Below are 57,671 nucleotides of genomic sequence, written 5' to 3' on the forward strand. Positions count from 1 at the left end.
ATCTCAACCATCGATACGGCGCTTTTTTCGAAAAAGTAGCAGAGCAGGAAGATCTAAATAACGAAAAAATAAACCTTATCAATCGAAACATTCATGACTTGCAAAAGCAAATTGCAGATAAAAAAGAACAAGCTGAACAACATCGAAAACATGTCCTTGACAGTTTACCAGGTAATGCGGCTGAACGTTATCTTGCTTTACAAACACTCACTTACCACTCAAGCGATACCTCCATCCTGGAACAAGAAATTACCGAACTGACACAACAAAAAATTAAACATGAAGAGGATAATGCCTGGATAAAATTTGAGCTACATGCCTGCGCACAAGAGCTAAAAATTATAAATGCTGTAATCAAAGAAAAAACCCCAGTTGAAAACCGAGAGATAGCTCCACCCTCATCCATCTAATGTTTAATGCATGTGCCATCTATAACGTTTTAAAATCTCAAGGACTGAGATTAACTTCCGCACTTTTAAACTTTTTCCCATTATAGTGGTATTAGTAAGAGCTATTATTTAAAATCCATAAGTGGAGTCCGCCGCTTTTTTCTTTATTGTTACTTTTCCAGCGCATTTTTTTGGAAATGAGTACGAAGAAAAACTTCTTAGTTTTTTTGTAACAAAATCTCTAATTCTATTATTATAAAGCGCATGACTTATAATTGTCTGAATTATGTTTCCTTTCAGTCTTTTTACCAATTTTTTTAAAAAAAATAATCCTTTAAATCATTTTGATAATTCCTTGCCACGAGAATGTTGGCTTATGATTCTAGAATATCTACAAAGTGATAAAGAAATCCAAACGTTGCGATTGGTTTCCACAGAAATGCAACGCCTCACAACCCTTACTGAAGCAGGAAAGAAATATTATCAACGAAATATTTTTTTCGATACTTATGAAAAAATGAAACCGCTTTCACAACATGGCAATAATTATGCGCATTTCTTTGCTTCTAATCTCAAAGTACAAGTCGCCGCGATAAAGAAGCAGCTTGCTACGCCTTCTAATGAATTTGGTCTTATTATGTATTTTGATAACTCCTTGCAAGCCAATGAAGAAAGAGCCTATTTAGCCCAGCAATTGGGTGCCTGGCCAGGCAGTTTTTCTTCGCGAATACATCGCTATTCTTGCTACAATCATCCTACTGAGCATTTTGCTATAAAAAGAAGCGGTGTTTCCTACGCTAATTCCCACAGAATTATTGATCATATTTTTACTCATATGGATTTTGATCTCGATCTTTCTTCACCCATTTATAATCACATCCTGTTAATTTTTACGATTGATGCCACAGAAAGTAATCGTTTTATTCGATCATTAGAAGAAAATAAGAGTAAATATCAATCAAAAATGCCCTTCATTATCATTATCTCTTTAAATCCACTTATTCAAGTAGAGGATTTTCATTACCCAATTTTAAAACTGTTTTCTATCTTACCTAGCTACCAAGAAAAATTAGCCGATGCATTTTCCTTGAACGATATTCACTCTGACCTGTGGACTAATACCTGGTATAAATATAATTATTACTACCGCAATAAAATGGTCAGTATCTTTAAGGAAATAGATGAGTTATTAGAAAACCTAATCAATATAAAAGAATCCCTACACGCAAATAGCAACCATCAAATTACGAACAGCCGGTAAAATTTAAATCGCCTCTACCTTTGAGTATCGCAAAAGATGCTTTGGTTTGTAAAAGAATCATTCACAGAAGTTATATTAGAAAACCATTAGGCTAATGGATTAGGGTTTATATCCCCTGTGTTTGATCTTGCAGGGCCTTCCATTGCCCTACATCACTAATGAGAGGTGCATCTAAAGTTGACCATATTTGTCCTATATGGAAAAAATTTATGACATCATGCTCATGTCCATTACTGAACCATTATTAATTGATTGCTCTTTTTCTTCATCAATAGGAGCTTTTTGTTTGAGCTGCTCAAAAAAGAATTTAAATCCTTTTGAACTCCTGGGTGGTATAATTCCATTTTTAGCATCTAAAATCTGCTGTTTTGTAAAGTCAACTTCTTCATCTGATGTTTCAAATGCTATTCGCTGAACTAGGCTCAAAAGTTCACCTCTTACAAATCCAACGAGAGAAATACGGTGCCAATTGGCATTTTTCGTATCTTTCATCGACCCATTTGCATCTTGATCTTGAGTATTTAACTCCACATTACAGTGAAGGAGATCTTCGAAAGCAGCAACTAAAGAGTCACCCTCTTGCATATCAATATAAACATTGTACTCAGGAAAATAGGTTTCTCCACCGGTATAATTTTTTTCTTGTTTACCGTAGAAGCAAGTTAGCACATTAAAGTGTTTACCAGGGAAATGGTTGTTGTCTCGGTGGGTGTTTGTGGGATAGTCAAAATTCCACTGGACACTTGAAACAATATCACAATCAGGCATTACAAAATCTTTCACCTTATCCATAACAGATTTACAATAGTTAAACTCTATAGGGACTGCTTTCTGATATTCTTTCTCAAGCTCTTTCACAATTTGACTGGTAAGCTGTAAAATTTCCCAATTTTTCTTGTGTCTTATGTGATCATACCCCATGCGTACTCCGGCTCTTGCATTGCCTAAAAAACCTACTGGCATCGTACGAATTGAGGTTTTGTTTACTATTCTAACACCTGTTTCCACTTTTTTATTATCGTTAATAACAGTAGGGCGTGCCACATTAGGCATTTGTGCTGGGGTAATAGTGGCCACCACGTCTTTAACTTCTCTAATCAACTTATCTGAAATTACCTTTTTACGGTATCTCATTAATAAACAGCCAGTTTCTTTGTCATAAACATCTGCATCACAATCAATTTTTAATGCATTGTCTGGAAGGCTATGCAGATGTTGCTTCTCACTCATAACACTATTTTGCTTTTGCAGCCATATTTTCTTAACACCGTTTTCTTCAGCTCCAGGGTCTGTTTGTAGTTTGATAGGTCTTTTGTCAGTATCATCAAAAGGTAGGTAGGAATCTTGAAAATAATTTTTAATTGTTAACTTCTGAATTATGTTTGTTATTGCGGTTAGGGTCTCTTGTTTAGGCTCAGGAAAGCCTTGTCTTTTTAATTCCTCACTGATAAATGTTTTAAGAGCATAAGTATTCCGGTTAGAGACACCTTCATAAGCCAAATACTCTTTAACAGCATGAGAAAATAAAACAACCAACCCTTGTGCTGCTAATTGATATTCGCCAAGATCTTGCAAAAAAACATAATAGTCTTTAATTGCCGCAGCTCGCTTTGTTTTATCATCGTATAGAGAGTGGCGGCCAAATAGATAATTTCCGTCAACAGCATTCACTTTTAAGGGTATCCCTACAGTAGATCCCCATTGAGAAAATCGTAGTCCCCCTGGCAGACAGGTTTTCGTAAAGGAATACTTGGAACTATTAAGTGCTGCCAGTGGATAAGGAGTTTTTCCAGTCTCTGATTGTATTTGTGCAATTTTTCTCGTAAGAACTGTAGACTCTTCATCATGTGGTTTTACACTGTTCGCTAAATTATATAAAGCGGATAAGGTTTCTTTGTTACTGTTAGCTATTTCAGTTCCTGATTGAGCATCCCTCCCTGAACTTAGCTTCGCGATATCTTTCTTAAACGCTGTAAACGACTTGATTACTTCAACTTTTACATCCTGTAATTTTTGCTGCTCTTCCTGAGTAGGCTCTACATCAACATTCATGTCTGTCATTTTTTTTTTGGCTTTAGACTTTTGAGGTGTCTCTTTTTTTCGTTTTTTGGTGGCATTTATTTCTTCTGGTTCCTCATTCATAAATGACTCTTCATCAGTACTCATTTCTTCTTTAGAAGGCTTGGTTGTAGTTTTTTTTCTTTTTAAATTTTTATGAGAAACGGTAATGGCTGTTTTTTCACTTTCAATCTCATGAGGAATTGATTTTAAAGTGTCGATTATATCGGCCAAACTCTCGTCTTTGGATCCTAGGACCTGATTTTGACCTAAAACGCTTAACCCAAGTTGATTAGCTAAATCTAAATTATTGATTGACTCTTTCATTTCATAACCTGCCAAAAATTGGTAAATAAAGAGCTTAGATTATCTATTATGAAAAAAATTAAAGCAAATTTTTGTACAATTTATAGTCATTGCAAACAATTACCAAACTAACTTATGAGTGGTAGGTGGTATATACTTTGATTAAATAATGCCTGTACGACTACTTAATCTTGATTAAAAGATAATTAAAGGCTAATTTACAATTCACCAATGGAGTTCCTATTAAACGATTAAGTACAGCTGTAGCTACCATTGACAACCAGTGGATGACTGGTTCGAAGGAAAGTAAAAAAGCAGAATCGAGTGGGCATCACTTGCTAACCTCGAAAACATATCCTTTGCGTTAACCTCCTACGAACATAATATTCCCGCTAATTCATTCCACATAATCCAGAGTTGCAAAGCATCTAATAATTAGTAAATTCTGCTTTTAAAGAATTTTTAACTTCGTTACTATGTGTAGTTAAATTCACAGTTGTGATTCCAAGCATTTCATATAATTCTCTTTGCTTAAAAGAAGAGAATGCATTTATATGTTTTCTTATTGTTAACAGATCCCCTCGTTTAATTGGACCCGTTAAGGATTTTTCGGGAGATAATGTTTTTTCGAGATTAGAAACCGTTCCTTTCATTAAACTTGCAATTGCCTTCATGGCTATTTCATTTTCGACCCCAGCTTCTTTTAAACATTCCAACGCTTGTTGCGCCAAAGTCACTAAATAATTCGATGCAAACACCCCTGCGGCATGATAAAGGGGTTTTTTATTTTTATCAATTTGATAGACTTTTGAACCTATCGCTTTAAAGAGCACCTCTAACACACTTAATGCCTCGTTATCACCTTCCATGGCACAATAAGTCCCTTCAAACTCCTCCACGCTTACCGCAGGATTGGCAAAACTTCTCATAGGATGCACACTGGCGACAAAACAACCACTATTTTTTAAGGGTTGTAAAACCTCTGAGGATAATAAACCGCTACAATGAACAATGACACTACCCGACTGAGTAGATTTACTAGCCAATTCTCTCCCAATACCCTCAATACAATCATCTGGTGTTGTGATGAATGTAATATCGGCAGGAGGTAACTCTTTAATTGATTCGCAATACGTTCCTTGTCCAATAAAATTGATGGCTTGAGAAGTATTTACTAAGGATCTATTACAAATGGCGTGTATTTTTACCAACTGAGATTTGCAGAGCAATTTTCCAATTGTTTTCCCTAAATTTCCAGCACCAATAAAATTTACAGTAGTAACAGCCATAGGATTTCTTTTTTATAAGATATTCACAATATTATTCCAAATTTTACGTAAAAGCTCATCAGGGATATGGATATAAATTTCAAGCTCATCCTCTTGAAACTTTTAAGCTACATATTTTTTATCTAGTTCATTCCCAGCACTGAAATCCACCGTTATATTAATGCTCTATCTTTTACTTTTATCATTGGATTTTTACATGAAAAATCTTGAACATGGTCATTCAGAAGAAGAGATTGAAAAACGATTTTTAAAAAAACCTACACCTAGTTATTTGCGTGATTGGATTTATGGGGGTATTGATGGAGTAGTTACCACTTTCGCGATTGTATCAGGGGTAGTGGGAGGACAACTTTCTTCCTTAGTCATTTTAATTCTTGGATTTGCTAATTTATTGGCAGATGGCTTTTCGATGGCTGCAAGTAATTATTTAGGGACGAAATCGGAATTTGACCAATACCAGCATTTCAAACAAATCGAGAAAAAGCATATTTCGTTAATTCCTGATGGAGAGAAAAGAGAAATGATGCAAATTTTAAAAAATCAAGGCCTGGAAGGTGATGCACTGCATCAATTGGTAAATATAATTACATCTAACAGGGAGCTATGGATAAAAATGATGTTACAAGAAGAATATGGATTACCTTCATCCATTAAATCTCCTCTTCTTGCCGCCCTTTGCACATTTTTTTCTTTTTTAATTTTTGGATTCATACCCTTATTACCTTATGTATTAAATCTCAAGCTTGCTTTTCATTGGTCTTATTTATGCGCAGGATTAACCTTTTTTCTCATAGGCTCAATTAAAAGTTTCTGGTCCATTAAATCTTGGCTCCGCTCAGGGTTGGAAACTTTTTTGCTTGGGGGTTTAACAGCCTTCATTGCTTATTTTATAGGGTGGTATCTGCATTTATTTTTTTCTTAATCTATTTTCCAACGTCCTGTTGTGCAAATACACATAAGCGTCAATGTAAGAAAAGTTAGCACCCAATAGGTACTGTGATAGCATGAATTTTATAATTTATGCATAGGCGGCAATGACTCTTTATTTTCAGTAGCAGTTTTACCAGCTTTAAAAGAAAGAACTGCACGCCATAAGGCATCACCTTGCCAGGATGCTTTGCCATTCTTGTAATACAATGCTTGTGCTAATTCTTGAATTTGTTCTTTAAGCATTCCATCATCCACTTTATCTTCAACCTCAGTTAAATTTAGCAAATTAGCTTCCGGCCATCGCTTGTGTGCCCAGTTCATTAAAGCATCCCGTGCTGCCGAAGCATCATTACGCAAACAGGCATCTTGCAACTGTTTTAACACTTGTTTCATGCTGTAACTGGTGTTTTGCCTCTTTCTTTGCCAAAACCAGAAACCCAAAGTGACTAGCCAAGCTAGTGCGAATGCCAACGCAATCCACCAAGGCAAATTACTGGAAGCATTTGTCGTTGATAATGACTCCTCCCTTACTCTTTTCACTGCCGTGGGCGACTCATCAATTGATGGCATTTCGTTAGAGGGTATAGTAGCAGAGGTATCAGAAGACGGTTTAGTAGTATTTGCTGGCGTATTATTTGTAGCACTTATCTGAATGATACGCTCTGGCAATGTAGCTACTTCCTCTTTTCCTGTTACCGTATTAAACCAGGTTAATTGAAATGCTGGAATAGTAATTTGACCCGACTTATTAAATAAGTAAGTCATTTTGAAAGTAATTGTGCCTACCAGATCTGCTTGCTTAAATGAATTGCTTTCAGCCGGTTTTTCCGGATAAATAGAAAAATCAGCATGACTACCAAAATCAAGCCTTGGCAATAACTGTGCAGGTACCGCTGTTGCTTGCAATGTTACTGTGCGGACTAACGTACTGCCTTGTCGCATTGATAATAGATTGTTGTCATAACTTTCACTTAAACCAATCTGTTTAGCAGGCAGCCAGGTTTTACCTGCATATTGAGCAGGAATAGGTTTCACATTAAGGGAAATTGGCTTTGCACGTTCCCTTACTCGTTTAGGGACTGCCTCATAAATTACAGCATTAAATGTGGGAGGAGTAATTTTTAAAGGGCCACTTTTTTGCGGAAAAATGGCATAGCGTTGTTCTTCCACCGTATATAATCGACCATTTTCTGCTGTCTGATAGCGTCGTCCGGATTCTAAAGGAATAAGCAAAGCATCTTCAACCTGAGGGGGTTGGTAATCTGCATTCACCAAGTGGCGACTATTATATAATCTAACATTATAGATAACCTGTTGATTAATAAAAGGATATTCATCGCTCACCTCGGCCAGCAACTTAACGTCTTGCGCTTGACTAGAGTTTAGAGGTTGTGTTTGGGATGATTCTTCTTCACTAACTTCAAGCGTGACAGGCGCTGTTTTTTCCTGACCTACCTGAATCCCGGGAACCGTTATGATACCTGCTTTTTTAGGCACCAATAAAATAAGCCATTGCCCCATAGACTGCGCCCGGCCATTAATTACGGTGTAATTCATGCTGCGTTCAGTACCCACGATGGTAAAATCTTTTTGTAAAGGAGAGAGGTCAGGAACACTATTGGCTTCAGTCCCGTCCAAGGTTAAAAAAAGTCTTACCGTATCACCGGCCTGCACTTTTGCGGATTCCAACTGCATGGTTGCAGCAGTAAAACCCACCTTCACCACACAAACTAATAGTAAGCTGAGTAGAATTTTTTTCATTGATACCAACCACCTTGTCTACGTATATGATCGCGTAAAAATTTTTCTCGCAGCAATCCCCCGGGATCGTCAGGAATAAGTCTTAACCACTGCTCCTTAGCCTGTTGCTTTTCACGCTCCTTTATTGATTGGGCGTCACTTCCAACATTGTTTTTATTATCTTGCGCGTCTTTGTCCTGTTGTCCTTTATTTTTCTGATTTATATCCTGAAAACGCTCTTTTTGTTCCTGGTTTTGCGAATCTTTATTCTGTTGATCGTTCTTCTGTTCTTGATGCTGTTGATCCTTATCATGCGGACTTTGCTCGGCCTGATTCTTTTCATCCTTTTTCATATTTTGCTGATTTTTATCTTGCTGATTACCTTGTTTTTGCTGATTGTTTTGATCTTTTTCTTCCGGATTACCCTGTTGGTTCTGGTTTTTTTGATCTTTATCTTGCTGGCCACCCTGCTGTTGCTGGTCTTGCTGATTTTGTTGATTTTTATCCTGCTGCTTATTCGACTGTTGTTTCCTCAATAATTCCGCAATTAATTTACGATTATATTGTGCATCTTTATTATTTGGGTTAAGTGCCAATGCTCTATCATAAGCTTTCACAGCGTTTTCATATTGACCCAGCTTTGCTAAAGCATTAGCCTGATTATAAAAACCTTGTGCATTTTGCAAAGTCTCATAATACTTAGCTGCTTCTTTGTAATTTCCTGCTCGATAAGCTGCAGCTCCACGCCAGGCCTGATTTTGAAAAGTATCGGCAGCCTGCCCAAATTGTTTTTTCTGCATTAAAGTTTGCCCTTGTTGATCCTTAGTAAACCAAAGATCACGCCAATTAAACGAATAACTGGAAAGCGAAACACACAATAATAGAAGTAAGCATCCTTTCTTCATGTTTCTAACCTCTGCAACCAGCCACGCCTGAATACTGGCAATAGAAAAAGGAGTGCCGGAATTAAAAACCAACGTCCTTCATCTCGCCACAGAGGGATATCATCCTGTTGGCTCCGCTGAAATTGATTGTTGCTTTGCTTCATTGTGAGCCATTTATCCAAATCACCACTATTATCCGAAATTTTTAATAACTTCCCTTCTCCTGCACTGGCAAATTCTGCAAATAAAGGGTTTAAATTTTCATTGGTTTTAACCGCCATCACTGAAGTAATAATATGTTCTTCCGCTAAACTTCTCGCTGTAGCGATTGCAGCCCTACTCGGTGTTTCAGCTGTTAAGACCAAAATTTGCCCTTGACGAAAACCCGCTTGATTAAAGAGTTGGGCAGCTTCTTTGAGTGCTGCATCCAGCCTGTTTCCTTCTACCGGCATAATATCGGGCGAAAGTGAGGAAAGAAGCGCATCGATGGTTTGCGCATCCTCTGTTAATGGCGACACCACAAAGGATTCACCGGTATAGACAATTAAACCCAGTTGCCCTACCTCACGCCGTTTAAATAAATCATGCAGTTTAAATTTGGCACGAGTTAGGCGATCAGGTAATAAATCTTTTTCTAGCATGGCCTCTGACATGTCTAATATCACAATCCTCGGCTGAATTTGTTTGTAAGTAGGTACAGGTAGGCGTACCCAACTGGGACCACACAAACTAATAATCATGCATAAAGCGCTCGTCACTAAAAACACCAAGGCGAAATGGCGATTATGTTTTCCCTTGGTTACTAACAGATTTTCTAACAGAGGCTTATCACAGATAGCAGCCCAGGCCTCTAATTGTGGCCGTCGGCGCCACAAATACCAGGCTAAGGCAATCAAAGGTAATAAAGCAAGCAACCACCAAGGCCGTAGAAGATGAAACTCCGTCATGATAAGGAAACCTTGCGATTAACAACTCTATTCAAGCCAGTAATCAAACCGGCTTTATTTACAAGCCAACCACAGAACAAGAGAAGCGCAAGCGCTAATGGCCAAGGATAATACTCGTATCGAGGCCGAATAGTAGCCTGTTCCTGTGTTACAGTTTCTAATTGGTTAATTAATTCATAAATTTCATGCAGCGATTGTGTATCGGTGGCACGAAAATAGCGACCACCCGTTATTTTAGCAACTTCTTGCAAGGTTTCTTCATCCAAATCAGAAGATGCGTTGACATTAAAAAAGAGATTTCTCAATGCGCGGGGATCGCTTTCAGTTCCCAGACCAATCGTATAAACTTTAATACCATCAAGTTTGGCAAGTTCAGCCGCTTTTAGTGGCGCAAGAATACCGGAATTATTTGCTCCATCCGTTAATAAAATAATCATGCGTCCTTTTTCAGGAACATCTTGTAAGCGTTTTACCGCCAACCCTAAAGCATCACCAATGGAAGTAGTTTGTCCTGCAAGGCCTACTGTTGCATCTTCAATACGCAATAATACTGTTTGTCGGTCATAGGTTAAAGGTGTTTGTAAATAAGCGCGCGCTCCAAATAAAATCAGTCCAATACGGTCCCCGACACGTTGACGCACAAACTCCTCGGCCGCATGTTTGACCACTGTTAAACGACTAACTGGCCGTCCATGAAATATCATATCGGGTAACTCCATACTACCAGAAAGGTCAAGAACCAACATGATATTGCGGCCTTCCCGTTCCAAGGGTAACGGCTCACCAATCCAGCGTGGGCCTGCCGCGGCATAAAGAAGCAAACCCCATATGAAGAAGAACAAACCAATTTGTGCCTGGACTGCAAACGAACGCTGTTTTTGATTCACAATGGACAACATTGCACCAAAAAAAGGGACTTTGAGTGCCGCTGGCAACTTGATAGTCGCTTTAGGTAAGATGAACCATAAAAAAAGAGGCAATGGCAAAAAGAATAATACCCAGGGCAAGGCTAATTCGAACATGGTTTACCCCGCTGCTTAATCCATGCTTTTGCACAATTAAAAAGAGGATTGAGATCCATTTCCGTTAACTGTTGGTAGGGAAGTTGCAAAAGATGGGGACTGACTTGATTAAAATCAATACTCTTCCCCGTTTCATTTAAAAAATCTATCCAACGCTGTCCTTGTAAACCGGCTACCTGGTGCCTAGGATAATAAACCAAGGCCACACGACGCAGTAATTCTGAAATTTTCATACTGGTTATTTGGCTATTATGGGCACAGTGATATTCTTTTTGCAAAACGGCCAATAAACGCAATGCTTCTCTCTTAGCCTGGGTATGTTGATAACGCCGATAGCCTAGAAAAAGAAGTAGCCCCAAAAATAATAAACCAATGGCTATTAAAAAATACCAACCAGGAGCCAATGGCCACCAACCAACTGGCTGAGGTAAGTGAATATCCCGCAATTGATTGAGCACCTCTGTATCAGCCACTTGTTCTCCTAGGAAACGTCTGCCTTACCAGTTTTGGTATATTTTCTTCCGCGGTAACTTGTACATAGGGGATTTTTAAACGCTTAAACAATGCTTTTAAGTCTGCAATTCGCTGTTCACAATAATCTTGATAGCTTTTAGCCACTTCATTGCTGGTTGTATCAAGCACCGTTTCCAGCTGACCGTCTGTAATTGGATAATGTTCGGGTTTAGGGGAGGCAAGCTCCAAAGGATCGCACAGATGATAGGCCAAGACATCATTGTGAAGTCGTAATCGGCTAAGATGACGCTCACTTTCTTCATCCACCGTATAAAAATCACTAATAATGGTGACGATGCTACCGGGACGGGTAACTCGTCTCAGACGAATTAAAACCTCGCTTAACCGCTTGGATTGTACGTGGTTATCCAAAGGGACGCTGGTGAAATGGCTTAAGGCAGCCAAAAAAGGCAAGACGCCTAAATTGCGACTATGTGGAATAAACTCACTGTGGTCCGTTGCTGAATAAACCAACCCTCCGACTTTATCGCCCTGTTTAACTACGGTCCAGGCAATCATTGCAGCCAAACGTGCTGCAACTACCGACTTAAAGGCCAAACGTGTACCGAAATACATGGAAGGATTAAAATCACAAAGAAGAACCACCGGACGCTCACGTTCCTCCTGATAAAGTTTTACATGAGCACGGCCGGTACGAGCAGTGACTCGCCACTCCATATGACGGATTTCATCACCAGCTTGATAATTACGAACTTCAGCAAAATCCATGCCTCGCCCGCGTAGCTTTGAACAGTGATTACCCACATAAGCTGCGCTAGTGTCATGGTTGCCATTCGTTTTCTGAGCGTAACGCTTAAAAGCAATTAGTTCATCAAGTTTGGCAGTTATCCCATCACTCATTAATCACCTCTAGGGCACAGCTATTAAATGCAACAATGAATCAATAAAATCATCACTATTGACGCCTTCGGCTTCTGCTTCAAAACTTAAAAGAATACGATGTCTTAATACATCATGGGCTATTACGTGAATATCTTCCGGCGTTACATAATTGCGACCAGCAAGCCAGGCATGAGCTTTGGCACATCGATCAAGAGCAATAGTTGCACGCGGACTTGCCCCAAAACGTAACCAGCGAGCCAATTCATCGCTATATACACCAGGATTGCGGGTGGCAACCACTAATTGCACTATATAATTATCTAATGCTTCACTGGTATGGACATCCAGGACTTGTCGTCTTGCTTCAAACAAGGTGGCTTGGGGTAAAGGCTTCATGGAAGACATTTCAGGATTTAATGTCAAATGCCCTTTGGCCTCTGAGCGTGCCAAGGTCAAGATGTCATGTTCAACCTGCCCATCAGGATAATTAATTTTTACGTACATTAAAAAACGGTCTAGTTGCGCTTCTGGCAAAGGATAAGTACCTTCCTGCTCAATGGGGTTTTGCGTCGCCATAACCAAGAAGAGCTCAGGTAAAGGATAGGTAGTACCACCGATAGTTACTTGCCGCTCGGCCATAGCCTCAAGTAGAGCTGATTGTACCTTAGCTGGGGCACGGTTAATTTCATCAGCAAGAATCATATGATGAAAAATAGGGCCCGGTTGAAAAACAAATGATCCATTTTCTGGACGATAAACGTCGGTACCTGTTAAATCGCCTGGCAATAGATCAGGCGTGAATTGAATACGGTGAAAATCACCTTCTATGACAGCTGATAATTCTTTTACGGCGCGCGTCTTAGCTAACCCGGGAGCACCTTCAACCAACAAATGACCATCCGCCAGTAAGGCGATTAATAACCTTGACACCAAATCATGTTGGCCAAGGATTCGAGTATTTAAATGGGCACTTATCTGCGATAGGTGTTCCTGGACTGTTGAAATAACATCTAACTGCTCCATAAGTAATACCCTGTGCAAAAATCCTAATCCTAACGTGAAACAAGGTTTATGCCAAGCATGTCGACTAAAGGGATGATCAAAAAGGAAGAATCCTCCTATGTCATTCTGGGTTAATTTATCAGGCGTATAAATAGCGGAAAGGATGCAGATGGGACACGATTATAGCCAACTTGAAACTGTATAACGACGTTTTTCCACCTAAAAGAGCGCACTTAAATACTAAGAATTACATTACCCGGATGCTCTTCCAAATATTGAATTGGAGTCTGTAGCCGCTCTATAAGCGCTGGCAAGTCTACTTTTGTACGGTGCTCATCTAAATCATGTAAAAGCACTATTTCTGGAAAGTTTGGCGGCTCAGTAATGCCATAAGCCGAAAGAGCGTAGACCGGAGCAGCATTAGAACCATAGATGCTCCTGCAACAAATGCCCAAAGTTTTGCCAAGTCCTAGCAGATTTTCAGTCCACAATTGTCGTTTATTTAACTCAAAATTATAGATTTTGAGCGAGCGTTCTAACTGCGGTGCTTTGATGTTGTTATTTAAAAACAAGTGCTTAGAATCGCAATAATGATGACGTATGTGGGCAGGAGTTAGGGCAATGACACCCCCAACTACCCTGCACCAATAATCCTTTCTCTGCGAGTAATTCAAGGTATTAAATTGCTGAGTATAATTAAAAAGCGCTGTAGGCAAGGGGGCTATATTAAAGTGACGCTCATTTTCATATCTTACACCATTTAACTGATAGGCCACTCCCTTAGCCATTAGTTCTTTATATTGCTCCAATAGCTTAGCCCTTATTTGCTCGCCCTGCAGATTCTTAGGCAGACAATCCAACATCATATTTGCCATGTAGCGCACGTCCTTAGTCCAAATAGCATGTTGGAATACACTGATGGACTCAAATGTCCGCCCTGAAATATCGTGCAATGGCGCTTTAACCAATAAATCTTCAGGGTGTTTTTTTAATATAGCTTCCATCTCATTTTGCGCAGCCAAACCTGCTAGGGTAAAGAGTATTTCTTTCCGTAAATCGGGGCAAATTGCAAGTAAGTCAGCCACACGCTTTATATTACCTTCGGCAGCATATTGTGCCAGCCTGGCCAAGATGCGATTTTTTTGCATGAGCTTAGAACGAAAAAAAGGAAATTCTTTCTGGCGAATACTTTTTATCTTTTGAGGCTCATTCGTTTTATCTAAAAAGCTCGAAATAACTGCCATGATATCTGCATTCAGGGTTTCCAGAGGGGATAGCTCTTTTTTTTCTTTACTCATGAAATCACTCAGCGATAATAATTCGCGTATGGTGTATGAATGAAGCAAAAAAGACAATAATATTTTGGGTCCTCCTTTCACCGTTAAGACACAGCGCGAGATAATTCCGGTGCTAAACGGAAGAAGGGGCAGGGATGGTTAAAATAATGGTTAACAAGGAAGTAGGTTCGGACTTTTTTCGACCAACCTACTCGCTAAATGCTTTTCCAAGTGACAGGCAAGCAACGTTCTTGCTTCTCTGATTTTCAGGAAAATAAGAATCACCATGCTGCGCCAGCAAATAAGGCAGCGATTGACGAATACGTTCTTGACTTACTACTTTCGTCCAGCAATTAAAATCATTTAAAGGTTTGTTGTATTGTCTGAAAATATCAGAAAAAGCTTTGCGCATAAGTTCGGAATCAGACCAGGCAACAATTGGCAATTGAGGCGTTTGTTGCCAAATGGTTTCTGCTAAAGCAGGTCCATTGCAATAAACACCGTCTGTAGCACCCAAATCGCCATCCATCACAATAAAGGCAACTTCATTTTGGGCAATATAATGTAAAGCGCTGAGGCTATCCCCGACAACTGTCGTTTGAATGTGCTTATTCACCATAGTCAATAATCGGGTTAAGCAAAATGCATTAAATGCATTATCCTCAACTATTAAGACACGCATAGAAACTCCCTTCAACTTTCAGCAAGGAGTATAACGCTCAAACCTTAAGGGAAACTTAAGAAAAATTAATTCAATTTTTTAATATCATTGGAGGTAGCTATCAAAACTGTATCAGCAAGTCGCTTGGCAAATAAACCGTTGTCCACAACACCCGGTATTAACTTAATCGACTCCTCCAATTCAATGGGTTTGGTGATGTCAAAATTATAAACATCAAGGATGATGTTACCATTATCGCTAATAAACCCTTCTCTATATTCTGGATCACCCCCTAACTTTACAAGCTCACGAGCCACGTAGCTTCGAGCCATAGGAATAACTTCAACAGCAACCGGGAACGCACCTAAATGCCCCACAAGCTTTGATTCATCGACAATGCAAATGAATTGATTAGCCACTGATGCTAAAATTTTTTCCCTTGTTAAAGCGCCGCCACCGCCTTTTATCATTTGACGCCCTGCTGTCACCTCATCCGCTCCATCAATATAAAGGGGAACCTCTTGGGCGACATTTAAATCAATGACAGGAATACCCAGGGCTCGCAGTCGGGCTTCTGTTTCTTTTGAACTTGCTACACAAGCATCAATACGATGCTTAATGGTAGCCAATTGTTCAATAAAATAATTCACAGTGGAGCCCGTACCAATACCGAGGATCATTTCATCATCTTTAAGGTAATTTAATACTTCCTTGGCTACAGCTTCTTTCAATGCGCTCATTTTTTATCCATCAATTAAAAATTCATGGACAGATTTTAACGCCCTATGAGGGTTTTGGATAGATTTTTGCGAGAGTATGGTGATTCTTTAAAGAATCACCATGAATGGATGTTTGTCCTTTCGATAGTTCAAAACAAACCTAACTGCCTTACTCTATATTCTCTAAATCCACTTATTGTCCAACAGTTGGAGCTTCCAATGGAACGGCAGTACCAGCAGTTTTCTTGGCAGCTTGAGTGGTAGCTGGCGTAGATGTTGAGGAAGAGGCTGACGAGGAAGAAGACGAAGTACCAGAACTAGAACTAGAATCAGGATTAGAACGATTGGCTGAAGTGGAGCTGCTTGTCGCCCTGGATGTGGTCGAATTTGCCCGGGTTGAAGAACCACTTTGATAAATCGTCGTATTATGCCGCTGACTTGTACCATACTCAGGCTGAGAACTTCTGACTGGCGAATCAGTAAACAATTGTTCTATACCTTGACAACCTGTTAACAGCAGTGACGAAGAAGTCAAAATGCCAGCGATACCCCAAAAAAGCAGATTTTTTTTCATATTGTCATCCTTGAAATTGGTAATCTTAACTACTTTGCATTCTAACGGGTATCAACGCGCTTGTAAAATCAGGCTTATGATTTTTAACAGTTATTTTTTAGATGTCCAGTATTCTTAAATCATTCAATTGTATTGTTAATTGTGCAGTTAACCTAAATATTTTATCCTACTAATAATCTTTTTTCAGCCTGGTTCAAAGCCGTCGGTGCCCCATACAGAATTAAAATATCTTTTGCACAAAATGTGAAGGTTGGTGTTGGCTTTATATGCTCTTTATTGCGCCGAACACTGACAATATTTACTTGTGGAAGTTTTATTTCACCAAGCATTTTTGTGACGGCATACGCGCCCTCTGGTAGAAAAACAGGCCGCAAATGTTCATATATCAAATTTTCCTCAAACGACTCTTCTAACTCTAAAAATGAACCAGGAAAAATTTGCGCAAGTATTTCATAATTATTTTCCCTCGCTTCTTGCAATAATGTATTAATTTTTACTTTAGGGACATGTAAACTTTGTAGCAAATAATTGACCAATGTCAAACTCTCCTCAAAAACCTCTGTGACAATTCTTGTTGCACCTTTGTTACGTAATAATTCAAATTCTGTTTCATCTTTACATCTGACTAAAATTGGGATCTTAAGATCTTGCAAATGCTCTAAAACACTCAAACTTGCCTGCACATCATCAAAACTGATAACTAATGCAGTAGCTTTTTCAGGTTTGGCCGCGTTGAGTACATCGGGATGAGTCACGTTGCCATAGATGCTAGGCTCCCCTGCCAGCGAGGTATTGTGAATAATTGCGGGATCTAAATCAAAACCAAGGTATGGAATATTCACTTTATTTAAAAAACGTGCCACATTTTGCCCAACCCGACCGAAACCACAAATAATCACATGATCCTTCAACTCATCAGCGATTTCCTTAATCCTTTTTACAATCTGTTCTTGATCACCTTGTTTGTTTTTGGGTAATAAAAATCTGGCAACTTGTTTATTATTGCGAATAATCATGGGGCTTAAAGCAAACGAGATGATTAAAGCTGCTAATATCACTTGACCATAGTCAAGCGGTATTAGCTGAGTGCTTAGTGCCAAAGCCAAGATGGCAAAGCCAAACTCTCCCCCCTGCCCTAAAATCAAACCTGTACGAACTGCCGTTGCAATTCCATAGTGGGTAAACCAACATAAGCACATAATTAACAGCGATTTAGCTACCATCAAGGCAATTAACAGGAGCAATATCCAATACCAAGTATCCGCCCATGTGGTTATATTGGCTAACATGCCGATGGATACAAAAAATAATCCTAATAAAACATCCCTAAATGGACGAATTTCGCTTTTAATTTGATGCCGAAATTGCGTTTCACCTAACATAATTCCACTTAAAAATGCACCTAATGCTAAGGTCATTCCCAATACAGATGTCAACCATGCTGAGCCGATAGCTACAAATAAGACACTTAGTGTAAATAATTCAACAATACGTGTGGAGGCAACTAAATGGAATAAAGGCCGTAAAAGCCAACGCCCTAATCCGATAATAACAAAAATAGCCAAAAGTCCTTTAAGTAAAGCACTCAATAAAGAAGTATAAAGAGACTGTTCGCTTAAGCCAGTTAAGCTTGCTATGATGACCAGTATAGGAATTACAGATAAATCTTGAAAAAGTAAAATACCGAGTGCAGTTAAACCATGTTTAGCATGAATTTCATAATTCTCAGTAAGTACTTTAATCACCAAGGCAGTTGAAGACATAGCCACCACACATCCAATAACAATTGACTCTTTGATGGTCATTTGTAGCCATAGTCCAACAACGAGGGTAATCACGATACTTAGAATAACTTGTAGAGCACCTAATACAAAAACAGCGTGCCTTAAGTTTAAAAGCTGCGGCAAAGAAAATTCCAATCCTATGGTAAACATTAAGAGTACAACGCCAAATTCAGCAAGAGAAAGAATGGCAGGACTCTCAGGTATCCAGGCCAACACATGTGGCCCGACAAGAACACCAACTATCAAATACCCTAACGTGAGAGGTAGGCGAAAAAAGCGAAAGAGGACATTGATCAAAAGAACTGTCAGAAGCACAACCAATACTGTCTAAGATAGGATGAGGCATATAAGCTGTCTCGTTTTAAAAGTGATTGGAGCTCATTTGAAGTAACGACAAAAGTTAGTTTTGACGTATACTGAGCAAGAATTCTGATTATAAGGACTTGCAATGATTTATGACAACATTCTTGCCACGATAGGACACACCCCTGTAGTAAAAATAAATCGTATTGGCAAAGAACTCTCTTGTGAGTTGTATGCTAAATGTGAATTTTTTAATCCTGGCGGTTCGGTTAAAGATCGCATTGGTTTTCAAATGGTTAAAAAAGCACAAGAAGCTGGCCGCATTAAGCCTGGTGATACGTTAATTGAGCCAACCTCTGGCAATACCGGCATTGGTATCGCTTTGGCAGGTGCTGTTTTGGGTTATAAAGTCGTGATTACCATGCCCCATAAAATGAGCCAGGAAAAGCAATCCATTTTGGAACGGTTGGGTGCCACCATTTATCGCACACGAACTGAGGCAGCATGGGATGATTCGGATAGTCATATCTCTCTTGCCAAAGACTTGCAGCGTGAAATACCTAATTCCCATATTCTTGATCAATATGCAAATCCAGATAACCCTAACGCCCATTATTATGGAACAGCACAGGAAATTATTGATGATTTCGGCATGAATCTACATATGGTTGTGGCTGGCGTAGGAACTGGTGGGACCATTAGTGGCATTGCCAAACGTTTGAAAGAATATAATCCACAAATCAAAATCGTGGGGGTCGACCCGGAAGGCTCTATATTAGGCGGTGGTCATGAAATTAAACCCTATCAGGTTGAAGGAATAGGCTATGACTTTTTCCCGGAGGTTCTTGATAACACCTTAATCGATAATTACATTAAGACCAACGATAAAAACTCATTTCATATGGCACGACGGTTAATTCAGGAAGAAGGCTTGCTAGTCGGAGGCTCTTCCGGGGCTGCAATGTGGGGAGCTTTGGAGGCAGCAAAATCACTACCAGCTGGACAACGTTGTTTAGTCATTCTCCCTGACTCCATTCGCAATTACATGTCTAAACATGCCAACGATGAATGGATGAAAGAGCAGGGTTTTTTATAAGGCACGCCCTAGCAGGACGCGCGCTTACCCAATGCGCGCACCTGCTCTTTTGTCCAAAGCCTCAATTTGATCAAACACATGGTTAGCATCCAATTGCTCTATAGTGACCGCCCTGGCAATCGCATGGATTAATTGATTAGTAAAATGTTGATTCGGATTATTCATCAACTCATTGCGAACAATCCGTAGTTCACTGTTAGATTCTTTAAGCGCTTTAAAGAAGTGTTCACTACCATGCTCAATCCCTACGTACCCCTGGAAATAATCACTCTTTTTTAACCCTTCAATGTAAATATTTAATAATAATTCTTTGGTTGCACCATCCGCTTCAACTGCAGCGGTTAAACGGCGCTTGGTATCTTCGAAATTTTCTAACAGGCGTTTATCTTCTTGGGCAATGATGGCAAGAACTTCTTCAATGTCCGGATCATTTTTTTTAACTTGTGTAGGAGTAAGGCTAACTGCAGATACTGTTTTTACAGACTGAAATTTAGTTGGATTCATTACACAAGGAATATAATGCTTCTCTTGTAATTGAATCACCAGGGGATTGGCAGAGCGTTCTTTTTTCCCTTCGTAATGCAAATGCATAGGAATTTCTTTTCCCTCACTAACGACGCGAACCCGAATAGGATAGCCGGTTGCTTTAGCAGCTGCCGCAATAGCTGTTTCATCAATCCAAGTTGTGGGCTGGCGCATGGTTGCAGGTGAAGTAGGTGTTACTCCATCATTCACAAAAGCACCACGATATTTTGCACAGCTCTCACGATCAGTCATTTCATCAACAGCCATCTGACGGATAGTATAGGCAAGAGACTGAATAGTAAGCACCATTCTATTAGAGTTGGTCAGCCAGCGAAGTTGGTCAATCGCATTTGCATGAGGCAAAGAAGGTTTTTGTTCAGGGAAATATTCGAAATGTTTTATCAGTAGAGCATTTAATTCAGCACTGTTACGATTTTCAAAAAACATCGTATTACTTTCATACAGTTCTTTACTGATGATTGCCGCAGCAATCGCTCTAAATCCACAATCACCATTGCCACCTACATCCACATAATCCACAGTTTTTGCAGTCTGCTTGGTAGCTTCAGTAGGTTGTGGAGGAAGATTTTTAAAAAAACCTGTGCTGGCAAGTGCCATGGTTTTCTCCCCTTAAATACTCATATAATTCCATTCTAACCAATGCAGATTAAGGAAATATTAACTAAGACTTTACACTATTATGTTAAAATTTCAACTAAAAAGATTTAATTATGCGCAGTTAGTTCCAATAAAAGCGACTATTCTATTAACAAATCCATTATCCCATAAATCATTATGGCCTCGGTCAGGCAGATTAATGAGAAACTTGGGTTCATTGGCATGTTCAAAAAGGATACGGGCTTGCTGGGAGGGTACTATAGTGTCACTTTCACCATGTAAAATAAGCAAAGGACTTTTAATTTGAGAAATACGTGATAAAGAATCAAATTTATCCCATGGAGCAATAAAAACCCAAGGATAATGGTAGCGGGCTACCTGAGTCATTGAAGTATAGGGTGATTGTAGTACTACTGCACAAACCTTGCTTTTTGCCCCCAAATAAGTTGCAACGCTTGTCCCTAACGATTCGCCATATAAAATCGTTTGTTGCAGTGAAACGCCTTGCTGTTGTAAAAACTCAAGTCCAGCTTGTCCATCATAATACAATCCCTGCTCCCTGGGTTGGCCTTTATTGCCCCCATAGCCACGATATTCCAAAAGCAACACACCAAAACCTGCTGCAAGAAATTGCCGAACTAACGGCATCCGGTAACCAATATGGCCAGCATTCCCATGCAGATACAGAATAGTCGGCTTGCCAGCCGCAGCAGGCTTATACCAAGACATTAACTCCAAGCCATCTGCTGTATGAATTTTTACGACTTGCATATCTTCTGCTTGAAATACCGACCGACTTGGCACTTCTTTTGCTGGAAAATAGATCAAATTTCGCTGTAAAAAATAAATTAATAAACTTGCGATAGCAAATACCGTCATACTAATAAAAAGCAATTGTTTAATCATAATTTAAAACCAAGGCAGAAGTACTGGTTAATCGAATTTTTTAAGTATAGCGAGAAGAACCATTTTTACGAATCAAATGAAGAGGAATGCCAGGAGGCGACCATGGAGCATTTACAGGATCAAGATATTGTCAAATTAAAAGAATTATTACGACACACAGGTGAATTTATAGCTTATTTTGAACTTGCTGAAACTAAAATGCTCGAATGGCGGCATGATATTGAACAACAGGCCCAAATTCAACAAAATAAAGCACAACAACAACTGCAAAATCTCCATAATGAACTGGATGCTTTGCAAGAGGTATTAACCCAGGCCGGAATTGCTCGTTTTCGCCTAAGCGCTGAAAAAATATTAAAACAGGGTGAAGACCATCTTGGTGATTTACAGAAAGCAAGTCAGCAACTGTTAGATGAAATAACCGACAAGCACCAAGATCTCAGCAAATTTTTGGAAAAGGGTATCAATCAACTTGAACAGTATACCCTACGGGCAATAGAAAGACTCGATGAACATTTTACGCAATATGATATTCATCATTTTCGTCGTATAGCGAATGAGAGTTGTGAACAAGTCGAGCGAGTAGCGCATAATGCAGTGATTAAAAGTCAGGGAATTCTCGGAAGATTTCAATGGCGTGCAGCGTCACTTGCCCTGATTATCACGGTTATTACTACTTTTGCCATGGGCTTTTACGTCAGTAATGAGTTGCCATGGGAAATTCATCAACAAGCCAGAAATGAACGAGAGGCAGGCAAAGTTTTAATCAAAGCATGGCCAACATTGACACACGAGGAAAAAGCAAAGATCTTAAACCACCAGAAACCGCATAAAGCCTGATTCATGTTAATTTTTTTCTTGCTCCTGCTATTAGCAGCTATTTTGATTTGGTTTGGCAGGCGCCAGCAGCGTGCTGTAAAACGGTGGCGAAAAGCTTTGTCATTGGACAAGCATTTTGCAATTTACCAAGCGCTCTATAACAATATCAATGGGTTCGCCCTATCGCAGCATGCCAGAAGAAAAGAGGCTGCACTAGAATACACTTATGGCGAAATTGATTTTGAATCATTTATAGCTTTATTGTCATTATGCCAACCTAATCCTGCGACTGTTTTTTATGATCTAGGTAGTGGCACTGGGACGGCAGTTATCGCTTGTACACTAGTATTTGACGTTCGAAAAAGCTGCGGCATTGAACTATTTTCCGAGTTGCACCACTGTGCACTTAGGCAAAAACAACGTTTACAAGCCTATAAAGGCTATCAGGAAAAAGCAAAGCACATTACATTTATAAAGGATGATTTTTTAAATTGCCAATTTAGCGATGCCTCATTGGTATTTATTAATGCCACCGCCTTTTTTGGGGGGCATTGGCTTGCGATCAGTAAACATTTGGAACAGTTACAACCTGGCTCCGTGGTAATTTCTACTAGCAAAGCTTTGGTTTCGCCGCTATTTATTACTCGGAAAGTAACTGCTGTTAATATGAGTTGGGGGGTCGTCAATGCGTTTATCCAAGAAAAAATCGCTATAACATAGGACTCACTGAATATGCCATATAGAATGTTTTACACAATTTAGTTGCATTGACGTTAAAAATCTTGTTACAGTTAATTGATAACATTGAATAATTTTTTTTCGAGTCTATACTAAAAATTGAATGCTAGATAGAAGTCAGTCACCTGTTGTGTCCTGGTGATGACGCCCAGAAACGCGGCTAACCGAGGTGGGTATGATTAAATCGCAACTCATTGCAAACCTTGCTGCCAAAATGACACATCTGCCTGAGAAGCAAGTCACAGACAGCATAAATCGTATTTTAGAACTCATGAGTCAGGCACTCATTGAGGGAAAGCGCATTGAAATCAGAGGCTTTGGTAGTTTTTCCTTACATTACCGTCCCCCTCGCAATGCTCATAATCCTAAAACAGGTGAAAAAGTGATTACCCAAGAAAAATATAGTCCTCACTTTAAACCAGGAAAAGAGCTCAGGGAGCGTGTAGATGCTTCCCGCTCAAAAGTTAAATTGCAACGGCGAGAAGATAACTAAGTCTTTTTTGAGCATTAGACATTATTATGCCAATACCAGTCATTCCGCTACTATCTATTACCGTCATTCTGAGCGCCCTACCTCCTTCGGGGCTGGGCGCTCAGAATGACGACATTTTTTAAAAATGGCGAACACCTTAGAAGTAACTGCACCTAAAGTGAATGGAACCCTAAGCTCGCGGCAAGGTTACACCCGTTTGCCCCTGATATTTCCCACCACGGTCTCGATAAGAAACCGCACAAACCTCATCAGATTCCAAGAACAGCATCTGGGCAACGCCTTCATGTGCATAAATTTTAGCGGGTAAGGGCGTGGTATTTGAAAATTCTAGCGTTACATGACCTTCCCATTCTGGTTCTAGTGGAGTTACATTCACAATAATACCACAACGTGCATAAGTCGATTTGCCTAGACAAATCGTTAATACATTACGCGGGATGCGAAAATACTCAACAGTCCTCGCCAAGGCAAATGAATTAGGGGGAATAATACAGACATCAGATTGGACATCTACAAAGCTGTTTTCATCAAATGCTTTAGGGTCAACAATCGCAGAATTAATATTGGTAAAAATCTTAAATTCATTGGCACATCGAACATCATAACCGTAGCTGGAAACCCCATAGGAAATAATCCGTCCATTTTCAGTATGGCGAACTTGTTCTGGCTGAAAAGGGGATATCATCCCATGCTCCAAGGCCATTTTTTCTATCCAACGATCTGATTTTATTGACATGCCTCACCCGTTTTTACTGAAAAAAAGAATCTTTCTATCACAAACACTCCCCGAGTGGAAGTTAATATTTGCTTAAGCATGCCCAACTATAATACATCTACACTTTTTTAAGGCACTTATTGTTAATACATGACTAAAATTACTGCCTCTTTGTTTGCCCATATCGAAAATGATGCAAACCTTTCCGGTGTTTATAATCTGGAAGGACAAAAATTTATTAACACCATCAGTTATCTTCAGCAGTACTTAGATCAACTGCAAAGCAAAAGGGAAGTCCCACCAGCCTATGTAAACTTAATTTCTGACACAAATTATCTTAAAACCGTTGAAAGTAAGCGGGCTGAAATCATACAAAGTGGCTCTTTGGATGAGGACATCGTTAATCTAGCTGATACAATTACTAATGATATTCTTACCCTCGACATAGGCGAGAGACTCCTTCTGCCCGGTGGCTGGCTGAATTTTGACGGCGGCCACGGTATGGTGTATCAAATTACTCGTACCGAACATGGCTTTCGATTTACCGTCTTTAATGCGGGTGCGGGTATTGAGTACCACCATAAAAAGTCAAGTATTGAGAAGGAGCTCTATAATCCAACCAAAACCTGGGAGTTTCCTTTTCCTAAAACTCCGCATGAAAAAAAAGAGCTTAGTTTTTTTATAGGACGTCTCCTCAAGGCAAGGTTACCCACAGCAACGCGAAAAGCGTTTGATGAAAAGATACTCTATGAGGAAACGTTAGCAAGTATCAGTCATATTGGTGGTTACGAAGTTGTTCCTGAAAAAATCCCTGATTTTGGTTATACCAGTGGTCAGTTATCAGGAACATGCGCACAGCGATGTATTCACCAAATGCTTAAACTGAATTCGTCCTCGGCTAAAGTCTATGAGCGTTTTATTTTTAAATTCAAACACTATGCGCTGCTAGATTATGTAAAAGCTTGTTTTGACACCAAAGAGGAACCTCTTACACCAGCGGTTATTAACCAAATTCGCTTCGCGATAGAGAATAATTTAAAAATACTAAACATCTCAAACCTGTTTGATGCCGAGAAAACACAGCATTATTTTACTGAGCTTTCCCAAATAAAAGAAAAAATCAATAATCATAAGTTCACAAAACCTGTAAAAAAGATCACCGAGTATGATCCTTTACCCCTTTTGATAGTGAGAGGAAACCAGGATACCGCTAAGCCTCCCTATTTATATACTCCCTCCTATTATGAAAAGCCTCCTCTGCCCGTTCATTTAGGTACTGGTAAAAACCTTCTTATTAATCTGGATAAAATAATTAATCAGATTGCCCATTTAGAGCCGGCAACTCAATATTACTACCTTGAACAAGTATTGACGTCACTGCCTACTAATGTTGAGACCAACCGATTTTATGCAGAGCTCAATAATCTCAGCCAATACCAGCGCTTTAGCAACCAGCTGGATTCGCTGCAAAAAATACTACTGCAATTGCAAGACAATTGGCTTAAGGGAAGCCGCATTCCAAGCTTGCAGGTTATGCAACTACAACTCCTCAATATGCAGGTTAAAGTACATGAAAAAATAAACCAAGAAGATAAATTGCCTTCGTTTAACCTTTTCGATGCCACGATGCTAAACACCATTTTAGGCAATAATTTACGTAATCCATTTTATGCGACTAACCAGCCTGTTCTTGATAAAAATTTTAAGGCATTGCAGAAGCAATATAGATCGGCTGCATTTAACAAACATCGTGTTTTTTATGATTATTTAAAAAAGTTGTTAGCAACTGAACCTGATCTTAATAATCAATTAAAAAAGCTTTATAACGAGAAATATAGTGCAAATGCTACCCAGCTTCATACAAAAATTAGAAAGCATGGTCTTGAAGCACTTTATTTAATATCTCAACATTTAAAAAGAGAAGAACTACTTTCCACATCGACCCTCCCCGGCGAAACAAATTTTAGTCCTATCATCAGTAAAATAGTAAACCATTTAGCCTACGAATCTAAATTAAGACGGGCCATTAATCCTTTTTTTGCGAAAGAATTGAGTTATCACCAACGCCTTGATTTTGTTATGGAGAAAGGAAAATTCTTTCTTTATACGCCTTTATATCCAACATTTCTAACCTGGCAAGAACTATCCACCAAGCTTTCTGAGCATAAATACCCGCTCTCCGACTCGCCCGCGAAGGATGCGTTAAGGGCAGATATTCCTAATAAAAGTGAATATAACGACAAAATAACTCCTCTTAGCGCAAATGAAATACAGCTTACACCAGGAAACCCTGCAAAAGACGCGAATAGACCCGTTACTCAAAGCGATATTCTGGCGCGTGATTATCTTCATCTACGAAGCAAGCCACGGTTTCAAATAGCGCTGACGCTAGATTATTTTATTCGTCATATCGATAAGCTCTCTCTTATAGAAAATCAACGTTATGTTGAAGCGAATATTTTCCAACCCGGTCTTTTACTGGATGCCTTGAAAGAAAAAGCATTTCTACCGCAATTCGATAAATTTTTGAAAACTGGCTATCGTTTTTTTAATAAGGAAGGTCAGTTTACCAGTGATTCCGTCTTATTTTTACGATTAGATTTTTTAGTCAGTCGCTATCTCTACCATATTGACCCACAAAAAGGGCTTGCACGATTAAAGGCACTCCAAGAAACACTTCTAAACCAACTTTCTGTGGAAAATACCCCCGATGTTACTTATGTTTTGCAGCAATATTTGTTTCAAACCATTATGACTCGTATTGATCTGGACAAAGATTCCGGGGAGCTTTTTGAGCAGGCATTTAAAGCCTATGCTTACATCCAGAGCCATGCTAATCCTTTTATTCTTGAGGATACTGCCCATCGGGTGGACGTGGATAGTAACATTGCAAAGTTTCAAATTTTGATAAGTCATCAATCCATCAATCAAGTTACACCAGTAGTAAAAAATTTTCTGCTCCCTGAATCGGAGCAAGAAAATTGGGAGATTGCTGCTGACTCATTTCCCATGTATCGCTTAACGCACAAACTGAATGGAAAAACGCTTCGTTTTAATATTCTTCAAGGCAAGCGCTTTGAAAACGGATTAGCGCACAGCGGTTTACCATTGGAGCTTCAAAAACATCCGCTTATTAAGCATTTGAATTTGCAGGATAAGCATGAATGCCTTGTTGATCCAGAAGGTACTTACTTGCGCCTGCCAGAGGATAAGGTTGAGCTCTTTTATAAAAATAATAATCTTATTGTGCAAAAACAATGGTCAGTTGGAGGAGCTTTTCGCGAGTATGAATTACAACCACTTTCACAACATCACCTTGCGCAACATGCTAATAAAAAGACGGCCCCTATTAATGTTTCTTTACCTCATGTACTGACTGACGGCACGATGGATTATTGGCATGAAACAAATGATTCCAACCATGGGTTGTTAGTTCATAATAACAAACCCGTTTATTCAATAAGTAAAGGTGTATTGACTGTTTTAGATGAGCAAGGGAAAGAAACCAATTATAAACTGGATACACTTCCTGCAAACTACCGTCCTCTACTCAATAATTTTGAAAGCAATAAATTTATTCTGACGTACAGCAGTTTAACGGATACGATTGTTAAACTTCCGCGCTATAATTTAACATTTGAACTTCATCCCTCAGACCCTCAACTCGTTTATACGGAAACTAAGGAACGCGTCATTGATTGTCCCTCTCCAATCCATCCTGCAGTGGCTGGACTGGTGCTCGAAAAAAATAGCCATACCCGCTATTTAGTCCCTGTTGGTCGTTTTTTTGCAACAGAAAAAGAGGCCAAACAGGGAGAGTTTTATCCGGTAATCCATGATATCTATGGTACTATTGCTGAGTCAGCACTTCAGCAAGAATGGAACAAAAAGCCTCCGATACAAAAACCGCTGTGGCATTATCAGAATAGTGAAAGAACCCTTAGTTTTCGTTTGCAAAATGGGGAACCTGTCGCTGATACGGTGGCTGATGCACTTTATTTAGCTTATATCTACCTTGCTACGAATCAAGTTGAAAAAGCCTGGGCCGTACTACAAGATTGCAATACGCGACTAGGCGGGCTTACTGGCGATCCTGCCGAATTACAATTTATTAGTTGGATTTTTGAAGATTTACCTCATCGTTTATCCGACAATCATCGAGAAGCAGCACGACAAACGCCACCTTATGTGGCATGCCAATTGAAAGCAATGAGTCTTGCCTGTGATTTCCTCTTACAAGATAGAAAATTTGACTTAAAAGAACCAACCATTGACGACACGGCCAATTCGCAATGTGCCCAACTCCAATACCAGCAAGTGAAGAGTTTCCTTGATAATCTTCCAGCTAAAATTTATGACTCATTCTCGCGTTTACAGCGTGTTCGTCGTCATCTTGAGCATGACTATGACCTCTCTACTTTAGAGCGTAAACGCTTGCTGGACTATTATCAACAATCACAACCTAAAAAAGCATCTCCTAAAGGTGCTTTAGGTTATGAATGGATGCTTTTAAATCTTGAAACGCTTAAACAGGAGCGTGATACGCTACTATCACGGCAGCAATCAAATCCTTTATCACTTGATGATAATAAGCGCTTGGCATTTATTGAAAAACACCTAAAAAAAATAAAGCCACCGTTGGCTAAATCATCTCACCTTCAGCTAGTGGCAATTGATTTAACTTTAAATAGGGATAGCCGTATCAATGAAGCCCGTCTTCCGCAAAAAACAAAACGTATTTTTGACAGTTGGCAAAATATGCTTTCCTTTAAAGACGAGACGGATGTTCTAAAGTTAAGTAGTGCTTTCGATGCATTAAATTCAGCGATCAGTGAACATGATTTTATCTGCCATTTTCCCGTTTATTTAAAAATAGCGGCTACCAATCAAGATCCAACACTATTTAAGCGTTTATTAGACTTTTGTACTGCAACGCTGATTGCCAATCGTCACATACTATTGGAAAAGCAGGAGTCATCTATCCCCCTGTTATGCAATATTTTGTATCGCACCTGTAATAATCGCTCTAATTTAGTATTAGATTTGGATAATTTTAAGTTGGCTGATTTAATAAGGGGAGTAAGCTCCTTTTCTTGTCCTCCACTTAAAGTTTATGAGCCTAAAGATATTTACCAGCACGTTTTAGCGAAACCCGAAGATATCTTGAAGAGGGAACGCCCTCAAACCATACCTCTAACTCCACCTATGCTGGAAACAACTACTTTATTTGACCTCTTAAATTCATTGGCAAAACAAACTATCGGCAATAATAGGGGGTTAAACGAATTAAGCAATCAGCTTGATAGCGTCATCACACAATATCGCGAACTTCAAGCAGAAACTGCTCAGCATTTACAGGAAACTGCAACAGAAGACGCCGCAGGAAAATTACTCCTGCAATCTGAGCAACAGCAAAAGGAATTAGCTCAACAATTTACTGATAATCCTCTGCTGGCAAAACTGGTTTTAGACAGGGTGGACTCTATCGTAGTATCTATTGATAAGGTGCGAGAAAAAGCCTGGAAAAAAGCATTATTCCTAGCCAACCTTGGTCCTGATACACCACAACAGCGTATAGCATGGGAAATTTCCAAACAGGCAAAGGAAAAACCCACTCTTAATAAAAAAGAACTTTTATCAATCTATTGCCGAGCTGATCTTAACTACACGGTGGAGCTAACTGGATTAAACTCTACTAAGGCAAAAGAGCTGTATGAATTAATTCATAATGCGCTTGTTAAAGGGATACAAAGCCAACTTTTTAAACAAGTAAAAAGTAAACTTAGCAGTGCAACTAAAACGGGTAATATCGATGCGGCTTTAGAAGCGTTAGACACCTTGGCAAGGGAAGAAATTCCTGCCCTTGCTTCCCCGGCAACCGTCATTATACAACATGAGCAAGACATTTTGCTTCGTAAGCGTCAAGTCACGGCACTGCAATCGCTGCTTGAACCAGCGCCTGATGGTCGTGGGTTTAAAAATGTTATTGAGAAAATAATTCCTGGTGGGGGGAAATCAAAGGTTATTATACCCGTCGTAGCAGAAATGAAGGCTCAAGGTGATAACTTAGTCATCATTGAAGTACCGCCTGCGCTATTGGCCACCAATTACATCGATGCCAATCGTACCTCGCAGCGTCTGTTTGGTAAACGTGCCCATCGTTTTGAATTTGACCGTAATAGTACTGTTTCTCCTAAACGTCTTGAACAAATATACCGTCAATTTGTAGAAGTCATGACCACCAAAAGTTACTTGATAACGACGGGAGATTCGCTTCGCTCCCTTGAAGCGAAATATATTGAACTCTTATCTGTAAAAGAAAGAGACAAAACCTGGCATAAGCAAGTTTATTGGCTCGATAAAATCGTTAACCTTCTGCATCACAATGCAGATAATTTAATTGATGAAGTGCATAAGGGATTGTGGTTAAAGTCAATCCTCAATTACACCCTGGGGGAATCGCATCCTCTTGAGTCAACTCTCATTAGAAATGCCGTTGCTTTATATGGCTTCATTGATGATAAATTGATTAAAACAGCGCACACGCTACCGCAAAATTATGATTGGGCTCCCTTTCAAACAGATCTTGCGACCAAACTGGTTAATGATCCCACCAGTCCTTTGACGTCATTCATCAATAAAGCCGTTCGGGTTTATGGTACGGATGTTAAAAAAGAGCTTATAAACTATCTAAGCAATAAGGCCACTGAGTTAAGTCCCGTGATACTGGAGGCTACTGCAGAAGAGAAAGCCACACTTGCCTTCTTTAAGCAAGAAATTACGGTACTGCTACCTGCAACGTTGCAAGGTAGCAATACAGTTAGCAAACACAATGTCACCTATGGTCGTTCACGGCTAGAAAACTTAAGCCCTCTCCAATACACGCTTGCTATCCCTTATATTGGCAATCGCCTTGCCAATGAACGTAGTCGTTTTGGAAATGAACTGGAAGCAGTAAATTATACCATGCAAATGATGCTTACCAAGGGCATTGGTAAAAAGCTTTTCAAAGAGCTTATTGCCACCTGGCTTGCTGCTGCCCGTCAAGAATTATTCCAAAATCCCGGTCTTAAACATTTGGATGCCACACCGACTGGCAAAGGCTTTGCTCTTTTGGAAAAAGACACTGGCCTTAAATTAAGCCAGGTTCAACTGAATAATCCGCAACAGATAGCTGCATTACTTGCGCGGCATAAGCACAATCGCTCCCTCATTGCCACACTTTTACAAGAGCGGGTTTTAAGACAAATCAATCAAGATGGGACCATTCTTTCTATCGATGCCTATAATCATGTGGATATTTGCCGCAGCACGCAAGGTGTATCGGGAACACCCTCAAATTATACGACCTACCACCAACGCTTACATTACAACCCCAAGTCTTCTTTTGGTAGTGATGCTTACACCGTTGAGTTGTTGCGTAGTAAAGACAGTAAAATTTCCTATTTTGATTACGAGAATACTGCCCAATTTATAGAAAAGACACTGACCAACTCAGAAGCACACGAGCGCATTCGTGCCATTATTGATATTAATGCAACATTTACGGGTGTCACCAATCTTAATGTTGCTACAGAAATAGTGAGTTTTATTAACAAGCATCCAGATCACTTTAGTCTACCAATCAAACATGTGCTTTATTTTAATGAAGAACAGGTGCTCTGTGCGCTTGACGTTACCAAACCTGAAAAGCCTATTGTTCTTGGTACCAGTGAAGAAAAAGAAATCTCTCTCTTACTGGGCTCAAAACCTGAAGAGCGATTCACGTTTTATGATCAAGTGCATACGTTGGGAACTGATATCAGACAATACTTAGAAGCTCATGCCCTAGTGCTTGCTGATGAAAAAATCCCCTTCCAAGCCTGGAAACAAGGCAATGACAGAATGAGAGGACTCAGTCAAAGTCAAACTCTTGAATTTATTTTACCCAAACGTCTTCAAGATCTTACCTACGATGAATGGATTCAACGGATGCAGGATAATGATAAAAGCGTATTGGCCCTGGATAATTTATCTGCCGCTAAGGGGCAAATGCGAAATCTTTTACGCCGTAGGTGCCTGTCACTTATCCAAGACTTACCTTCAGAAGAAGCTGGACGCAAAGCGGAGTTGACCGAGCATTTTGCACCGTTTTTCATTGATACACCCTCACGTGATTTTTTTGCACTTTACGGGGCTATCAGTAAGAAAGAAAAAGTGACTGTCATTTTTGAGAATTTTAAACAACAGCTTCTTGAAACCTGGAAAACTTGTCATGCAAAAGCCAAGATAGAATTATCTGCGACTGAGCTTGAGCAAATCGAACAACGTCTGCAAGAAATTATTAAATCTGCTATCCCGAATGGCTTGGCAGAATATGAAGATACTGCCAACTCGCTTTCTAAAGAAGTTCAAATCCAAAAGCAAGTACAAAAACAAGTACAGACACAGCATACTCTTGATGGCTGTTTTAATCCGCATCTTAAATCGAAGGAGACTTATGATTGGTACAATTTACGTTTTAATTTTACGTACTACTTAAATCAACTAACGCTTCCTTTGAATACGTTTTGTGCCAATAGCGCCACGCCTGAGTTATTTTCACAGAATTTGAGAGCTAGCAAAAATTACGTCGAAACTTACCAGGGGCAGCAAAAATATGCCGATGCATTTTTAAAACCCGTGTTTTTAGTGTGGTATCACCTTAAAAACGAAAAACTTCAGGCGACTATTGTTACGTCTCAAGACGCCGAAAATTTGCAAGACATCGTTAAAGATTCCCCAGGCAGCTGGATAGCAACCACGGAAGATACCGTGGTTGCAGGAGAAGCGCCCGAGGCTATTTGTGCTAATTCCGACTATCAGCGATTACGCGAGCAAGTACGCTTTTTTAACGGAGAATGCTCCTCCCTTTTAAATCAAGGCACACCCTTGCTCTGGCTTAATGAGCAACCGGCAAATAAAATTGCATTCTTTGAACGATATTTGCTTCCTTATAGACCTGGTAATGAGGCTGAGCTAGAACAATTAAAAACCGTATTGCTGAAGGGAAATATTGAAGGATTTGCCTACATCGCAAACCATCCGTTTGAAGATTTAACCCAGCAAGACTGGAAAACACTATTTCCCGACACGATTCCTGTACAAATTGCAGAATATCAAAAAATGGCTGAGGCATTTGCTTATGTGAACAGCAACATCTGGGTTCAAACACTAACCATGGTGGAGTTGCAGGAAAAATTTAATTTGCCTCTAAATAGTCTCAGCTTTCTTGATAATCATCTGCAACCTCTTTTAAGGCTTAAACAACGTCTCGAGCAGCCGTTGCTTCTTTTCTTAAAAAATCTATCCAAGGAAGAAAAACATTACCTTGAACTATGTCTTGAGATGTCTCTTAGCAAGTTCTACGACCTTCAAGGCCTTAACAATCCTGAAGAAGCCCAGCCTGAGGAAATGGCCCTAGCCACCATTGAAGCGCTTTTCAAACTTAAGAACTACCCAGCTTTCAAAATCACTCAGGAAATGAGCATTGATATCGTGCTTATTACCTTTGCACAACAAACCACTTCTAAGAAAATATTAAATACTCTTTTAGAAAATCGCCCTTCACAGGCCTTGATTAAGACTATTCTGCAGAATTCTTGTTGTGATGATACGATAGTGAAATCCTTGTTGGACTCTCATAGAACATTTTCAGAGGAAACGCTTAACTTACTTGCCGAAAAATGTCATTCTGAAGAATTTGCCACTAAACTTTATCAAAAAGAAGGACTTCCTGAAAAAGCACTACGAATTTTACTTAAAAATGGGAAGCTAAATACCGCGCAGTTATTTTCCGTTTTGGATGAGACTTCAAATTTTAAAATAATTTCTTTAGTCTATTCCCATCCAGCTGCTGGTGATTCTATTCAGCAAGCAGCCTTGAAACACCCAGACCTTTCTCCTCGTTTAGTGTGCAATTTGTTAACCAAGAAACCGTTTCCTTCCGACACTGTGATTTTACAATTTTTAACAGATTCTACCCTTATTACCAATGCTACATTAGAAATTCTGATTAAAGAGATAAAAAATCCTGAAGTTATAGTAAAAATTATGACTCACCGAGCAGCAACGCCCGCACTGAACAACCTTGTTCTTGAACAGCATGAACTTTCACTTGCAATTGCAAAAATTATTCTTAAAGGTAAAACTGATAAAAAAATATTGGAAAATCTCTTTTTCAAGATATTAGATCGATACCAGAACTCTCAAGTAATTTCCGAAAAAGAAGAATGGGAGAATTGCCTTGCAGACATTCTTGGAAAAACCCCCGATCTTCATCCTATAAGAGCCATTGAAGCCCTTAAACAAACAAAAATAAGCGCAAGACTTGGGTTTTCTTTCTTATACTGTTTTGGTCGAAATTTAATAGCGATTTTACCCTTTCAAGAAATGGCCGCAACGGACAATGTGGAATCATTAAAACTGCTTTTTGCGCAAAGAAACACAGGAGAACTTTCGGAAGAGAAATTACTAATGCTTGCCAAACGCTGTGAAACTATACAATTAAGCGAGCTGCTCCTCAAACGCTCAGACATCACTGACAGTGTATTGCAGGAGTTGTTAACTAGCGCTCCGCTCACAGCCTCTTTACTGGCATTAATCATTGAAAAGGCATCCTCTCCTGATATGCTGGAACGAGTTTATGCGCACTCTGCTGCCTCTACTAAAAATAAAGAAAGTATTTTCGCAAGCCCTCTCCTTAATACGGAGCTCTTTAAATCATTCCTGGAGCAAAACAGGGTGGGAAATGGTGAGGTGACCCTGGCTTTAAAAAATCCCGCCTGCCATATTACCCCAGATCTATTGAAAAGAATGGCTGAAATGGCATTTTCTTCTGATGTGTTGGCCGGTATTGTGGCGTATGCCAAAGGAAATCAAGAGGTAATGAGCGCTGTAATCGACAATGAAAACTTTTCTTTTAATACCGCCCAATGGATTCTGTATAGACTAGATGATGTTGCAACACCTCAAGAATTGATTAAAAAATTAACTCTAAAAGCGTTTAAACACCTACAAAGCGAGCAAGAGCAACAAAAATGGGAGCCAGTCCTTCTTAGATTACTTATAAGATCAAGCTATATGCCTGGTCTAACAGATGAGATAGTAAAAATTATCAATGAACAAACCGAAATCAAAAGCTCAACAATAGGCGTCACTATTCTTCGTCGCTTTGGGAGTAGAGTAACGGTTAAATTACCGCTTGACGCTATGGTAAATAGCATTTCCGATACCGATGAAATTACCACATTGATTACTCCTGGAACAATAAAGGAATTCACTGAGGAGCAATTATTAATACTTGTTCCAAAATGCACGACCCAAACTCTACGTGAGTTACTTTTCAAGAGAAAAGAGCTCACTGAAAAAACCCTTCAGGCTATTATTGCTCACCATATTGGTAATATGCCATTCTCCCAGATAATACTTATTCTCAAGCTAGCTAAAACTCCAGAGACACTGCGACCAATTCTTAATAAATACCGCGGGCATGACGATATCCGCAAACTATTACTACAGCATGAAGCGCTCTCTGCTGACTTAATGCTGTCAATCCTAAAAGCTATACCTCGAAATGAGCTGGAATTGGCTTTAAGCCATCCGACGGCAGTTACCGCTGATGTTTTACAAGCAATGACCCAATGTAATGTGTCCTCTGCGTTGTTGCTAAAAATATGCATGCATCGAAATGCTGACTCTGCGGTTAAAACCATGGTTCTTAAACAGCCTAATTTATCACCAGAAATTGCCCAATACATCATTGATAGCTGTGGCATCGACATCGAACAACACCATGGCTTATTAAAAATACTGCTGACCAACATGTTTGAACGGTACAAACGTGAAAACAAAGTTGCCTGGGAACAGTGTCTCATTAAACTGGTAGAAAAATATGAACGTGGAACCGATGCTGCTGGCGACATGATTACCATCATCAAACAACAACAAAATTTAACGCCGACACTCGGCTTAAAAATTCTACAGCAGTTTGGCAAAGATGTGGCATCGGCTTTACCTATTCGGCAAATGATTCAAATTGCCGATGCAAAGGAGATTGATTTACTGGTTGATTCTGAAAAAACTGGCCCGCTTTCTGAAGAGAATTTATTGCTATTGGTTGATAAATGCAAAAAGCCAGAACATTTTGCGCACATACTCAAAAAAAATAACCTCACTGAGCATGTACTGTATGCCATACTCAATAAAATACCTGATTACGACAATTTGCATCTTACGCTTTCTCACCCGCGTTTATCTGAAAGAAGCCGAAGGCAATGGCTTGAAACACTAAATAGGCAGTATGATGAACTAGCATCAGTTCAAGACCCTGAGAAAAAATTACTGCTTTCATTAGAGAAGCTAAAAATTAAAAGCTGCCAACATGCTGTGAAAGCACTCAAGGATAGCAATTATGAATCCGCAGCTAAAACAGCAGTGACTCTTTATCATGCATTAAACCAGGAAATGGAAAATTATTTCAGCTCCCCAACACCTTCCACTGCACAAGACTTTCAATTGAATTGTATAAAAGCTATCAATGATGCAAAAGGCGTTTTAGAGGTACATCGCGGCTACAAACAAATCTTGGTAGATATTGTCAATGCAATTTTGGCAGCGGTTACTTTGAACTTGAAATCTGTATTTTCTAACAATTGGCGATTCTTCCAGGCTAAAACAGCCAGTGTCGAGATTGTTGATGAAATAAGCAAAACATTAATACCGCAGAATGCATAAAAAGAGCACCATGGCTCCTTTTATGCCAAAACGTTTACTTGGAACTTAACTTACTCAGTAAGTCACCTAATTCCATTGGCATTGGAAAGATAATCGTTGTGGGATTATTCGTGGCCAGGGCTGCCAATGTTTGTAAATACCGTAATTGCAGTGATTGCGGCTGCTGTGCTAACACTTGAGCCGCTTGTAATAATTTTTCTGACGCTTGTAATTCACCTTCTGCATGGATAACCTTAGCCCGCCTGTCTCGCTCCGCTTCAGCTTGTTTTGCAATTGCACGAATCATGCTTTCATCCAAATCCACGTGTTTAATTTCCACGTTTGAAACTTTGATTCCCCAATTATCCGTTTGTGCATCCAGAATTTTTTGAATATCGCTATTTAATTGTTCTCTTTCAGCCAGCATTTCATCCAATTCATGCTGTCCAAGTACTGAGCGCAATGTTGTTTGTGCTAATTGGCTGGTGGCTTCAAAATAATTTTCAACCTGGATAATAGCATGTTGTGGTTCTACCACACGAAAATACAATACGGCATTGACCCGCACAGAAACGTTATCCCTTGAAATCACATCCTGGCTAGGTACATCCATCACGATGGTACGTAAATCCACACGCACCATCTGTTGGATAACGGGAATAATGATAATCAATCCTGGGCCCTTAACTCGCCAAAAGCGCCCAAGCAAAAATACTACGCCTCGCTCATATTCCCTAAGGACTCGTAAGGTAGACATTAATAAAATGGCAATAATAATTATGAAAAAGCCCATGAATGAGAACATTTTTTTCTCCTTTGCCTGCTAGCTTCTTAATTCCCTTAGTTAAATAGTAGTTTATTTTTCAGCTTTCTATTTCTTCTACTTCAAGTTGCAAACCATGAGTTGCCACCACTTTGATGGGTTTATTAGCGGCAATAGGTTGTTGGGCATAGACAGCCCATATCTCGCCGCGAATGACAGCTTGACCGTGTGGGTCAATATTGCTTAAAGCTCGGCCTTCCGCCCCTAATAAGATATTAACGCCGTGTTGTGGCTTGCGTCTTCTTGATTTTATGGCCATTGTTGCGAGGCTTAATAGCACAATCAAATTAACGGCCGCCATTGCCCAAATTGCCGACCAGGCAATTTGATAGCTATCTTGCTCAGTATCAATTAATAGAATTGAACCTATGACAAATGCCGCAGTTCCGCCTAAACCTAAAGCACCAAAACTTGGCGCAAAGGCTTCAGCGATAATAAAAAGAATACCTAAAACAATCAGGCTAAATCCTGCATAGTTAATGGGTAGCAATTGTAGGGCATACAAGGCTACCAAAATTGCAACGGCACCGACGACACCAGGCACTACAAAACCGGGATTGACCAGTTCGAAGAAAATTCCGTAAATTCCAAGCAATAATAGCAAATAGGCCACTGTAGGATCAGTGATTACTTGTAAAAAACGCAAACGCCAATCCGGTGTGAGCTTAGTCACCTCAGCATTTTTTGTAAGCAATTTAATTTTTCTTCCAGCTTGACTTACTTCCATACCATCTAATTGCTTGAATAAATCCGCTTTATTAGTCGCTATGAGGTTAATTACGCCACTTTGTAGTGCTTCATTTGCGGTCAACGTGGCCGCATTGAGAATGGCCTTTTCGGCAAATGCTGAATCACGCCCACGAAGCTGTGCTATGGCACGTAGATAAGCTATCGCATCGTTGGTAACTTTTTTATCCATGGCAGTAGATTGTTCTTTTTTATCTTCTTTGCCAGTAAAACCATCACCGCTTAAAGTGACCGGACTTGCTGCCCCTAAATGGGTTCCTGGTGCCATTGCAGCTACCGTACTTGCATAAACGATAAAGGTACCCGCACTCGCAGCACGTGCCCCATTAGGCGCAACATAGGTAACCACCGGAACTTTCGAAGTCAGAATGTCTTGGACAATAAGACGCATCGATTTATCCAAGCCGCCTGGCGTATCAATAATTATCAAAATGAATGACGCGTCTTGGCCTTTTGTAATACCGCGATTTACAAAATCAGCCGTCGCCGGCCCAATGGCTCCCTTAATCTCCATCTCAACAATTTTATTGGCCATTATAGGGAGAGAGATCATCCATAATCCAATAAACAAAACAAAATAACGACAACAGATTGCGAGTTGACATTGAAAATGCAAATAGAGGTTTACGATAATTTTTTTCATAAGAACCACACACCATAAGGTGTGAAAACCTTCCATAGCGATCCTTAATTATCATCTATGGGATAAGAATAGCATTTTTTTTGAAATATCAATAAAAAGACCTTTACAGGTATACTTATACGTTTAAGGTTTATAATCTTCGATAATTACATCGTAGGTGAAAAAATAGTAGGACAATAAAAGGTAGTATATTTTTCTGCTGGTAGGTAATAAATATCTATCATAAAATTTTTACAGGTTAGCTCATCTAAAAATACATTAATATTTTCTTTAACTGACCAGTCATCACTTAGCAATCGTGGGAGCTTGATAAGCAGTCACCTTGACTATGCTATTGCTTCATCTAGATAACTGCCATTGAATGCTGTGAAGTTTTCACGCGAGCAAGCATCCACGAGACTAATTTGTCCAATTAAAAATACACACCAATTTGAGCGACGACCGAATCAGATGCCTGGCCTGTGCCTACTGTGTTTAGATTAACCACACCCGGTGGAGCAATACCATTTGCAAATTGGTTGCGCCTATAGTCGATGTCATGGCGATATTCTAAACTTTCTACGGTATCTTTCCAAATGGAAATATTAAATACGCCAGCGAGCCGTTGTTGCGGTAAATTTAATGCTAACGCTTGTTGGGTCCATTGATAGCCAAGGGCGAATGAAGCCGGCTTATTAAATGCCATAAAGGTGACCCCTGCTTCCAATTGCCCTGCTTGTGGCCTTGCCCCATGCCCATTAAAACTTAAATCCTGCGGGCTAAACGCTTCACTAGCAGCAACCCACTCAGCCGTAAAGTTATACCGATCAATACTTATTGTTCCATGAACCCCTACCCCCGGCACCTTATGTACTGCTTCACTTCCATTAGTAGGTGAGCCAAATCCACCAAAGGTGGTACCTGGTGAAGAACCCGTATCTTGCATACCAGCTGAATCAGCAATGGAGCCAATATAGCTTGCACCAATCTCACCATTAATATTGCCGTTGTGAATAGCATAACCCGCATTAACACCACCAACACCCGAATGACCATCGGTAGTATCTGATTTAAAGCCATAAACTGCAGCAAAAGGCCCAGAGGCAGTTTGTGATTTATAGCCAAATATAAACGGTCTTGATTTAGTACGAGTCAGTCTTAAGGGTAGCGGGGAACTAATCATAGAGCTTGAATATCTTCCAAAGGGCACATAAAGCTGGCCAGCTGTAAAGTAATAAGGAGTAATATCCAGATTACCGATATTAACGAAGCCCTGATTTAAGAAAAAGGTTGAGTTTTCTACCCTTGTTCCACCAATTGCCGGAGGAGTGTCATCATAGGCAATTGACATAAATGCTTCGACCTTATCATTGAGTAAAGCCGCCACATCAAGTTCACTCGAGCCTAAGTTTAAATCACCGCTGGTATTGCCGATATAGGGACGTGTAATATCAGCAACAGGTTCAGCCTTTCCACTCAATGCAATAATAGGGATATTGGGAATGGGATAACCTATTTGCTCATAAGCCCTATAGACACGACGTCGCTGCTCCATTAACCGAATATCTCGATTAATACTGGAGATGTTCACGATATAATCTGAGCCATCAAAAGCGGGACGCTCACCCGTGTAAGGCGAGGTGATCACGGGTGTTCCGGCGATATAAGTAACTACTTCATTATCAGCAATGAGTGCCGTGGGGAAAAAACTGCTGGAATGGGGATCACCATCTATGGTGTGAACAAGTACGTGCGCTGAATGGTATTTTCCTTTTACCCTTTCAGATTTGATGGTTCTTTCAGAAGAGCCAGAAACACTAGTTGTTGCTGGTGTAGTTGTTTGTTTATTAGCAATTTTTTTGCTAATAATTTGCTTCGGTTTTTCTGCAGTTTCTGATACTAATTGTTTTTGTAAACGATTAAGTTGTGTTTGCAAAGCTTTTGTTTGTTCTTGTAACCTTTGAATTTCTTTTTGTAACTCTGCATTGCTTGCAGCGTAAAGCGGTGCTGAAATAGCGACCATAGCCATTATTAATGCTCTCTGTTTCACGCGGGGTACTCCTGGCTGTTTTTTTTGCTTCCTGATTATTTATCGACGTGAATTATAACGTGCATTGATCGCAGTGGCCAGTGTTTGTGCATAATTTTGTGGGTTGCTTCGATTACATCTGCGTCCTACACGCTGCGGCTTGTTTGCGGAGTCTAGTATTTTAGCGCAGTGTTTCTGGATATTGCTGACAAGCAGTGGTACGTAGGAGCAGGCATTTAGAAATTAATCATTATAAAAAAAGCCCTTAAAGGGCTTTTCGAAAATGTGAGGTCTTTTAAATATTGCCGACCCATTTTACTCCGAGGTAAGGACCATAAAGACCGAAATCAGTGTTTTGTAAACAATTGCAGTTAAGATCCATCGCATGTAAAGCATCAAAGTAGTTAATCACTTGATAGCCACCCTCAATATTCAATGTGCCATAAGCCATTTCATGCGCATAATTGACGCCAAGCTTCGCCTCCAAACTGGGGACAACCGATTTTTTACTGGCATAAATATTCACAGCAACCAAGCCGGAGGGAGCAAGGATAATGCTATTATTGTAGCGACTTGAACCATATAGAATGGATGCAGCACCATTTGCTGTAAGGCTAAAGCCATTGATGAGATCATAAGAATAATCGATACCAACAACTGGACCAACCCCATTAAAATCAGCATCTTCGTCTCGAGTAAAACCGGCAGGTGCAATGATCGGTAATGCTATGCCATAAGCATGTTCAACATCACCTCTAATTCGCGCATACTGTAAACCACCATAGAAACGGGCATTTTTCACCATTCCCATATCGACATGTTGTCCCATCACAAGATTGACTTGATCAAAGCGAGTATCTAGTGAAAGAGCAAAGGGGAACAACACTTCACTAAAGGGGGTAATACCAGCAAAGTTATGATGATCGGACTCATTGTCAAAATGAACCCAGGTCATGGTAATGTCATTACCTGTATTAAAATGGTAGGAACCTTCCAGACGGTAGCCCCAATCCCAATCTTCATCGACTTCGCGAAGAGCACCCGCTGGAGTATATTCATAACCACGATGAAGGCTATAAACGGGTTGCAAATAAAGCCCTTGCACACCAATATCCCATTTTTTAGCTTCACAAGGTACGGTCACATCGCCAGGAACACAAGTAGGTCCCATGCTTCCCGCTGATACCAAACTACTTACTGCCAAGCCAAGAATAGCGAGGGTTATTTTTTTCAACATTGATCACTCCATCTATCAAAAAAAAGCCCATCAACAAGGATGGGCTTAGTAAGACATATTCCGGTTTTTGGGTAATTAAACGTTACCAACCCATTTCAAACCAGCATAAGGACCTTGTAAGGCAAAGTTAGACTCATGGCTCAGACCAGTAACTGGGCTGATGCGATGGTTAGCATTGAAGTAGTTAACAAACATCCAGCCAGCATCCAGAGTCAAATCACCTTGTGCCATAGCATAAGTGTATTTAGCACCCAGTTTAGCTTCCAACTCAGGAACGATTGTTGTTTTAGAACCAGAAGTAGTAGCTACTAAGAAACCGCCTGCACCAAATGCACCGTTGAACTTAGAGTCACCAACCAGAATTGCAGCGGCACCATTTCCGTAAATAGCAAAGCCATTACCGAAATTGTAGGTCATGTCCATACCAGTACGAGGACCAAAGCCGTTGAACTCGTGATCACCAGTTACAGAGAAACCAGTCAATACAGAAGCTGGTGGAATGTAACCAGATGCAGTCAGTTCATGTTCGATGCGAGCATATTGAACACCAGCATGGAAACGGATGTCTTTGAACTCACCGAAATCAACGTGTTGACCGAATTCTAAGTTAACAGCATCCCACTTAGGTTCGAAATGATGGCTACCATAGAAAGGACCGCCAACGCCATCAAGGAACACACCAGCAAAACCAGTGTCAGTATCTTTGTTCCAGTGGTACCAGTTCAGGTTCAAGTCGTTACCAGTATTAAAGTGGTAAGAACCTTCTAATTTGAAGCCCCATCCCCAATCTGGATCTAAATCACGATAGTGAGTAGTAATACCATCTGGAGCAGTTATGAAAGGATAGTCGAAAGAGGCATCATATGCTGGTTGCAGGTACAGAGCATACACACCGAAGTCCCAAGCTGTTCTTTCGCAAGGAACAGTAACATTACCAGGGGTACAAACAGGACCCATGGTACCAGCAAATACTGCACTGCTACCTAAAGCAAGAACAGCTACCGCTGTTTTTTTCAGATTTAACATGCTTCATCTCCACTTTTTTATTATTAATTTCCCGTTTAGCCGTCAAACCACAACATGGTGTTGACTATAGTACGCAATCATCGCTCTATCCGAGAACGTACATGGTCAGATTATCAAGCGCTACTTTGTCAAAGTCAACACTATTTCCACAAAAATTCTCTATAAATTCGATAATTTAGTTGACCCAATAAACAAATTTGCCACTTCGACACCCAAACAAGCTATTTTTTAACCACTTGCCTAATTATCAGATGACAAAATTTTTTATTCTTAAAAGATCAATCGGAAAAATCAAAATTCTTCACTAAAATCATCTTAATGAAGAGAGAATTTTTCTAATTAGTAACCTGACTTATTTTCTGACTGTAACAGATAAAAGGTTAAAGGTGAATTTTTTTTTGATTAATTTCAATTATTTGATTTAATTATCTTTACGACAGCCCGCCGATTTAGTGTTCTACCGGCTTCCGAATCATTAGGGGCTACTGGATCTTTAATGCCATACCAGGTTACCGCTAAACGCTCAGCACTCACGCCCTGGCTTTGTAAGTAATTGGCAACTGCTTTGGCCCGTGCCTCTGATACCGCATTATTATAGGATTTGCGCCCGGTCTCATCGGTGTAGCCAGCTATCTTAATTTTCTTCACTTGGTGATCAGCACGAAAATAAATGGCTACTTTCCTCAATTGTACTTTTGCTTCATCATTTAATTCAAAATTATCGGAATCAAAATAGATAATACTGGTTTTAACACTTTCATAATCAAAAGGAAGCAAATTACTCAGGCAGTGCTGATATTTGGCATAGACTGGTTGAAATCGAATAGGTGAAAGAGCAACAGTCACAGGAAATCCTTCCTCGGATTGATATTCAAATTTGGCTTGGAAACCCTCTGCCAGATAAGTTAACATCTTCAAAGTCGGTTCACGTGGTAAATAAAGACCATATTGGCCAGGATTGACCGTAGTTTTACTAATAAAATAAGATTTACCATAAGGTTTCCAGACGGGAGGGGTTGCATAGACAACCGCTGGTAATTGCTTTTGCACTTGTTGCCATTTACTTAAAATAAAGTGTGGGGATTTGGCTGCATACTGTTCGAAATACGCAATTCCATAATTAGGAACAGTCAGTGCCAAGCCGCACCGCAATTTATTGCCACTCATTCGCCAATTTTCATCACCCATGGGACTGGCATAATCAACATGGACAATGGCATAGGCACTTACAGGGAGCAGCCAGCATAACATTGCAATTCTTAACCAACCTCGTATGACAGACTGTATGGATGTCATTTTTTGCTCATCCCGTCTCGCAAATTCATGTTATGCTTCAAATATCGGCAAATTTAGCGGAACCTTTATTTATGGAATGTATTACGATTACACGCCCTGATGATTGGCATGTTCATTTTCGTGACGGAGACTATCTAAAAGATACTGTCCCTGCGACAGCGCAACATTTTTCACGAGCACTGGTTATGCCCAATCTTAAACCAGCACTTACTACCATTCATGATCTTATCGATTATCAACAACGTATTCTTTCTGCTTTACCCAAAGCATCGACATTTTCACCTTATATGACGATCTATCTTAACGAGTCTGTTACGGCTGAAGAGCTAGCCCGTGTAAAACATTACCCTTCCATCTTGGGTGCAAAGCTTTATCCTGCAGGGGCAACAACGAATTCTGAAGCAGGTGTTAATTCTTTACGCGCCCTCTATCCTTTATTTGAAGTGATGCAAACTGAAGACTTAGTCCTGCAAATTCACGGGGAAACGACACAAGGTGATATTTTTCATCGTGAAGCAGCGTTCATTGACAATGATTTAATGCCCTTAATCCGTAATTTCCCCAAGCTACGCATTATCCTTGAACATATATCAACTAAAGCCGCAGTAGAATTCATTCAACAAGCACCCGATACGGTCGCAGCCACAGTGACGGTGCATCATTTAATGTATAATCGCAACCATTTATTAGCTGGTGGAATTAAGCCTCATTATTATTGTCTGCCTATATTAAAACGAGACACCGATCAGCATGCTCTGCGAACAGCGGCAGTAAGCGGCAATCCCAAATTTTTTGCCGGTACCGATAGTGCCCCTCATGCAGTAGCCAGTAAACAAAGCGCTTGTGGCTGTGCCGGTATTTTTTCGGCTCCGTATGCAGTGGCTTTGTATGCCCAAGTTTTTGAAGAATTAAATGGTTTACACAAACTGGATGCTTTTTTAAGTCGTTTTGGCGCCGAATTTTATCAATTACCGTTTAATAAAGAGCAACTCACTTTAAAAAAATCTCCCCAGCTTGTACCTGCAATACTTCCCTTTGGTGCAGATAAGGTTATTCCTATTGCTGCTGGAGAAACCTTACCATGGAGTATTCATGACGCTGCCTGATAGTATTTTTTGCTCGCAATTTAAAGAAAGATTTCGAGGTTTTTTGCCGGTAGTCGTCGATTTGGAAACAGCCGGAGTCGACCCTTTTAAAAATGCGCTTCTTGAAATGTGCATTGTTCTCATCCAAATTGACAGTGAGGGTATTTTTGCCCCACAAGCGACCTATTTTGAACACATCCTTCCCTTTGAAGGCGCAGAGCTTGATAAAAAATCACTTGACTTCATCCAAGTTGACCCTTATCAACCCCTAAGGTTTGCCATTGAAGAAAAAGAAGCACTAAAAAATCTTTTTGCACCTATTAATCGGGCACTGAAAGAACACCAATGCCAAAAGGCCGTTCTCGTCGGACATAATGCCTGGTTTGATTTACTCTTTATAAAAGAAGCCGTGAAGAGGACTGGCGTTAAATCCCCCTTTCACTCCTTTACCTGCTTTGACACAGCCACTCTTTCAGGGCTTATTTACGGACAAACTGTATTGTCAAAAGCAACCAAGGCTGCAGGAATTGATTTTAATGCAAATGAAGCACATTCAGCGGTTTATGATGCAGAAAAAACAGCAGAGTTATTTTGCACCATGCTTAATACATGGCGCAAAATTCATATGAATTATTATAAGTCATCTGAATGAGAAGATAGGTATTCTGCAACTCCTTTGGGAGAGGCCTTCATGCCTGCCTTACCTTTTTGCCAGCCAGCAGGGCAAACCTCTCCATGCTCCTCAAAAAATTGAACCGCATCAATGATGCGAAGGATTTCATCGATGTTACGGCCAATCGGTAGGTCGTTAACGATTTGCGAACGCACAACACCATTCTTATCAATGACAAACGCGCCACGAAATGCTACACCAGCAACCGGATGTTCGACGCCATAAGATTGGCAAATTGTATGTGTCATGTCTGCAGCCATCGTAAAATTTACATGACCAATACCACCGTCTTTAACAGAAGTGTTACGGTAAGCATTATGGGTAAATTGTGAATCGATAGAGACTGTAACCACTTCAACGCCACGACGTTTAAATTCATCCATACGATGATGCAGTGCTATTAACTCTGAAGGGCATACGAAAGTAAAATCCAAGGGATAGAAAAATACCAACCCATATTTTCCCTTTATGGAATCATGCAAATTAAATTTGTCTGTAATTTCCCCATTAGCCAATACTGCAGGTACAGTAAAATCAGGGGCTTTGCGTCCAACTAAAACACTCATCTATGTCTCCTTTAGAAGCGCACCAAGTACGCATATTAAGTTTTAAAGTGCGACAGCTTCACGTAATAACGATTCTAACTCACCTTGTTGATAAAGCTCCGCAATGATATCTGAACCACCAATTAACTCACCTTTTACATATAACTGCGGAAAAGTAGGCCAATCGGCATATTGCGGCAGGGTTTGACGGATATCTGGATTAGCAAGCACATCCACATAAGCAAAATTCACCCCGCAAGCATCGATACATTGTACAGCACGCGCGGAAAAACCGCATTGAGGCATTTTAGGAGTACCCTTCATATAAAGTAGTATTGCGTTATCTGCAATTTGTTGTTTAATCTTTTCTATTGTATCCACTGGGTCACCTGTCATAAAACCAAATAAAATAAGCCAATATTAATTATGGCGAAAATGAGATCAATTCGCAACTCCCTTAAGTAAAAGGGCTTATTAAAGACTTAGTCTAACATTGAATATGTTTACCTTCCTGCTAAACTTAACATTCTTTTAAATTGGGAGACTAAAAATGGCTTTTACACTACCACCACTACCTTATGCTATGGATGCTTTAGAGCCACATATATCCAAGGAAACCTTAGAATATCACTATGGCAAACACCACAGTGCTTATGTAGCCAATCTAAACAAGTTGATTCCTGGCACCGAATTTGAAAATCTTAGTCTTGAAGAAATTATCAAAAAAGCGTCAGGTGGCATTTTTAATAATGCAGCGCAAGTATGGAATCATACTTTTTATTGGCATTGCTTAAGTCCAAATGGTGGTGGCGAACCTACTGGTAAAATTGGTGATGCAATAGGTAAGCACTTTGGTTCTTTTGAAAAATTTAAAGAGGAATTTTCTCAAGTTGCTGCCACCACGTTTGGCTCAGGCTGGGCATGGCTCGTTCAAGATAATAAAGGGGCGCTTAAAATCATAAACACCAGTAATGCAGGCACTCCAATGACAGAGGGTTTAAAGGCTTTATTAACTTGTGATGTATGGGAACATGCTTATTATATTGACTACCGTAACGCTCGTCCTGAATATATTAAAGAGTTCTGGTCACTCGTTAATTGGGATTTTGTAGCGAGTAACTTGGGTTAATTCACCATTCAGTCGCTTTATTAATAAAGGCAACAAACAAGGAGTTTTCATGGCACTAATCACCAGCTATAACCCTCTACCTGTCAGTTTTACGCATGGAGAAGGCGTTTGGTTATACGATGATCAAGGTAAAGCTTATCTTGATGCTTTAAGCGGTATTGCTGTTTGTGGATTAGGCCATGCACATCCCGATGTTACGCGTACCATTCAACAACAGGCCACAAAATTGCTCCATACGTCAAATGCCTATCATATTAAAGAGCAAGAATTACTCGCCGAAAAGTTAACGTCCATGTGCGACATGAAACAAGCTTTTTTTGCCAACTCAGGGGCAGAAGCGAATGAAGCAGCAATCAAGTTGACACGCCTCTATGGCCATAAAAAAGGCATTGAAACGCCATCAATTATTGTGATGGAGAGGGCTTTTCATGGTCGCACGATGGCAACATTAACCGCTTCAGGCAGTCGCAAGGTACAAGCTGGCTTTGAGCCTTTTGTTCCAGGTTTCATTCGAGCCCCTTTTAATGATATTGAAGCCATCCATACCATTGCAGCCAACCGTGATGACGTTGTAGCCGTTATGATTGAGCCTATCCAAGGTGAAGGTGGAATTTATGTGGCCGATGACACCTATTTACGAGCACTTGCCGGGTTATGCAAAAAGCACGACTGGCTACTCATATTGGATGAAATTCAAACAGGGAATGGCCGAACCGGTAAATATTTTGACTATATGCATTACGGCATTCAACCCGATATCCTTACCACCGCCAAAGGGCTGGGGAATGGCATTCCGATTAGTGTTTGTTTAATGGGAGAAAAAGCCAGTGATTTGTTTAAACCTGGCAACCACGGTTCAACCTTCGGTGGCAATCCCTTTGCTTGTGCCACCGCACTGACGGTTTTAGAAGTGATTGAACAACATAAGCTATGTGATCTTGTTACTCATAACAGTGCGATTTTAAGAGAGAAGTTAATGCAGGAACTTGGGGACCATCCTGGTATTCGCGCTCTTCGAGGTAAAGGGTACATGTTGGGTATCGAGCTTGACAGGCCTGCCAATGATGCCAGAGCGATTGGCCTGGAAAATGGGGTGCTTTTTAATGTTACCGCGGACACTGTCATCCGGCTGCTGCCACCTTTAATTATTAGTGAAGAAGAGATTGAAGAATTAGTCTTAAGACTGGCCAAAACAATAATGCAATTTTTTGAAAAAAATAATAATGGATAAAATCATTGCAGTACGCAGTTTACAACCCGATGACTTAGCGACTGCTGTCGCCACTTTAACAAAAGCTTTCGCAAAAGACCCGGTTATGCAATGGATCTTTGGCGAAGATTATCAGCTAAAAGCACCAGCAATGTTTGAAGCAATTACACGTTATTGTATGTTATATGGTAAGGCCTTTTGTACAACTGGCATGGAGGCTGTAGCACTTCGAAAATGCCCTACCGATAAAAAATTTTCCTGGTGGAAAGCATTTCGTGCTGGCTTTTTCACCCTCCCCAAAGCCATGGGAAATAAAGCATTTAAACGCCTCATGCTGTTTGATGATTTAACTCAAAAAGAACGTAAAAAACATATGGGTAACAACTCCTTTTGGTATTGCTGGTGTCTTGCCACACAACCCGATTATCAGGGAAAAGGTTACGGTACTGCCTTAATGAACTACACTTTTGACTTGGCAAAGCAAAGTGGTTTTCCTTGCTATCTGGAAACTGCAACCGCTAAAAACCAGGCTCTTTATGAAAAAAATGGTTATGTGAAATTGTCTGAATTTTATTTACCAGACAACGAGGTAAAAATTATCTCAATGCTTAGGGAGTAAACGTGTCTCATAGCCTTCCGCTAATCACAACAATAGCTACAGCACTTGGGTTAGCATTAATTTTGGGCTTTATTGCGGTAAAACTGAATTTGCCCGCTCTTGTGGGTTATCTCTTGGCAGGGGTTTTCTTAGGCCCTTTCACACCGGGCTTTGTGGCTAATACTGAAATTGCAGCGGAGCTGGCGGAAATAGGAATTATGCTACTCATGTTTGGTGTGGGACTTCATTTTTCGCTGGGCAGTTTGCTTGCAGTACGTAAAGTTGCTTTGCCGGGAGCTTTAATTCAAATTGTTGTAGCCACGCTGCTTGGTGCAGGCATGGCGATGATGTGGGGATGGGGATTAGGTGGGGCATTCGTATTTGGCCTGGCCTTATCCGTGGCCAGTACAGTGGTATTAATAAGGGCACTTGAATCTCAAGGAATACTGGATTCTATTAGCGGCCAAATTGCTGTAGGTTGGTTAATCGTTGAAGATTTGGCCATGATTCTTGTTTTAGTCTTCTTGCCTTTGCTACCTGATTGGATGAGAGCTAGTGCAAGCTTAGGACAGGAAAGCCTCTGGCTAATTTTGGCTATCACTCTATTAAAGATCACAGCCTTTATAGTACTAATACTATTTGTTGGACGTTGGGTATTTCCCCGATTATTATGGCAAATAGCACGCACTGGCTCCCGGGAGCTGTTTACTTTATGCGTTATTGCTGCTGCAGTATGTATTGCTTATATCGCTTCCCAATTATTCGGAATGTCTTTTGCCCTGGGCGCATTTTTTGCCGGGGTAATCATGAGGGAGTCCAAATTCAGTCAGCGTGCAGCCGAAGAATCGTTACCGTTTCGTGATGCCTTTGCTGTCTTGTTTTTTGTCTCAGTAGGGATGTTGTTTAATCCTCTTATTCTTATTAACCAGCCACTTAAAGTTTTAGCAGTCGTAAGTATTATTGTTGTTGGTAAGTCAATTGTTGCTGCTATTTTGGTGCTTGCGTTACGATATTCACTCTATTCCGCACTGCTTATTTCGGCAAGTCTGGCGCAAATCGGTGAGTTCTCATTTATCCTCGCTGGCCTTGGCGTTAATCTGGGCTTATTACCCCGGGAAGGCCAGGAATTAATCCTTGCGGGCGCTTTAATATCAATTGCCATGAATCCACTACTCTTTAAGGTAATCAAGCCTTTTCAACACTGGATAGGCTCCAAATCAACATGGATGCAACATTTTGCACGCAAGGAAGATCCTTTAAGTGAATTGCCAATCGCTACCAAAGAAGAATATTTATCTAAACAAATTATTTTAATTGGATATGGGCGCATAGGACACCATATTGGTCAAGCACTCTTGCAACAAAAACTACCTTTTGTCGTTGTTGAGCAAAATCGTGGACTGGTCGAACAGTTAAGAAAGAAAAAATTGGCCGCTGTTTTCGGTGATGCATCTGAATCCAGTGTTTTGATACAGGCACACATTGCACGGGCAGGAATGTTGATTATCACTCACTCTGACCTCTTTAACACAAGGCAAATAATGAGTATTGCACGTGCGCTTAACCCTAAGATTGAAGCAGCCATTCACGTTAACAATGAAGAGGAGGTTAAGTTACTTAAAAAAGAAATGGATGGGATGTTTTTTTACTCTGAAAAAGAATTGGCTAAAAATATAAGTCATTTCATTTTTACGCGCTATGGGTTAAGCTTACCTGAAGGCATGGACAAATAAAGTATAAAGTACAATCCCTGTCGCTTCCAATGCAATCCCTTGTCAATTTGACAATTAACCAACTAGCGCAGAGGCATTATAGTGCTTACTTCACGGTTTTAATATACGTAAAATTACCCATTTATTGCTGTACCCGGCGTTGTCGTACGACTTCATACAAACAAACACCCGTCGCAACCGATACATTTAAACTCTCTACACTACCTAACATAGGCAAGGCAAACAAGCCATCGCAATGCTCTCGGGTCAAACGTCGCAAACCTTCCCCCTCTGCCCCCATAACAAGAGCAAGTGAAGTTTTACAATCAAGGGTATAAATACTCTCCGTCGCCTCTCCAGCAGCGCCATAAACCCAAACACCTTCCTGTTTGATAATTTCCATAGCCCTAACCAGATTTGTCACACGCACTACAGGGATTGATTCTGTTGCCCCACAGGCAACTTTGGTTACTACTGGTGTAATGCCGGCGTTTTTATCTTTGGGAATAATCACAAAATCAACACCTGTTGCATCGGCTGTGCGTAAACAAGCACCAAGATTGTGAGGATCGGTAATACCATCAAGAATTAAAACAAGGAATGGTTTTTTAGCATTTGCCAACAAACTCAGCAGATCATTTTCATTATATTGGGGTAAATTTCCAGCACTGGCAACAATTCCCTGATGCGTAAATTCAGCAAAACGTTGATGCATTTTTTGCACCGTTAGCCTTTCGATAGGAATCCCTTTCTGCTCTGCCAAATCAAGAAGCATTTGCAATTTTTTATCCAACCGCTCCTGGCTAACGTATAATTTTTTAGTGGGGCGATGAGGATTTACTAATAAAGCATGAACAGCATGTAAACCAAATACAAAATGTTCACTCATGCTTAGTCTCATTTTCTACAGGCTCAAAATCAATTTTACGTTCATCAAGATCTACCCGGGCTACCATAACGGTCATCTTATCTCCCAAGCGGTAAACCTGACCACTACGTTCCCCGACAAGGCGGTGTTTGGTCGCATCGAATGCATAATAATCATTTCGAAGCGAAGTAATATGCACCAGTCCTTCTACATAAATATCATTTAATTCCACAAAAATTCCAAAACCAGTCACTGCAGAAATGGTCCCTTGAAATACTTGCCCCAATTTATCCTGCATGTATTCACATTTAAGCCAGGAAACCACTTCACGTGTTGCTTCATCAGCACGCCTCTCAGCGGCAGAGCAATGTTTGCCTAAACGATTCATCTCTTCCTCGGTGTAAGCAAATTCACCCACCTCCTGCTGGTCAATGAGATGTCCTATCGCCCGATGGATTAATAAGTCAGGATAACGACGGATAGGTGAAGTAAAATGAGTATACGCAGGGTAGGCAAGGCCAAAATGACCATCATTTTCTTCCACATACTGGGCTTGTTTTAACGAGCGTAACATGACCGTTTCAATAAGATGTTTTTCGGGTCTATTTTCTATCTCAGCCATCGTTTTTCGAAAATCTTTAGGGTGAGGTTTTTTACCACCACCAAGCCTTAACCCCAGCTCACCAAGAAAAAGTCTCAGCGCATTGATTTTTTCCTCATCAGGCAAGGAGTGAACACGATAGAGGGTGGGGATGCTAGCTCGTTCTAAAAAGCGTGCAGTCGCCACATTTGCAGCCAGCATACATTCTTCTATCAGACGATGGGCATCATTACGAATAACAGGTTTAATACGTTTAATTTTCCTATTTTCATCAAATTCAATACATGTTTCTGTTGTATCAAAGTCAATAGCACCACGATCCTTCCGTGCTTTTAATAAGACGTTAAATAGACCATACAGTGAGTCTAGCGCCGACCATAATGCTTCATCAATACCGCTTTGTTGTTTATTTTCCAGCCATTGCCCCACTTTGGTATAGGTGAGACGAGCATGGGAATGAAAGACAGCTCGATAAAACCGTGAGCGTGTTATTTTACCTTCTTCGGAGATTGCCATTTCTGCCACCATGCATAATCTGTCCACATGGGGATTTAATGAACAAATGCCATTGGATAAAGCTTCTGGTAGCATAGGCACCACCTGGCCAGGAAAATAAACAGAATTGCCTCGTTTTGCTGCTTCCTTATCCAAAGCAGAATCTTTTTTAACATAATGACTTACATCAGCTATAGCCACATAGAGTTGATAGCCCCCCTTAGGTTTTTGGTAGCAATAAACTGCATCATCAAAGTCCTTTGCGTCTTCCCCATCGATGGTCACAAAAGGCAAACTCCTCAAATCCGTTCGACCCACCAATTCTTTTTCATCCACATGCTGTGGGATTTTGGCAACTTCCGTCAATACTTCTTCGGGCCACTGGGAGGGAATGCCATGTGCAAAAATAGCAACGTCAATTTCCATTCCAGGTGCCATATGGTCACCCAAAATATGAATTATTTTACCAATAGCTTGGTTACGTTTTGTTGGGAAAGCGACTATTTCGGCCAAAACCATTTGGCCATTTTTGGCATCTGCGGCAAATTCCAATGGGACAGAAATGTCATGCAACAACCGCTTATTGTCCGGAATTACAAAGCCTACTCCATGCTCTGTAAAAAAGCGGCCAACAACACTTTGATTGGCATGCTCTAATACCTCATGAATTTTACCTTCTGCTCTACCGCGTCGATCAACGCCTGTCTGATAGGCCAGGACCAAGTCGCCATGCATTACAGTTTGCATTTCCTTAGCCGACAAAACCATGTCTTCATCACCATCCTCCGGAATAAAAAAGCCAAAACCATCCGGATGTCCCTGCACAGTGCCACGTTGTAGATTAATGCGTTTTAGCAAGCAAAAGCGACCTCTACGGTCTTGCATAATTTGCCCGTCACGTACCATGGCTTTCAGACGAAATCCCAATGCTTCTTGTTCGGTTACATCCTCTATTTCAAGCTTGTTAATTAATTGATTACGGGACATTGGACGCCCGAATTCATCCAATACCTGCATGATTAACTCACGGCTTGGGATTGGAGTCGCGTATTTCTCTTTTTCCCTCTTATAAAAAGGATCCTTGGGTTTTTTACTCACATTCACCACATTGTTTTAATATTATTATTAACAGTCTATCACTTATTCTAAGTCAGGTAATCCAAAACCTCGCCCCCCTAAGTGTTCTGTTAGTGCCGACAAGCTCATATCCTCAGCAGCCCAAAATGTTCCGGAAGACTGCGACGGCATGGTTACAGCAGGCCAGCGACAAACGGATATGACACCCATACAAGGTACCTGCTGTTCATGACCTGGTTTTGATTCAATACAACTTAATTCAAACGATTCTTTATCCAGAGCCAAAGCTGACCAATTACCTGCTTGCAAACGACTGCTCCAACCTGCACTGGCACTTGGGTCAGAAACAGGGTGGGTAATCCACAAATCAGTATTTGATAGATTATGAATCATCACCAACACCGGCTTTTCTGTAGATAGCATCGCGGATTCTTTTACCGAAATTGGCTTACACGAAGCAGGGATAGTCATTTCGGCATTCGCCAAAGTAAAATACAACAATGCTAATAAGCTTACTATAAACTTCATTTATTTCCTCCATCAAGAAAAATTGCTCAAAAGCTAACTTGGCAACCCCTGTTAAGTAAAGTACTCTGTAATAAAAAAATTAAGGATTGTAAATGAAAGGATTCATTTTATTCATTGCCCTTCTATTTTTTCCAGCTTTAAATGCAAAAACTTTGGTAATCGGCGCCTTAATTTATGAACCACCCTTTGAAATGCCAGCCGATAAGAAGAACCACTTCTTTGGCTTTGATATCGATTTAATGAATGAAATCTGTAAACGAATCGATGCAGAGTGTCAATTTAAAGGATTAACCTTTGTGCAATTATTTGAGCAATTATTAGAGGGAAAAATTGATTTGGCAGTGGGTTCCATTTCCATCACCCCCGCAAGGGAAGAGTTATTTTTGTTCAGTTTACCCTATCTTGCCAGTAATGGCCAATATATTGCTTATAACAACTCTTCTATTAATTCTATCGATGATATTCGTCATAAAAAAGTGGGCATAGAAAAAGGGACGGTCTTTAAGGTGGTTACATTGGAAAAATTTGATGGTGATGTTCAAATTATTGAATATCCAACACTCCCTGAGGTTTTTCAAGCCCTGGTAAATGGCAACATTGATATTTTAATGGCTGATAAAGAAACAGCGGAGTATTGGATAGCGAATAGCCCACGACAATTTAAGCTCATAGGCAAACCTATCCCCATTGGAACCGGTTATGGGATAATGGCTAATAAGAAATCGCAAAGTTTAGTGCAGCAAATAAATAAAGCACTGACTGATATGGAAGACGATGGTACTTATTTAAAACTCTATCAAAGTTATTTTGCCCCCATGTCTGAACTGGAAAAGAAAAAAAATACCCAAGCGGCTTAAATGAATAAATCACCTGAAGATATGACAATAGCCACCAAAATGACATAAAATTTAAGCAACGAAGTTAGATTGCTTGTTGATTCATTATGGAAATAGATTCTAAGACCAAACCTCGCAAAATTATTCATGTGGATATGGACTGCTTTTATGCGGGCATTGAAATCCGTGATAATCCCTCTTTAGCTACAAAACCGGTTGCAGTAGGTGGGGCTTCAAACCAGCGCGGCGTGCTTTGCACCTGCAATTACATTGCCAGGCAATACGGTGTCCGTTCAGCAATGCCCACTGCCATTGCTTACCGTCATTGTCCGGACTTGATCGTATTACCAGTTAATATGCCCAAATATCGTCAAATATCAGAATCGATTCATCGGATATTCAAAGAATTTACCGAGTTGGTTGAACCATTAGCCCTGGATGAAGCGTTTCTTGATGTGAGTGAGTCCTCGCTTTACCGTGGCAGCGCTACCTGGATAGCAGAAGCTATTCGTAACAAGATTTGGCAGAAAGAGCAATTAACCGCTTCTGCCGGTGTAGCTCCTAATAAATTTTTGGCTAAAATTGCTTCCGGTTGGAATAAGCCCAATGGTGTATTTGTGATTCGTCCCGAACAGATTTTATCCTTTGTTAGCCAACTTCCGGTTACCAAACTGTTTGGTGTAGGCAAGGTTACTGCAAAAAAATTACAGCATATGAATTTGCATACAGGTGCCGATTTACAAAGATTATCTTTGCCCACATTGATTAATCACTTTGGTAAATTAGGTGAAAACCTTTATTACCAATCACGTGGAATTGACAATAGGCCAGTACAACCTAATAGAGAACGTAAATCGCTTAGCGTAGAAACAACTCTGCTTGAAAATATTAATAATGTTGAATTAGCCACTGCCATTATCACGGAACTTTATGACAAGTTATTAAAACGCATACGACTCTTAACCCCTGATTTAGACATTAAAAATCAATATATCAAAATAAAATTTCATGATTTTAAATTAGCTACTGCAGAAGTAAAAAGCACTAAACCTGAATTAGACAAATTTTATAATCTTTTTTATAAAATAAGAAATGAAACCACCAAATCCATTCGTTTACTTGGACTTGGCGTACATTTTTCTTCAAATAATAAGTCCGTTTCTTTTATTCAACAGTCTTTATTTTAGGTTCAAGGCAAGCAACGGGAAAAAAATTTATAGAGTTCGTAGTGCACATGCAGGGGAGCCTTCAACCGAAACTTGATCCCTAATTGAGGGATTCCTGTCTGGTTCGGATGAGGATAATTTGATTCAGATTAAATTGCCGGCTTTAGTATCAGGCATTATACTATAGAGTTTTTTACTTAATGACTCAAAATATGATTGAATTA

General features: G+C 40.1%; 45 protein-coding genes (2 of these 45 only partly in view). 17 read left to right on the top strand and 28 right to left on the bottom strand.

The genetic code is table 11. From position 1 onward, the window contains the following. Both Ljam_RS08905 and Ljam_RS08910 read left to right on the top strand, forming a co-directional pair. Positions 1-410 carry the 3' portion of a hypothetical protein gene (locus tag Ljam_RS08905; protein WP_058449690.1) on the top strand. It extends 76 nt beyond the left edge of the window, so 410 of the gene's 486 nt are visible here — the last part of the coding sequence; its start codon lies beyond the left edge, outside the window; its stop codon occupies positions 408-410. Positions 411-765: 355 nt separating this feature from the next. Further along, positions 766-1,650 (top strand): hypothetical protein, encoded by an 885-nt coding sequence (locus Ljam_RS08910; protein WP_131762221.1) that lies wholly within the window; start codon positions 766-768, stop codon positions 1,648-1,650. Positions 1,651-1,857: 207 nt separating this feature from the next. Here the strand turns inward: Ljam_RS08910 and Ljam_RS08915 are convergent, their stop codons facing one another. Both Ljam_RS08915 and Ljam_RS08920 read right to left on the bottom strand, forming a co-directional pair. Continuing rightward, positions 1,858-4,035 (bottom strand): hypothetical protein, encoded by a 2,178-nt coding sequence (locus Ljam_RS08915; protein ID WP_058449692.1) that lies wholly within the window; start codon positions 4,033-4,035, stop codon positions 1,858-1,860. A 407-nt stretch (positions 4,036-4,442) separates the two neighbouring features. Further along, positions 4,443-5,303 (bottom strand): Rossmann-like and DUF2520 domain-containing protein, encoded by an 861-nt coding sequence (locus Ljam_RS08920; RefSeq protein WP_058449693.1) that lies wholly within the window; start codon positions 5,301-5,303, stop codon positions 4,443-4,445. Positions 5,304-5,499: 196 nt separating this feature from the next. Between Ljam_RS08920 and Ljam_RS08925 the strand changes: the two genes are divergently transcribed. Continuing rightward, complete coding sequence (locus Ljam_RS08925; RefSeq protein WP_058449694.1) at positions 5,500-6,225, top strand: VIT1/CCC1 transporter family protein; 726 nt, start codon at positions 5,500-5,502, stop codon at positions 6,223-6,225. Positions 6,226-6,314: 89 nt separating this feature from the next. Here the strand turns inward: Ljam_RS08925 and Ljam_RS08930 are convergent, their stop codons facing one another. The 12 genes from Ljam_RS08930 to Ljam_RS08985 all read right to left on the bottom strand — a co-directional run bounded on the left by Ljam_RS08930 (position 6,315) and on the right by Ljam_RS08985 (position 18,514). Continuing rightward, positions 6,315-7,994, bottom strand: coding sequence for a BatD family protein (locus Ljam_RS08930; RefSeq protein ID WP_058449695.1), 1,680 nt, complete (start codon positions 7,992-7,994; stop codon positions 6,315-6,317). After that, a complete protein-coding gene (locus tag Ljam_RS08935) occupies positions 7,991-8,878 on the bottom strand; it encodes a tetratricopeptide repeat protein (protein WP_058449696.1) in 888 nt (295 codons plus the stop codon). The genes Ljam_RS08930 and Ljam_RS08935 overlap by 4 nt, the downstream gene beginning before the upstream one ends. Next, positions 8,875-9,807, bottom strand: coding sequence for a VWA domain-containing protein (locus Ljam_RS08940; protein WP_058449697.1), 933 nt, complete (start codon positions 9,805-9,807; stop codon positions 8,875-8,877). The genes Ljam_RS08935 and Ljam_RS08940 overlap by 4 nt, the downstream gene beginning before the upstream one ends. Next, positions 9,801-10,826 carry a vWA domain-containing protein gene (locus Ljam_RS08945; RefSeq protein WP_058449698.1) on the bottom strand — a complete coding sequence of 342 codons (1,026 nt, stop codon included), beginning with the start codon at positions 10,824-10,826 and terminating at the stop codon, positions 9,801-9,803. Before Ljam_RS08945 ends, Ljam_RS08940 begins: the two co-directional genes overlap by 7 nt. Then, positions 10,814-11,299: a DUF4381 domain-containing protein gene (locus Ljam_RS08950; protein WP_058449699.1), complete on the bottom strand. Its 486-nt coding sequence runs from the start codon at positions 11,297-11,299 to the stop codon at positions 10,814-10,816. The genes Ljam_RS08945 and Ljam_RS08950 overlap by 13 nt, the downstream gene beginning before the upstream one ends. After that, the gene (locus tag Ljam_RS08955; protein ID WP_058449700.1) at positions 11,292-12,200 is read right to left on the bottom strand and encodes a DUF58 domain-containing protein; all 909 of its coding nucleotides are present in this window, start codon (positions 12,198-12,200) and stop codon (positions 11,292-11,294) included. The genes Ljam_RS08950 and Ljam_RS08955 overlap by 8 nt, the downstream gene beginning before the upstream one ends. Before the next feature lie 9 nt (positions 12,201-12,209). Next, entirely contained in the window at positions 12,210-13,205 is a 996-nt protein-coding gene (locus tag Ljam_RS08960) for an AAA family ATPase (protein ID WP_058449701.1), read from the bottom strand. A gap of 212 nt (positions 13,206-13,417) precedes the next feature. Continuing rightward, on the bottom strand, positions 13,418-14,482 hold the full coding sequence (locus Ljam_RS08965; protein WP_131762223.1) for a hypothetical protein: 1,065 nt from the start codon (positions 14,480-14,482) through the stop codon (positions 13,418-13,420). A 187-nt stretch (positions 14,483-14,669) separates the two neighbouring features. Beyond that, positions 14,670-15,143: a response regulator gene (locus tag Ljam_RS08970; RefSeq protein WP_058449703.1), complete on the bottom strand. Its 474-nt coding sequence runs from the start codon at positions 15,141-15,143 to the stop codon at positions 14,670-14,672. A 65-nt stretch (positions 15,144-15,208) separates the two neighbouring features. Then, positions 15,209-15,862, bottom strand: a complete 654-nt coding sequence (gene rpiA / locus Ljam_RS08975) for a ribose-5-phosphate isomerase RpiA (RefSeq protein WP_058449704.1) — start codon at positions 15,860-15,862, stop codon at positions 15,209-15,211. Between the two features lie 172 nt (positions 15,863-16,034). Beyond that, complete coding sequence (locus Ljam_RS08980) at positions 16,035-16,415, bottom strand: hypothetical protein (protein WP_058449705.1); 381 nt, start codon at positions 16,413-16,415, stop codon at positions 16,035-16,037. A gap of 161 nt (positions 16,416-16,576) precedes the next feature. Then, entirely contained in the window at positions 16,577-18,514 is a 1,938-nt protein-coding gene (locus tag Ljam_RS08985) for a cation:proton antiporter domain-containing protein (RefSeq protein ID WP_162262920.1), read from the bottom strand. A gap of 133 nt (positions 18,515-18,647) precedes the next feature. Here Ljam_RS08985 and Ljam_RS08990 point away from each other — a divergent pair, with 133 nt between their 5' ends. Continuing rightward, a complete protein-coding gene (locus Ljam_RS08990) occupies positions 18,648-19,598 on the top strand; it encodes a pyridoxal-phosphate dependent enzyme (RefSeq protein ID WP_058449707.1) in 951 nt (316 codons plus the stop codon). Between the two features lie 24 nt (positions 19,599-19,622). Here the strand turns inward: Ljam_RS08990 and Ljam_RS08995 are convergent, their stop codons facing one another. Beyond that, positions 19,623-20,741 carry a hypothetical protein gene (locus Ljam_RS08995; RefSeq protein WP_058449708.1) on the bottom strand — a complete coding sequence of 373 codons (1,119 nt, stop codon included), beginning with the start codon at positions 20,739-20,741 and terminating at the stop codon, positions 19,623-19,625. A gap of 111 nt (positions 20,742-20,852) precedes the next feature. Next, positions 20,853-21,647, bottom strand: coding sequence for an alpha/beta hydrolase (locus Ljam_RS09000; protein ID WP_058449709.1), 795 nt, complete (start codon positions 21,645-21,647; stop codon positions 20,853-20,855). Between the two features lie 102 nt (positions 21,648-21,749). On the opposite strand from Ljam_RS09000, the gene Ljam_RS09005 reads away from it, so the two are divergent. The 3 genes from Ljam_RS09005 to Ljam_RS09015 all read left to right on the top strand — a co-directional run bounded on the left by Ljam_RS09005 (position 21,750) and on the right by Ljam_RS09015 (position 23,697). Further along, positions 21,750-22,487: a hypothetical protein gene (locus Ljam_RS09005; RefSeq protein WP_058449710.1), complete on the top strand. Its 738-nt coding sequence runs from the start codon at positions 21,750-21,752 to the stop codon at positions 22,485-22,487. A gap of 3 nt (positions 22,488-22,490) precedes the next feature. Continuing rightward, on the top strand, positions 22,491-23,186 hold the full coding sequence (locus Ljam_RS09010) for a class I SAM-dependent methyltransferase (protein WP_058449711.1): 696 nt from the start codon (positions 22,491-22,493) through the stop codon (positions 23,184-23,186). Positions 23,187-23,379: 193 nt separating this feature from the next. Continuing rightward, positions 23,380-23,697 (top strand): integration host factor subunit beta, encoded by a 318-nt coding sequence (locus Ljam_RS09015; protein WP_058449712.1) that lies wholly within the window; start codon positions 23,380-23,382, stop codon positions 23,695-23,697. A gap of 169 nt (positions 23,698-23,866) precedes the next feature. On the opposite strand, the gene dcd is transcribed toward Ljam_RS09015, so the two are convergent. Then, positions 23,867-24,433 carry a dCTP deaminase gene (gene dcd / locus Ljam_RS09020; protein WP_058449713.1) on the bottom strand — a complete coding sequence of 189 codons (567 nt, stop codon included), beginning with the start codon at positions 24,431-24,433 and terminating at the stop codon, positions 23,867-23,869. A 129-nt stretch (positions 24,434-24,562) separates the two neighbouring features. On the opposite strand from dcd, the gene Ljam_RS09025 reads away from it, so the two are divergent. Then, positions 24,563-37,165: a DUF3638 domain-containing protein gene (locus Ljam_RS09025; RefSeq protein WP_058449714.1), complete on the top strand. Its 12,603-nt coding sequence runs from the start codon at positions 24,563-24,565 to the stop codon at positions 37,163-37,165. A 34-nt stretch (positions 37,166-37,199) separates the two neighbouring features. Here the strand turns inward: Ljam_RS09025 and Ljam_RS09030 are convergent, their stop codons facing one another. The 6 genes from Ljam_RS09030 to Ljam_RS09055 form a co-directional block, all read right to left on the bottom strand. Then, on the bottom strand, positions 37,200-37,949 hold the full coding sequence (locus tag Ljam_RS09030) for a slipin family protein (RefSeq protein WP_058449715.1): 750 nt from the start codon (positions 37,947-37,949) through the stop codon (positions 37,200-37,202). Between the two features lie 58 nt (positions 37,950-38,007). Continuing rightward, complete coding sequence (locus Ljam_RS09035) at positions 38,008-39,267, bottom strand: NfeD family protein (protein WP_058450774.1); 1,260 nt, start codon at positions 39,265-39,267, stop codon at positions 38,008-38,010. A gap of 502 nt (positions 39,268-39,769) precedes the next feature. Beyond that, on the bottom strand, positions 39,770-41,386 hold the full coding sequence (locus Ljam_RS09040; protein ID WP_058449716.1) for a FlxA-like family protein: 1,617 nt from the start codon (positions 41,384-41,386) through the stop codon (positions 39,770-39,772). Positions 41,387-41,660: 274 nt separating this feature from the next. Then, a complete protein-coding gene (locus Ljam_RS09045; RefSeq protein WP_058449717.1) occupies positions 41,661-42,602 on the bottom strand; it encodes an Lpg1974 family pore-forming outer membrane protein in 942 nt (313 codons plus the stop codon). 75 nt (positions 42,603-42,677) lie between these two features. Next, entirely contained in the window at positions 42,678-43,628 is a 951-nt protein-coding gene (locus Ljam_RS09050; protein WP_058449718.1) for an Lpg1974 family pore-forming outer membrane protein, read from the bottom strand. 408 nt (positions 43,629-44,036) lie between these two features. Further along, positions 44,037-44,924, bottom strand: coding sequence for an OmpA family protein (locus tag Ljam_RS09055; RefSeq protein WP_058449719.1), 888 nt, complete (start codon positions 44,922-44,924; stop codon positions 44,037-44,039). A gap of 71 nt (positions 44,925-44,995) precedes the next feature. Here Ljam_RS09055 and pyrC point away from each other — a divergent pair, with 71 nt between their 5' ends. Both pyrC and rnt read left to right on the top strand, forming a co-directional pair. Then, entirely contained in the window at positions 44,996-46,030 is a 1,035-nt protein-coding gene (gene pyrC / locus Ljam_RS09060) for a dihydroorotase (RefSeq protein ID WP_058450775.1), read from the top strand. Then, complete coding sequence (rnt, locus tag Ljam_RS09065) at positions 46,017-46,661, top strand: ribonuclease T (protein WP_058449720.1); 645 nt, start codon at positions 46,017-46,019, stop codon at positions 46,659-46,661. Before pyrC ends, rnt begins: the two co-directional genes overlap by 14 nt. Here the strand turns inward: rnt and Ljam_RS09070 are convergent. Beyond that, positions 46,643-47,248, bottom strand: coding sequence for a peroxiredoxin (locus Ljam_RS09070; RefSeq protein ID WP_058449721.1), 606 nt, complete (start codon positions 47,246-47,248; stop codon positions 46,643-46,645). The genes rnt and Ljam_RS09070 overlap by 19 nt on opposite strands. A gap of 42 nt (positions 47,249-47,290) precedes the next feature. After that, entirely contained in the window at positions 47,291-47,608 is a 318-nt protein-coding gene (gene grxD, locus Ljam_RS09075; RefSeq protein WP_058449722.1) for a Grx4 family monothiol glutaredoxin, read from the bottom strand. A 169-nt stretch (positions 47,609-47,777) separates the two neighbouring features. On the opposite strand from grxD, the gene sodB reads away from it, so the two are divergent. Genes sodB through Ljam_RS09095 form a run of 4 tightly spaced genes read left to right on the top strand, consistent with a single transcriptional unit; the run spans position 47,778 to position 51,897 of the window. Next, on the top strand, positions 47,778-48,356 hold the full coding sequence (gene sodB / locus Ljam_RS09080; RefSeq protein ID WP_058449723.1) for a superoxide dismutase [Fe]: 579 nt from the start codon (positions 47,778-47,780) through the stop codon (positions 48,354-48,356). Positions 48,357-48,405: 49 nt separating this feature from the next. Next, entirely contained in the window at positions 48,406-49,587 is a 1,182-nt protein-coding gene (locus tag Ljam_RS09085) for an aspartate aminotransferase family protein (protein ID WP_058449724.1), read from the top strand. After that, positions 49,580-50,185, top strand: coding sequence for a GNAT family N-acetyltransferase (locus Ljam_RS09090; protein WP_058449725.1), 606 nt, complete (start codon positions 49,580-49,582; stop codon positions 50,183-50,185). The genes Ljam_RS09085 and Ljam_RS09090 overlap by 8 nt, the downstream gene beginning before the upstream one ends. 2 nt (positions 50,186-50,187) lie before the next feature. Further along, positions 50,188-51,897, top strand: coding sequence for a cation:proton antiporter domain-containing protein (locus Ljam_RS09095; protein ID WP_058449726.1), 1,710 nt, complete (start codon positions 50,188-50,190; stop codon positions 51,895-51,897). A 121-nt stretch (positions 51,898-52,018) separates the two neighbouring features. On the opposite strand, the gene rlmB is transcribed toward Ljam_RS09095, so the two are convergent. From rlmB to Ljam_RS09110, 3 genes are read right to left on the bottom strand one after another with little or no spacing between them, the layout of a single operon-like run. Continuing rightward, positions 52,019-52,765: a 23S rRNA (guanosine(2251)-2'-O)-methyltransferase RlmB gene (rlmB, locus tag Ljam_RS09100; RefSeq protein WP_058449727.1), complete on the bottom strand. Its 747-nt coding sequence runs from the start codon at positions 52,763-52,765 to the stop codon at positions 52,019-52,021. Beyond that, positions 52,758-54,938 carry a ribonuclease R gene (gene rnr, locus Ljam_RS09105; RefSeq protein WP_058449728.1) on the bottom strand — a complete coding sequence of 727 codons (2,181 nt, stop codon included), beginning with the start codon at positions 54,936-54,938 and terminating at the stop codon, positions 52,758-52,760. The genes rlmB and rnr overlap by 8 nt, the downstream gene beginning before the upstream one ends. 42 nt (positions 54,939-54,980) lie before the next feature. Further along, positions 54,981-55,445: a hypothetical protein gene (locus Ljam_RS09110; protein WP_058449729.1), complete on the bottom strand. Its 465-nt coding sequence runs from the start codon at positions 55,443-55,445 to the stop codon at positions 54,981-54,983. 92 nt (positions 55,446-55,537) lie between these two features. Here Ljam_RS09110 and Ljam_RS09115 point away from each other — a divergent pair, with 92 nt between their 5' ends. From Ljam_RS09115 to Ljam_RS09125, 3 genes are all read left to right on the top strand, one after another. Continuing rightward, complete coding sequence (locus tag Ljam_RS09115; protein ID WP_058449730.1) at positions 55,538-56,302, top strand: transporter substrate-binding domain-containing protein; 765 nt, start codon at positions 55,538-55,540, stop codon at positions 56,300-56,302. 86 nt (positions 56,303-56,388) lie between these two features. After that, positions 56,389-57,468, top strand: a complete 1,080-nt coding sequence (gene dinB / locus Ljam_RS09120; RefSeq protein WP_058449731.1) for a DNA polymerase IV — start codon at positions 56,389-56,391, stop codon at positions 57,466-57,468. A gap of 179 nt (positions 57,469-57,647) precedes the next feature. Beyond that, positions 57,648-57,671, top strand: partial view of a DUF4254 domain-containing protein gene (locus Ljam_RS09125; RefSeq protein WP_238583711.1) — the start only. 576 nt of this gene lie beyond the right edge of the window; 24 of the gene's 600 nt are visible here — the first part of the coding sequence; the start codon lies at positions 57,648-57,650; its stop codon lies off the right edge, out of view.

Origin of the sequence: Legionella jamestowniensis, assembly GCF_001467745.1 — a bacterium.
In the GTDB taxonomy this organism is placed as follows: Bacteria; Pseudomonadota; Gammaproteobacteria; order Legionellales; family Legionellaceae; genus Tatlockia; species Tatlockia jamestowniensis.

What these genes read in the sequence shown, in the direction of transcription:
- Ljam_RS08910 (WP_131762221.1), top strand. Translation starts at nt 766, where the DNA reads ATGATTCTAGAATATCTACAAAGTGATAAAGAAATCCAAACGTTGCGA.
- Ljam_RS08915 (WP_058449692.1), bottom strand. Translation starts at nt 4,035, where the DNA reads ATGAAAGAGTCAATCAATAATTTAGATTTAGCTAATCAACTTGGGTTA.
- Ljam_RS08920 (WP_058449693.1), bottom strand. Translation starts at nt 5,303, where the DNA reads ATGGCTGTTACTACTGTAAATTTTATTGGTGCTGGAAATTTAGGGAAA.
- Ljam_RS08925 (WP_058449694.1), top strand. Translation starts at nt 5,500, where the DNA reads ATGAAAAATCTTGAACATGGTCATTCAGAAGAAGAGATTGAAAAACGA.
- Ljam_RS08930 (WP_058449695.1), bottom strand. Translation starts at nt 7,994, where the DNA reads ATGAAAAAAATTCTACTCAGCTTACTATTAGTTTGTGTGGTGAAGGTG.
- Ljam_RS08935 (WP_058449696.1), bottom strand. Translation starts at nt 8,878, where the DNA reads ATGAAGAAAGGATGCTTACTTCTATTATTGTGTGTTTCGCTTTCCAGT.
- Ljam_RS08945 (WP_058449698.1), bottom strand. Translation starts at nt 10,826, where the DNA reads ATGTTCGAATTAGCCTTGCCCTGGGTATTATTCTTTTTGCCATTGCCT.
- Ljam_RS08955 (WP_058449700.1), bottom strand. Translation starts at nt 12,200, where the DNA reads ATGAGTGATGGGATAACTGCCAAACTTGATGAACTAATTGCTTTTAAG.
- Ljam_RS08960 (WP_058449701.1), bottom strand. Translation starts at nt 13,205, where the DNA reads ATGGAGCAGTTAGATGTTATTTCAACAGTCCAGGAACACCTATCGCAG.
- Ljam_RS08965 (WP_131762223.1), bottom strand. Translation starts at nt 14,482, where the DNA reads ATGAGTAAAGAAAAAAAAGAGCTATCCCCTCTGGAAACCCTGAATGCA.
- Ljam_RS08970 (WP_058449703.1), bottom strand. Translation starts at nt 15,143, where the DNA reads ATGCGTGTCTTAATAGTTGAGGATAATGCATTTAATGCATTTTGCTTA.
- rpiA (WP_058449704.1), bottom strand. Translation starts at nt 15,862, where the DNA reads ATGAGCGCATTGAAAGAAGCTGTAGCCAAGGAAGTATTAAATTACCTT.
- Ljam_RS08980 (WP_058449705.1), bottom strand. Translation starts at nt 16,415, where the DNA reads ATGAAAAAAAATCTGCTTTTTTGGGGTATCGCTGGCATTTTGACTTCT.
- Ljam_RS08990 (WP_058449707.1), top strand. Translation starts at nt 18,648, where the DNA reads ATGATTTATGACAACATTCTTGCCACGATAGGACACACCCCTGTAGTA.
- Ljam_RS08995 (WP_058449708.1), bottom strand. Translation starts at nt 20,741, where the DNA reads ATGGCACTTGCCAGCACAGGTTTTTTTAAAAATCTTCCTCCACAACCT.
- Ljam_RS09000 (WP_058449709.1), bottom strand. Translation starts at nt 21,647, where the DNA reads ATGATTAAACAATTGCTTTTTATTAGTATGACGGTATTTGCTATCGCA.
- Ljam_RS09005 (WP_058449710.1), top strand. Translation starts at nt 21,750, where the DNA reads ATGGAGCATTTACAGGATCAAGATATTGTCAAATTAAAAGAATTATTA.
- Ljam_RS09010 (WP_058449711.1), top strand. Translation starts at nt 22,491, where the DNA reads ATGTTAATTTTTTTCTTGCTCCTGCTATTAGCAGCTATTTTGATTTGG.
- Ljam_RS09015 (WP_058449712.1), top strand. Translation starts at nt 23,380, where the DNA reads ATGATTAAATCGCAACTCATTGCAAACCTTGCTGCCAAAATGACACAT.
- dcd (WP_058449713.1), bottom strand. Translation starts at nt 24,433, where the DNA reads ATGTCAATAAAATCAGATCGTTGGATAGAAAAAATGGCCTTGGAGCAT.
- Ljam_RS09025 (WP_058449714.1), top strand. Translation starts at nt 24,563, where the DNA reads ATGACTAAAATTACTGCCTCTTTGTTTGCCCATATCGAAAATGATGCA.
- Ljam_RS09030 (WP_058449715.1), bottom strand. Translation starts at nt 37,949, where the DNA reads ATGTTCTCATTCATGGGCTTTTTCATAATTATTATTGCCATTTTATTA.
- Ljam_RS09035 (WP_058450774.1), bottom strand. Translation starts at nt 39,267, where the DNA reads ATGATCTCTCTCCCTATAATGGCCAATAAAATTGTTGAGATGGAGATT.
- Ljam_RS09045 (WP_058449717.1), bottom strand. Translation starts at nt 42,602, where the DNA reads ATGTTGAAAAAAATAACCCTCGCTATTCTTGGCTTGGCAGTAAGTAGT.
- Ljam_RS09050 (WP_058449718.1), bottom strand. Translation starts at nt 43,628, where the DNA reads ATGTTAAATCTGAAAAAAACAGCGGTAGCTGTTCTTGCTTTAGGTAGC.
- Ljam_RS09055 (WP_058449719.1), bottom strand. Translation starts at nt 44,924, where the DNA reads ATGACATCCATACAGTCTGTCATACGAGGTTGGTTAAGAATTGCAATG.
- pyrC (WP_058450775.1), top strand. Translation starts at nt 44,996, where the DNA reads ATGGAATGTATTACGATTACACGCCCTGATGATTGGCATGTTCATTTT.
- rnt (WP_058449720.1), top strand. Translation starts at nt 46,017, where the DNA reads ATGACGCTGCCTGATAGTATTTTTTGCTCGCAATTTAAAGAAAGATTT.
- Ljam_RS09070 (WP_058449721.1), bottom strand. Translation starts at nt 47,248, where the DNA reads ATGAGTGTTTTAGTTGGACGCAAAGCCCCTGATTTTACTGTACCTGCA.
- sodB (WP_058449723.1), top strand. Translation starts at nt 47,778, where the DNA reads ATGGCTTTTACACTACCACCACTACCTTATGCTATGGATGCTTTAGAG.
- Ljam_RS09085 (WP_058449724.1), top strand. Translation starts at nt 48,406, where the DNA reads ATGGCACTAATCACCAGCTATAACCCTCTACCTGTCAGTTTTACGCAT.
- Ljam_RS09090 (WP_058449725.1), top strand. Translation starts at nt 49,580, where the DNA reads ATGGATAAAATCATTGCAGTACGCAGTTTACAACCCGATGACTTAGCG.
- rlmB (WP_058449727.1), bottom strand. Translation starts at nt 52,765, where the DNA reads ATGAGTGAACATTTTGTATTTGGTTTACATGCTGTTCATGCTTTATTA.
- Ljam_RS09110 (WP_058449729.1), bottom strand. Translation starts at nt 55,445, where the DNA reads ATGAAGTTTATAGTAAGCTTATTAGCATTGTTGTATTTTACTTTGGCG.
- Ljam_RS09115 (WP_058449730.1), top strand. Translation starts at nt 55,538, where the DNA reads ATGAAAGGATTCATTTTATTCATTGCCCTTCTATTTTTTCCAGCTTTA.
- dinB (WP_058449731.1), top strand. Translation starts at nt 56,389, where the DNA reads ATGGAAATAGATTCTAAGACCAAACCTCGCAAAATTATTCATGTGGAT.